The sequence below is a fragment of the Kitasatospora sp. NPDC001683 genome (assembly GCF_053596495.1).
In genome coordinates this window covers 1-57,467 of the sequence record NZ_JBSFGK010000026.1, presented here as the reverse complement: position 1 = coordinate 57,467, position 57,467 = coordinate 1, and the positions used below count along the sequence as shown (strand labels likewise).

The 57,467-nt window shown below is 71.5% G+C and carries 46 protein-coding genes and 2 pseudogenes (1 of these 48 running past the window's edge); 18 read left to right on the top strand and 30 right to left on the bottom strand.

The genetic code is table 11. The features are described from left to right. Both ACWCYO_RS16550 and ACWCYO_RS16545 read right to left on the bottom strand, forming a co-directional pair. Positions 1-356, bottom strand: the start of a protein-coding gene (locus ACWCYO_RS16550; RefSeq protein WP_449784600.1) for an AAA family ATPase. Its footprint begins 436 nt before the window's first position; only the first 356 of its 792 coding nucleotides appear in the window; the start codon lies at positions 354-356; the stop codon falls past the left edge of the window. Positions 357-1,138: 782 nt separating this feature from the next. Beyond that, positions 1,139-1,702 carry a hypothetical protein gene (locus tag ACWCYO_RS16545; protein ID WP_270142824.1) on the bottom strand — a complete coding sequence of 188 codons (564 nt, stop codon included), beginning with the start codon at positions 1,700-1,702 and terminating at the stop codon, positions 1,139-1,141. 476 nt (positions 1,703-2,178) lie between these two features. Here ACWCYO_RS16545 and ACWCYO_RS16540 point away from each other — a divergent pair, with 476 nt between their 5' ends. Then, on the top strand, positions 2,179-2,793 hold the full coding sequence (locus ACWCYO_RS16540) for a hypothetical protein (protein WP_270142823.1): 615 nt from the start codon (positions 2,179-2,181) through the stop codon (positions 2,791-2,793). Positions 2,794-3,112: 319 nt separating this feature from the next. Next, positions 3,113-3,916, top strand: a complete 804-nt coding sequence (locus tag ACWCYO_RS16535) for an alpha/beta hydrolase (protein ID WP_449784599.1) — start codon at positions 3,113-3,115, stop codon at positions 3,914-3,916. Positions 3,917-3,978: 62 nt separating this feature from the next. On the opposite strand, the gene ACWCYO_RS16530 is transcribed toward ACWCYO_RS16535, so the two are convergent. Both ACWCYO_RS16530 and ACWCYO_RS16525 read right to left on the bottom strand, forming a co-directional pair. Further along, positions 3,979-6,738: an AAA family ATPase gene (locus ACWCYO_RS16530; RefSeq protein WP_449784598.1), complete on the bottom strand. Its 2,760-nt coding sequence runs from the start codon at positions 6,736-6,738 to the stop codon at positions 3,979-3,981. 365 nt (positions 6,739-7,103) lie between these two features. Next, positions 7,104-7,592, bottom strand: a complete 489-nt coding sequence (locus tag ACWCYO_RS16525) for a TetR/AcrR family transcriptional regulator (protein WP_270150900.1) — start codon at positions 7,590-7,592, stop codon at positions 7,104-7,106. Positions 7,593-8,358: 766 nt separating this feature from the next. On the opposite strand from ACWCYO_RS16525, the gene ACWCYO_RS16520 reads away from it, so the two are divergent. The 3 genes from ACWCYO_RS16520 (at position 8,359) to ACWCYO_RS16510 (ending at position 9,816) form a co-directional block, all read left to right on the top strand. After that, entirely contained in the window at positions 8,359-8,832 is a 474-nt protein-coding gene (locus ACWCYO_RS16520; RefSeq protein WP_449784597.1) for an SsgA family sporulation/cell division regulator, read from the top strand. 76 nt (positions 8,833-8,908) lie between these two features. Further along, positions 8,909-9,163: an ABATE domain-containing protein gene (locus ACWCYO_RS16515; protein WP_449784596.1), complete on the top strand. Its 255-nt coding sequence runs from the start codon at positions 8,909-8,911 to the stop codon at positions 9,161-9,163. A 170-nt stretch (positions 9,164-9,333) separates the two neighbouring features. Beyond that, positions 9,334-9,816 (top strand): Dps family protein, encoded by a 483-nt coding sequence (locus tag ACWCYO_RS16510; protein WP_449784595.1) that lies wholly within the window; start codon positions 9,334-9,336, stop codon positions 9,814-9,816. 101 nt (positions 9,817-9,917) lie between these two features. Here the strand turns inward: ACWCYO_RS16510 and ACWCYO_RS16505 are convergent, their stop codons facing one another. After that, positions 9,918-10,814: an alpha/beta fold hydrolase gene (locus ACWCYO_RS16505; RefSeq protein ID WP_270142813.1), complete on the bottom strand. Its 897-nt coding sequence runs from the start codon at positions 10,812-10,814 to the stop codon at positions 9,918-9,920. Positions 10,815-11,047: 233 nt separating this feature from the next. Here ACWCYO_RS16505 and ACWCYO_RS16500 point away from each other — a divergent pair, with 233 nt between their 5' ends. Together ACWCYO_RS16500 and ACWCYO_RS16495 are read left to right on the top strand one after the other, a co-directional pair. Further along, positions 11,048-12,490, top strand: coding sequence for an aldehyde dehydrogenase (locus ACWCYO_RS16500; protein WP_270142811.1), 1,443 nt, complete (start codon positions 11,048-11,050; stop codon positions 12,488-12,490). Between the two features lie 330 nt (positions 12,491-12,820). Beyond that, positions 12,821-15,625, top strand: coding sequence for an AAA family ATPase (locus ACWCYO_RS16495; RefSeq protein WP_449784594.1), 2,805 nt, complete (start codon positions 12,821-12,823; stop codon positions 15,623-15,625). 163 nt (positions 15,626-15,788) lie between these two features. Here the strand turns inward: ACWCYO_RS16495 and ACWCYO_RS16490 are convergent, their stop codons facing one another. The 11 genes and pseudogenes from ACWCYO_RS16490 to ACWCYO_RS16440 form a co-directional block, all read right to left on the bottom strand. Then, positions 15,789-16,583, bottom strand: a complete 795-nt coding sequence (locus ACWCYO_RS16490) for a class I SAM-dependent methyltransferase (protein ID WP_270142809.1) — start codon at positions 16,581-16,583, stop codon at positions 15,789-15,791. After that, a complete protein-coding gene (locus ACWCYO_RS16485) occupies positions 16,580-17,236 on the bottom strand; it encodes a hypothetical protein (RefSeq protein WP_449784593.1) in 657 nt (218 codons plus the stop codon). Before ACWCYO_RS16485 ends, ACWCYO_RS16490 begins: the two co-directional genes overlap by 4 nt. Beyond that, a complete protein-coding gene (locus ACWCYO_RS16480; RefSeq protein WP_449784592.1) occupies positions 17,233-18,147 on the bottom strand; it encodes an aromatic prenyltransferase in 915 nt (304 codons plus the stop codon). Before ACWCYO_RS16480 ends, ACWCYO_RS16485 begins: the two co-directional genes overlap by 4 nt. A gap of 362 nt (positions 18,148-18,509) precedes the next feature. Continuing rightward, the gene (locus ACWCYO_RS16475) at positions 18,510-18,656 is read right to left on the bottom strand and encodes a hypothetical protein (RefSeq protein WP_270151498.1); all 147 of its coding nucleotides are present in this window, start codon (positions 18,654-18,656) and stop codon (positions 18,510-18,512) included. Positions 18,657-18,672: 16 nt separating this feature from the next. Beyond that, positions 18,673-18,801: pseudogene (locus ACWCYO_RS16470) on the bottom strand (lycopene cyclase family protein); the annotation flags it as partial. Between the two features lie 102 nt (positions 18,802-18,903). Further along, positions 18,904-19,335: an Ohr family peroxiredoxin gene (locus tag ACWCYO_RS16465; RefSeq protein ID WP_449784591.1), complete on the bottom strand. Its 432-nt coding sequence runs from the start codon at positions 19,333-19,335 to the stop codon at positions 18,904-18,906. 140 nt (positions 19,336-19,475) lie between these two features. Further along, entirely contained in the window at positions 19,476-20,333 is an 858-nt protein-coding gene (locus ACWCYO_RS16460; protein WP_449784590.1) for a crotonase/enoyl-CoA hydratase family protein, read from the bottom strand. A 12-nt stretch (positions 20,334-20,345) separates the two neighbouring features. Beyond that, complete coding sequence (locus tag ACWCYO_RS16455; protein WP_449784589.1) at positions 20,346-21,182, bottom strand: alpha/beta fold hydrolase; 837 nt, start codon at positions 21,180-21,182, stop codon at positions 20,346-20,348. Positions 21,183-21,657: 475 nt separating this feature from the next. Then, positions 21,658-23,295, bottom strand: coding sequence for an ABC-F family ATP-binding cassette domain-containing protein (locus ACWCYO_RS16450; protein ID WP_270142797.1), 1,638 nt, complete (start codon positions 23,293-23,295; stop codon positions 21,658-21,660). A gap of 323 nt (positions 23,296-23,618) precedes the next feature. After that, positions 23,619-24,470, bottom strand: a complete 852-nt coding sequence (locus ACWCYO_RS16445) for an alpha/beta fold hydrolase (protein ID WP_449784588.1) — start codon at positions 24,468-24,470, stop codon at positions 23,619-23,621. 496 nt (positions 24,471-24,966) lie between these two features. After that, positions 24,967-26,076 (bottom strand): FAD-dependent oxidoreductase, encoded by a 1,110-nt coding sequence (locus tag ACWCYO_RS16440; RefSeq protein WP_270142793.1) that lies wholly within the window; start codon positions 26,074-26,076, stop codon positions 24,967-24,969. A 124-nt stretch (positions 26,077-26,200) separates the two neighbouring features. Here ACWCYO_RS16440 and ACWCYO_RS16435 point away from each other — a divergent pair, with 124 nt between their 5' ends. The 6 genes from ACWCYO_RS16435 to ACWCYO_RS16410 all read left to right on the top strand — a co-directional run bounded on the left by ACWCYO_RS16435 (position 26,201) and on the right by ACWCYO_RS16410 (position 33,443). Beyond that, the gene (locus tag ACWCYO_RS16435) at positions 26,201-26,794 is read left to right on the top strand and encodes a TetR/AcrR family transcriptional regulator (RefSeq protein ID WP_270142791.1); all 594 of its coding nucleotides are present in this window, start codon (positions 26,201-26,203) and stop codon (positions 26,792-26,794) included. Positions 26,795-27,072: 278 nt separating this feature from the next. Continuing rightward, entirely contained in the window at positions 27,073-27,345 is a 273-nt protein-coding gene (locus ACWCYO_RS16430; protein WP_449784587.1) for a helix-turn-helix domain-containing protein, read from the top strand. Positions 27,346-27,827: 482 nt separating this feature from the next. Then, positions 27,828-29,195, top strand: a complete 1,368-nt coding sequence (locus ACWCYO_RS16425) for an MFS transporter (protein ID WP_449784586.1) — start codon at positions 27,828-27,830, stop codon at positions 29,193-29,195. A 53-nt stretch (positions 29,196-29,248) separates the two neighbouring features. Next, positions 29,249-31,081: an asparagine synthase (glutamine-hydrolyzing) gene (asnB, locus tag ACWCYO_RS16420; protein ID WP_449784585.1), complete on the top strand. Its 1,833-nt coding sequence runs from the start codon at positions 29,249-29,251 to the stop codon at positions 31,079-31,081. 30 nt (positions 31,082-31,111) lie between these two features. Beyond that, complete coding sequence (locus ACWCYO_RS16415; RefSeq protein WP_449784584.1) at positions 31,112-32,383, top strand: cytochrome P450 family protein; 1,272 nt, start codon at positions 31,112-31,114, stop codon at positions 32,381-32,383. A 118-nt stretch (positions 32,384-32,501) separates the two neighbouring features. Further along, positions 32,502-33,443 (top strand): L-tyrosine/L-tryptophan isonitrile synthase family protein, encoded by a 942-nt coding sequence (locus tag ACWCYO_RS16410; RefSeq protein ID WP_449784583.1) that lies wholly within the window; start codon positions 32,502-32,504, stop codon positions 33,441-33,443. 109 nt (positions 33,444-33,552) lie between these two features. Here ACWCYO_RS16410 and ACWCYO_RS16405 read toward each other — a convergent pair whose 3' ends face one another. The 3 genes from ACWCYO_RS16405 to ACWCYO_RS16395 are packed head-to-tail and all read right to left on the bottom strand — an operon-like array spanning position 33,553 to position 36,490. Then, complete coding sequence (locus ACWCYO_RS16405) at positions 33,553-34,329, bottom strand: ABC transporter ATP-binding protein (RefSeq protein WP_449784582.1); 777 nt, start codon at positions 34,327-34,329, stop codon at positions 33,553-33,555. Then, complete coding sequence (locus tag ACWCYO_RS16400) at positions 34,326-35,390, bottom strand: FecCD family ABC transporter permease (RefSeq protein ID WP_449784581.1); 1,065 nt, start codon at positions 35,388-35,390, stop codon at positions 34,326-34,328. Before ACWCYO_RS16400 ends, ACWCYO_RS16405 begins: the two co-directional genes overlap by 4 nt. Further along, a complete protein-coding gene (locus ACWCYO_RS16395) occupies positions 35,390-36,490 on the bottom strand; it encodes an ABC transporter substrate-binding protein (RefSeq protein ID WP_449784580.1) in 1,101 nt (366 codons plus the stop codon). The genes ACWCYO_RS16400 and ACWCYO_RS16395 overlap by 1 nt, the downstream gene beginning before the upstream one ends. Positions 36,491-36,643: 153 nt before the next feature. Here ACWCYO_RS16395 and ACWCYO_RS16390 point away from each other — a divergent pair, with 153 nt between their 5' ends. Then, entirely contained in the window at positions 36,644-37,126 is a 483-nt protein-coding gene (locus ACWCYO_RS16390; RefSeq protein ID WP_449784579.1) for a DUF1775 domain-containing protein, read from the top strand. 451 nt (positions 37,127-37,577) lie between these two features. Here the strand turns inward: ACWCYO_RS16390 and ACWCYO_RS16385 are convergent, their stop codons facing one another. Together ACWCYO_RS16385 and ACWCYO_RS16380 are read right to left on the bottom strand one after the other, a co-directional pair. Continuing rightward, complete coding sequence (locus ACWCYO_RS16385; RefSeq protein ID WP_270142775.1) at positions 37,578-38,336, bottom strand: hypothetical protein; 759 nt, start codon at positions 38,334-38,336, stop codon at positions 37,578-37,580. A gap of 399 nt (positions 38,337-38,735) precedes the next feature. Further along, positions 38,736-38,828 (bottom strand): annotated as a pseudogene (locus ACWCYO_RS16380) (superoxide dismutase); the annotation flags it as partial. Positions 38,829-38,954: 126 nt separating this feature from the next. On the opposite strand from ACWCYO_RS16380, the gene ACWCYO_RS16375 reads away from it, so the two are divergent. The 3 genes from ACWCYO_RS16375 (at position 38,955) to ACWCYO_RS16365 (ending at position 43,286) form a co-directional block, all read left to right on the top strand. After that, entirely contained in the window at positions 38,955-40,802 is a 1,848-nt protein-coding gene (locus tag ACWCYO_RS16375; protein WP_449784578.1) for an FAD-dependent oxidoreductase, read from the top strand. A 423-nt stretch (positions 40,803-41,225) separates the two neighbouring features. After that, complete coding sequence (locus ACWCYO_RS16370; protein ID WP_449784577.1) at positions 41,226-42,254, top strand: helix-turn-helix transcriptional regulator; 1,029 nt, start codon at positions 41,226-41,228, stop codon at positions 42,252-42,254. Positions 42,255-42,314: 60 nt separating this feature from the next. Further along, positions 42,315-43,286 carry an alpha/beta hydrolase gene (locus tag ACWCYO_RS16365; RefSeq protein ID WP_449784576.1) on the top strand — a complete coding sequence of 324 codons (972 nt, stop codon included), beginning with the start codon at positions 42,315-42,317 and terminating at the stop codon, positions 43,284-43,286. A 108-nt stretch (positions 43,287-43,394) separates the two neighbouring features. On the opposite strand, the gene ACWCYO_RS16360 is transcribed toward ACWCYO_RS16365, so the two are convergent. The 8 genes from ACWCYO_RS16360 to ACWCYO_RS16325 all read right to left on the bottom strand — a co-directional run bounded on the left by ACWCYO_RS16360 (position 43,395) and on the right by ACWCYO_RS16325 (position 54,626). Then, positions 43,395-46,130, bottom strand: a complete 2,736-nt coding sequence (locus ACWCYO_RS16360) for a helix-turn-helix transcriptional regulator (protein ID WP_449784575.1) — start codon at positions 46,128-46,130, stop codon at positions 43,395-43,397. A gap of 183 nt (positions 46,131-46,313) precedes the next feature. Beyond that, positions 46,314-47,270, bottom strand: a complete 957-nt coding sequence (locus tag ACWCYO_RS16355) for an AraC-like ligand-binding domain-containing protein (protein ID WP_270142769.1) — start codon at positions 47,268-47,270, stop codon at positions 46,314-46,316. A gap of 118 nt (positions 47,271-47,388) precedes the next feature. Beyond that, positions 47,389-48,207, bottom strand: coding sequence for a carbohydrate ABC transporter permease (locus tag ACWCYO_RS16350; RefSeq protein ID WP_270142768.1), 819 nt, complete (start codon positions 48,205-48,207; stop codon positions 47,389-47,391). Positions 48,208-48,226: 19 nt separating this feature from the next. Next, positions 48,227-49,150: a carbohydrate ABC transporter permease gene (locus ACWCYO_RS16345; RefSeq protein WP_449784574.1), complete on the bottom strand. Its 924-nt coding sequence runs from the start codon at positions 49,148-49,150 to the stop codon at positions 48,227-48,229. Continuing rightward, positions 49,122-50,375, bottom strand: coding sequence for a sugar ABC transporter substrate-binding protein (locus tag ACWCYO_RS16340; protein ID WP_270142766.1), 1,254 nt, complete (start codon positions 50,373-50,375; stop codon positions 49,122-49,124). The genes ACWCYO_RS16345 and ACWCYO_RS16340 overlap by 29 nt, the downstream gene beginning before the upstream one ends. Positions 50,376-50,438: 63 nt before the next feature. Next, positions 50,439-51,176 (bottom strand): alpha/beta fold hydrolase, encoded by a 738-nt coding sequence (locus tag ACWCYO_RS16335; RefSeq protein WP_270142764.1) that lies wholly within the window; start codon positions 51,174-51,176, stop codon positions 50,439-50,441. Positions 51,177-51,295: 119 nt separating this feature from the next. Further along, positions 51,296-54,043: a helix-turn-helix transcriptional regulator gene (locus ACWCYO_RS16330; RefSeq protein ID WP_270142762.1), complete on the bottom strand. Its 2,748-nt coding sequence runs from the start codon at positions 54,041-54,043 to the stop codon at positions 51,296-51,298. A 124-nt stretch (positions 54,044-54,167) separates the two neighbouring features. Next, the gene (locus tag ACWCYO_RS16325; RefSeq protein ID WP_449784573.1) at positions 54,168-54,626 is read right to left on the bottom strand and encodes an SsgA family sporulation/cell division regulator; all 459 of its coding nucleotides are present in this window, start codon (positions 54,624-54,626) and stop codon (positions 54,168-54,170) included. Positions 54,627-55,265: 639 nt separating this feature from the next. Between ACWCYO_RS16325 and ACWCYO_RS16320 the strand changes: the two genes are divergently transcribed. Next, positions 55,266-56,129 carry a helix-turn-helix domain-containing protein gene (locus ACWCYO_RS16320; protein WP_270142758.1) on the top strand — a complete coding sequence of 288 codons (864 nt, stop codon included), beginning with the start codon at positions 55,266-55,268 and terminating at the stop codon, positions 56,127-56,129. 227 nt (positions 56,130-56,356) lie between these two features. Here ACWCYO_RS16320 and ACWCYO_RS16315 read toward each other — a convergent pair whose 3' ends face one another. Then, complete coding sequence (locus ACWCYO_RS16315) at positions 56,357-57,280, bottom strand: VOC family protein (protein WP_270142756.1); 924 nt, start codon at positions 57,278-57,280, stop codon at positions 56,357-56,359. Positions 57,281-57,467: the final 187 nt, after the last annotated feature.

Sequence of the window (57,467 nt, the reverse complement as noted above, 5' to 3'; positions counted from 1 at the left end):
TCCGGCTCCAGCCCCAGGGCCGTCGCCAGAGCGGCTCGCTGCGCCGCCGGCAACCGGTCCAGATGGCTCAGCAGCGGAGCGCACATCTGCTGGAGAGCCGAGTACGCGATCTCGAATTCGGTTTCCACCCCGACCGTGCGGACGACGCGGCCTGCCGGGGCGCGATCCGCCAGATAGGTGAGCAGGGCGGTCTTGCCGATGCCGGACTCCCCGCGCAGGACCAGTACGCGGCTGTGTCCGCGGCGCAGGTCGAGCAACAGCCGATCGAGTACTTCCTGTTCCCGGGCGCGCCCGCGCAGTTGCGGCGACAACGGATCCCCCGTCCCGTCCGGCCCGCCCTTGCCGCCAGGCTCCACCCTCGTCAACTCCTTCGCCGCAACGGAAGCCGGTCGGCGTCCACCGATCACGATCCCGGGACTACGGGCCCGTCGAGCCAGTGTCGAACCCTGGCCAGTACCCGGGCCGGGGGCGCGACCAGTGTCCGGCACCGGCACGACGGGCCGCCGCTGCCAGGGACACGGGCTGCCCGAAGCCCTCCGGGCTGCCGAGGAGCCGTGCGTCGTGGCCGTCAGCTCCGGCGCACAGCGCCTGCACGGCTTCGACTTCGACGACCCGCAGTTCGAACGCCGCCGGTACGACCCCATGGTCGCCTACGCGCAGTCGAAGACGGCCGATGTCCTGCTCGCCGTCGGGATCAGCCGCCGCCGGGCCCAGGACGGCATCGTCGCCAACTCCTGCGAGCCCGGCTGGATCCACACCAACCTGACGCGCCACCTCCCCCGGGCCACCCTGCAGGCGGTGGGCGCCGTGGACGAGGAGGGGAACCTGCTGACTCCCGACTTCTACAAGACTCCCGCGCAGGGGGCGGCCACCACCGTTCTGCTGGCCGCCTCACCGCTCGTGGCCGGTGTCACGGGCCATTCGTGTGCCTTCGGCGGCTGCGCCCCCGCGCGCTGCTTGCCTTCGTTTCCGCGTTCGCGATGCCCGGAGAGCTGCGCGGCCGCACGCGGCCAGCCGGTGGCGCGGTCGCCGACATCCCTGGAGCACGGTGAGTGTCGACAGGGCCTACGGGCGCGTTGTCGCAGCGCGCGCTCGGTACGCCGGGGCGCGCGGCGGTTGGAGGTGCCGGAGAGACACGTCAATCAGCCGGCGTCCTGCGATGACCACGGTCCACGAGCGTGTACATCACCGACCGCTCTTCCTTGTGGCGTCGGACCTGGCCCTTCGCGACGAGCGACTCGAGGGTGTTCCGCACGACCTGCGGGGTGGGCTCACGGTCCGGATGCTGCACCATGAGCTCCTCCCGCAGATCCTTCGCCAGGTGTGGCTCGCTGTGGCCTGCGAGCAGGTCCAGCAGGAGGTCGCCCAGCAAGGGCCGCTGTGACCGGCGCTTTGCTGCCGCCTTCGTCTTCGAGCCGGTCCGCGCGGAACGCGGTGCCTTCGAGGCGGCCCCGGGCGTCCTGCGCAGGCGCTCCTGGGTGAGCGTCGGCTCGTCCTGGGCCTGCTCCGGCAGGGGAGAGAGCCCCGCATCACCCTGGTGGTGCTCGGCCAGCGCCATGATCTCGATCAGGAGCGCTTCCTCTTCGCGCAGCATTGCGAGCTTCTCGGTCAGTTCCTTTTGTCGGCGGCGGTTCTCTTCCAGGTCCGACGCGGCTTGTACGGCGTACCGCGATCGGAGCGTGGCGGCTGATTGGCTGGTCACGACCGGTCACTCCTCCGTGCTGGATGTTTGCCGCACATGTTACCTGCGCCGGGCAGAAGAAGAACGTCGGTGAATCGTCTGCCATGACAATCCTGGCAGAGCTCGCCAGTCCCACGTGGAACGTTGCAGGCAGCGTCCTGACTTCAGGCCGACAGAGGCCAGTCGCAGCAGGAGTGCCCAGCCCCGGAGGTCTTACACCTCGAACCGGTTGTGGAGCTTGCCCAAAGCGCATACGTTTGTCCTGTGTGGTCATCTCGACCCTGGAACTGTGCCCGGCAAGGCACACGTGTGTGTCAGTCCGCGCCCCCGTGTGGATTGCCGCACGGCCACACGATCCACCGCTGCCGGCCCGACGGGCAGCGTGGCGGGAGGGGGCGCAGGGTCCGCTCCCTCCCCGCTCCGGTCCCCCACCCGCGGCAAGACCCGCCACCGGTCTGGCAGTCGGGTTCGCCGAGACGGTGAGAGGAACGAACCCCGTGCACGTCTTGGTGCCTGACGATCCGGTGTTCCTGGCGAAGTTCCAGAGTCTGGAGGAACTCCTCCTGCGCCGCCTGTATCGGCTGCAATTGGCGGACCCGGAGTGCGAGGAAGGACGCGTGGTCGCGGACGCCTACGACAGCTGGGTCAGGGTCTTGCTGAAGCTTCCCGCGTGGCCGCGGTGGCAGGAGGACGTGAGTCCGCCGGGTGCCCTGCGGACCGAGTACACCCTGTACGGCCCGCGGGGCACCCAGCTGACGAGCTTGTACCCGGTGGAGCTGGACTCGGCCGACCTCGAGCAACTGACGCTGTGCCTGCGGGCCTTCCTGAGCGCCGGTGCGGACCGCGGCTTCGAGCCCCGATGCACGCGCCGAGAACCCGAACGACGCGGACCGGAGCTGGTTCACGTCTTCCGGCGCGTCATGGGGGTCCTGCTGTTGCCCTGTCCGCCGGAGTTGATGCACACCCTGGGCCGGGTCCGTGAGGGCGCTCCCGCTGTGACCCTCAGTCTCAAGGAAGAAGTGCAGTACCGGCGGTACTGCACGACCGTGGTCCGCATCCTCAGCCTCGGCGACCAGTTCGCTTATCAGAACCACCTTGCCATGTATCCGTAAGCGAAGTAACCGTTCTGTGCGGGCGGATGTTTCCGTCCGCGGCGGGACATGCCGAGGGGCACATTCCGTGCCGGCAGGGCGCGCCGCTCTGCACCGGGCCGCAGCCGCACTGCCCTCGACCCGCCGGATTCCGCGCGCACCGGATCCGGCCTGCAGCGCAGCCCACGCCCCTTCAGGGGCCGTGAGCGGCTGCACCCGGTCACATGCAGTCATTCGACTGATCCCGTAGCAGGCCGCCTGCCCGATGCTGAGCGGTAGCCGCAAGCCGGCGCAGGTCGCCACCATGCTCGGAGGTCCAGTTGTGATCCGTACTCCCGTCGTGTTCATCCACACGCCCGTCGTGTTCATCAACGGCGCGTGGCTGCACGCGCTTTCATGGGAATCCTGGGCAGAGCGCTTCGCGAACCACGGCTACCTCACCTACGCCCCGGGTTGGCCCGGCGAAGCGGCCACCGTACGGGAGGCGCGCGAGGGCCCGGACATGCCACCCGACATCGGTCTGGACGACTTGTCCGGGCACTACGCCGAGATCGTGCGCCGCTTCGACGTCCCGCCGGTGATCGTCGGGCACTCGGTCGGTGGGTTGGTCGCGCAGCACCTCCTCGGCACCGGCCTCGGGCAGGCCGCGGTAGCCATCGCGTCGGCACCCGTCAACGACGTGGCGCTGCGGACCTGTCCCGAGTCCGCCGACGCTGCTGGTGAGCCCACAGGCGCTGCGGTCGCGCCGTCCCGCGAGCGGTTCCGCGGCCTCGTCGGAAATGCCGTCAGCGGCCCGGAGTCCGATCAGCTGTACGAGCGATACGCCGTGCCCGCTCCGCGCCGCTTGCTCAACGACCTCGGATGCCGGGGTGCACCCCGGCATCCGAGCACCCTCGTGGACACCGGCAACACGGCGCGCGGTCCGCTGTTGCTGGTGTCGGGCCAGGAGGACCTGCTGGTGCCCGACCAGGTGACCCGCACCGTGTACAAGCAGTACGGCGACTCCACCGCGATGACGGACCTCAAACAGTTCGCCGACCGGGGCCACTCACTGGTCATCGACAGCGGGTGGAGGTTCGTCGCCGACTACGTGCTCGGCTGGCTCGGTGAGCGGGGAGTGCGGCCCACCGTCCCGGGCCGCTGACCACCTCCCACGGGCGCGGCGGCGGCGCGGGCCCGACCGGACGGCCACACCGGCGCGCGGGTCTAACCGTGGTTCTCCTCAGTGGAGTTGCCGAGCGCGTCGCGCAGCGCCGCACGGGTGGTGATGCCGAGCTTGGGGAAGACCCGGTACAGGTGGGAGCTGACGGTGCGCGGGGACAGGTGCATGCGCTCGCCGATCTCCTTGTTGGTCAGACCGCTCGCGGCGAGACCGGCGATCCGGTGCTCCTGCCAGGTGAGGGCCGAGGTGGACGAGGGCCGGGTGGACATCCCGGAGGCGCGCAGCTCGGCCCGGGCCCGGTCGGCCCAGGCAGCGGCGCCGAGCCGCTCGAAGGACTCGGCCGCGCGGAGCAGGGCCTGGCGGGCCGCCTTGGGGCCCTGCGAGTGGCGGACGCGGATGCCCTGGGCCAGCCGGATCCGGGCCAGCTCGAAGGGGAAGCCGTCGCCTTCCGCGACCGACTCGGCCTGCTCGTAGTGGGCAGCCGCCTCCTCGTCGCCTTCGGCGGTCATCGCCAGGGCCCCGTGGGTGATCAGAGCCAGTCGTGGTGAGACGTCGGGCAGGCCGGCGTGCCGCGCGGCCAGGGCGTGCCGGCGGGCCTCGTCCGCGCGTCCGGCGTGCACGGCGGCTTCGACCAGGTCGAGCAGGGTCCGGGAAGCCTGGTGGGCGTACGGCTCGAACGAACCGGGCGCGGTGATGCCGATGGCGTACAGGTAGGCGGACTCGTAGTCGCCCTCGCTCAGCGCCGCCGTGATGCCGACGGCGTCGGCGATCTGCGTCAGGAAGCCCACTCCGCGGGGGCGCGCCCAGGCGTCGACGGCGGCCTGCAGTTCGCGGGCGCGCTCCACCTGGCCGCGCAGCGCCGCGAGTTGGGCGAGGTACGCGCGGCTGTGGTAGGCGAAGAGCGCGTGATCGTGTTCGGAGGCGAGCTCCAGGCTGCGCGCGCAGGTGCGCTCGGCTTCCTCCCACTCGCCGGTGGCCATCTGATCGAGCGTGATCAGATGAAGCATGGACATCGCGGCCGCGATGGCACCGGTCTCGGCCTCACGGTCCACCGTGCGCTGGAGGTGGGAACGGTGAGGGCCCAGCACATCGAGGTGGTAGGCCGTCACGCCCAACCGGACCAGGTCCCAGGGGTTGAGGTGGCGGGCTTCGGCGAATGCGCGATCCACGCGCTGACGAAGGCCGGCCCCGTGGCGCACCACATCGCTCCAGGCGTCGCGGTAGAGCAACGACTGCGCCGGGATCCGGTCCCCGAGCGCGTCGAGGAGCTCGCGGGCCTGCTGCCAGGCGACGGCGTCGGACGCGTACTGGCAGGTGACGATCAGCAGGATGACCAGTCGGGCTTCGGCTTCCCCCATCCCCTGGCAGGTGCGGTCGTCCCGCACGGCCTCGAGCGCTGCCGTGACCTGTCGTCGGGAGGAGCGGACCTCGCCGTGCCGGTACAGCGCGTCGTAGGCGGAGGCGGCCACCGAGGCCGGGGAAGCGCCTCCGTCCGGGGCGGTGTCGGAATGGACCAGCCGCTGCGCCTGGTCGGGAAGAGCCGCCTGGCCGGCGATGAAGGCGGCGTCGCCCAAGCGGCGCGAACGGTCCTCGGAGCTCTCGCTGAGCTCCGCGGCGCGGGTCAGCCAGGTGATGGCGGCGAGCGCACCGCCGCGTCGGGTCGCGGACTTGGCCGCTGCCTCCAACTCGGCCGCCACCTCCTCGTCCGGATCGATCGTCGAGGCCGCCAGGTGGGTGGCCCGCCGCTCGAGATCGTCCCGGTACACCCGGGCGAGGGCGGCGTGCGCGTCACGCCGCTCGTTGGGGGTGGCCTTCTGGACGACCGTCGATCGCACCAGGGGGTGCCGGAACACGAAGTGACCGTTCGTCCGGTCGACGTCCAGCAGGCCCGACAGGGCTGCCGCGTCGACGTCCACCATGCGGTAGCGGGTTCCACGCGCGGCACCTGCCGCCATTCCCGAACCCGCGCCATCCAGCGCGCCGCGCAGCAGCTCCGCGCGCACCGCCTTGTCGAGAGCTTCGATGCGGGTGCCGTAGACGTACTCGAGGCGGCGGGGCAGGGGCACACCGTGGTAGCCAGGCAACTCCTCGACACAGCGGCCGGGCCGGCCGCTGAGGAAGGGCGGGAGCTCGAGCAGCGCCAGCGGATTGCCCTGCGCCTCGTCCAGCACGATGCGGCGGATCTTCGGATCGAGCCGTGGATGGTGCAGGTCGAGCAGCGTCTGCGAGTCGTCCTCGGACAAGGTCGTGATGTGAAGCTCCGGCAGCGCCGCGGTGTCGAAGTGTGAGGGCACGTCCGAGCGCACACCGACGACGAGCTTGACCGAGCTACCGGCCAGCCGCCGCCCCGCGAAGCCGCACACCTCGGCGCTGACGGTGTCGAACCACTGACCGTCGTCGAGTACGAGCAGCAGCGGCTTCTGCGACGACGCGAGGGAGAGCAGGTCGAGGACGGCGATGGCGAGGGTCATCACCGACGGGGGCGCCCCCTGGTTCCGGCTGAACACGACGTCGAAGACGGCACGGTGGGAGGCGTCGAGCCGGTCGAGGTGGGACATCAGCGGGTAGAGGAACTGGTGCAGTCCGGCGAACGGGTAGTCGGATTCGGCTTCCACACCGACGGCCCGGACCACCTGGTGGCCCTCCTGGCAGGCGAGGTCCGCGACGTGGTCCAGGAGGGCGCTCTTGCCCGCACCGATCTCGCCCCTGAGGACGAGCGACTGACCGCTGGAGGCCGTCACGAAGGACGACAGCGCCTCCTGCTCCCGCTGCCGGCCGACCAACGACCTGACCAGTGCATCCATGTGATCCCCCGCTTCCTTGACTACCGGGTCGGTCGTGGCACGGCCGACCGCGCTCGAAACGCCAGGCATGTGTGTCCGTCAGAGCCCGAGCACCTCATGCCCGCCGCTGCAACGTGTCCGAGGGCCGCCAGGCGTGTTGCGAACGCCTTTCGCGCCGCCGGAAGAGCACCGATGCCACATGCCTGACCCCTCGCTCGACCCACACCTCACCGAGCAGCGTAGTGGACATCACAAGCCAGCCGAAACGTGGGACATGTGTGTGGTCATACCGGCGCCAGGATGGCCACACGGTGCTGTGGACGAGTCATCATGCGAGAACGTGCACGGACAACCGCGTGAACATGCGCGTGTGACCTGGTGCCCCGTCAGGACGATCCGACACCCCGCAGCAGGGTGTCGACGACCAGGTCGGCTGCCGGGCCGGCTGCGAGGTCCGGCACTCGGCGGGCCACCAGGTGCATGAGCTCTGGGAGCAGGGCGGCGACCCAGCCCGGGGGGAGCCCGGCGCGGAGCAGGCCCTCGTCTTCGGCGCGTTGGAGGAAGGCGTCGACTTCCGCGACGGAGGCGTCACGGCGTTTGCGGATCCCCTCGTCGGCGAGCATGCGGGCGAGGTCAACCGGCCAGCGGCGGTTGACCTCGATGATGTTCTCCACGTAGCGGTGCAGGGCCACGGTGACGGGGGCCTCGCGCAGGCGGGCGTCGGCGATGGCCTGCTCGACGGCATCCAGGCGGGCCGTGTAGATCGCAGCGAGGAGTTCCTCGCGCGACGGGAAGCGCCGGTAGATGGTCCGCCGGTCCACGCCGGCCTCGGCGGCGATGGCGGCGATGCTCGCGCCCGGGTCTTCGGCCAACATCCGTGCCCCCGTTGTCAGCACCGCTTCGATGTTCCGCGCAGCATCAGCTCTCATGCCGTGCAGTCTACCGGGCCGTTGTGCAGATTGTGGCCATAACAACCTCTTTGCTGTAGCAGTTGACGCCGTCAACCGCCACAAGCATGTGGTGACAGGACTGCGCGGACGTGAGGCCGCCGGTCGGCGCCACGGTGCGGCACAGCGCCAAGGCCGGTTTCACATGTGTCTGGACGTACCCAGTTGCACGTGTGTGCCTTTGAGGTCTTCTTCACATATGCTCATCGCGAGACACATGTTTGCCGATCCCACGATACCTCCGTCGCCCGGGCGCCGAGGAGGGGTTTCGGCACAGCGCGGTGCTGGGTTCCGGCATGTCGTTTCGCGGGAGGACGGGTCCCGGGCGGCAGTCGTGTTCGCCCTGGGTGCCTGGCTGAGCCTGGCGAACCGCAGGATCGCCTCGCCGCCGGCACCGCTCAGGAAGGCATTGGAGACCTTGCGTGGCCCGGACTACGCCGCGCTCGACAGTCGGCGCTGACCGGGCGCAGGACAGGGGGGGAGGTCCCCCAGCTTCGTGCCCACCTCGCCGCTCATCGATCCCCGGCATGCCCAGCACAGCCGCAGAACGGAGTTGGCGGCGCGGGCGTGTCAGGGGCTCGCACGCGTGGGTCATGACTTATCCCGGCTCACGGTCGAGTGACCTATGCCCAGCCCGGAGTCCCTGAGGCACAGTCATGGCAGACCAATTCGCTTTGTGGAAGGGGCAGCTGCCATGAACGGCGAACAGTCCGACGTCAGGGGATGCCGGACGATGCCCGAGGACGGGCCCGTGCTGACACTGGTCCTCAAGCGGGTGCTGGACGGCCGCGCATGGCAACCCCTTCTGGCGGAGTTCCGATTCGCCCCGGACACCCCCGCGATCGTGACCGTCACCCTCGAGCCGATCCGCGGGCCGGGTGTCACCTGGCGGATCAGCCGGGAACTGCTGTACCAAGGCCTCTTCGAGGAGAGCGGAGAAGGCTTCGTGCAGGCTTGGCCGGTGCCGGACCGGGCAGCTGGGACCGCCCTGTTGCAGCTGGAGTCGGCGGAATCCAGCGCCCTTCTGGAGCTGCCCGCGCCGAGGCTGGCGGAGTGGTTGGAACGCACCTACGAGATCGTGCCCGTCGAGGCGGAGGCCGACGGCCTGGACTGGGACGGATTCATCTCCGAGCTGTTGGGCGAGACGGGTCGGCCGACCGGGGGTTGACCACTGGCGAAGACCTGCGGTCCTGGGGGACGGCGATGTTGCGCGTCTGCCAGTAACTGGTCAAAGTGGTGACGCGATGCACGCGTTTCCCTGCGGGACCCCGCCCCTGGACTTCGTCGGAACCCGGCGGGCACGGCGCAACGCGGTGCCCGCCGAGAAGCCGGGGTCTCCCCAGCAGCTCGACGCCTGGTTCGTCGAGGCCGGGTGTTCGACGGCGCGCCCGGCGCCGACGAGACCGACCTCGATCGCGGTGGATCTGCGCGAGTCGGTCTACTCGCTCGTTGCCGCCCCAACCGCTCGCGCGGCTACCGGCGTGGCTGGTGCGCCATGAAGACCTGCGGGAACCGGGTCAAGGCCGCGCGCGCCAGCACAGCGCGACCCCCGCATAGGCCGACTGACCGTTGCCACCTCCCACTGATGCAGAGTCAAACGACTGATCCCACCACCGGGGTGCACTGCCGAGAATCGAGGGGGTTCACACACCTCCGGAAAGGGAGACACATGTCCGCACGGTCCATCATCAGCAGCCCGCTGTCCGACAGCGCACGGACGATCGCCGGGAACGCCCTCCAGGCGACCCTGGTCGACCTGATCGACCTCTCCTTGGTGGCCAAGCAGACGCACTGGAACCTCTACGGTCCGCGCTTCCGTTCCGTGCACCTGCAGCTCGACGAAGTGGTGACCACGGCGCGGGACCACGCCGACATCGTCGCGGAGCGCGCCGCCGCGCTGGGCGTCTCACCGGACGGCCGGGCGGCGACCGTGGCCGGTGCCAGCAACCTTCCGGCCGTCCCGCAGGGATGGACGGAGGACACGGCCGTGGTGAAGATGCTGGTGGAGATCTTCGCCGCCGTGATCCACCGAGTGCGCGAGCGCATCGACGCGACCGGCGAGGCGGATGCCGTCACCCAGGACCTGCTGATCGGGCTGGCCGCCGAACTCGAGAAGCAGAGCTGGATGTTCCAGGCCGAGAACCAGGCCTGACCTCTCCGACGCCCGTCGACGGACTGACCATCCGAGCGCCGCACTTCACCTCCGGCCTTCCCGCAGCGGTGGAAGGACCGGAGGCGGCGAGCGCGCCTGCGCTACGCGGAGGCCGAGCGGACGAATGCGCGCACCGCGTCCGAGAACGCGGCCGGTTGCTCCAGGTGGCCGAAGTGCCCGCTGTCGTTCAGCACCACCAAGCGGGACTGCGGGACGAGGGCGTGGAGGTCCTGCGCCCACCGCGGTCCGCAGATCACGTCGTACTGGCCGACCAGGACCAGGGTGGGGACCGTGAGCGAGGTGAGGCCAGCCCGGTCGTCCACGACGTCGGGCTTCCCGCTCTCGTCCAGCGGCGAGATGTAGGTGCAGGTCACCTGGGCGCGCAGGTCGCGGAACTCGCTCTCCCGGTCCCAGTAGCGAGCGAAGTAGACCGGCATCAGGGCGCGCAGCGCCGCGGTCGTCCCCTCGTCGTCGGTGACGGTGCCGACGCTCTGGAGTCCGGCCAGCGCCGCGGGGAGCTCCGCGCGGCCCTCGTTGCGGGCCGCGAACTCCTCGACCCTTGCTGCCGCTTCGGCCATGTGCTCCGGGCCCGTCACCGGCGCGCTCTCGTACAGCACCAGGCCCCGGAGCCGGTCGGCGTGGTGCAGCGCGAAGTGCTGGGCCACGAAGCCGCCGTGGGAGTGGCCCAGGAGGAACACGCGAGGCAGTGCCAGCAGGTCGAGAAGGCCGGCCAGACCGCGTGTGTACCGCTCGCGGGTGTAGCCGTCAGGGTGTGAGGGCAGGCGCTCCGAGCCGCCGGTGCCCAGAGGCTCCACGTACACCATGGTCAGGAACTCCTCGAGCGCGGGCGCCCGGAGGTACTCCCAGCTGACGCCCGGTCCGCCGGGCACGGCCAGGCAGACCGGGCCCGAGCCGTACAGGTGGTACCGCTGGTTCAGACCCTCCACCAGGACGTCGTGGGTGCCGGGGGACAGCAGGTCGGTCGTTTCGCTCGTCATCAACGCTCTCCGTGTGAGTAGATACCTTGTCGAGCACATGTATCTCACATGTTGCCATGAGATGTGTGTCGGCAAGGTGTGTGTTCGGACGGCGTCATGTCCGGAGCGGATGAGGGACGCTCCCGTCACTCACGGAGCGCCGGTTGTATCTTTTCCAGCTACATGCTTGTGAATAATAAAGATATAAGTGCTACAGTCAAGTGGCAGATAGTCGAGGGTTGAAGGAGAGAGGCATGATCACTTACGACCGGCTCTTCATCGGTGGCACCTGGACCGAGCCGAGCGACGCCGAGCTGCTCGCCATCAACTCCCCGCACGACGGGACGGTGATCGGCAAGGCCGCGCAGGGGCGGCCGGCGGACGTGGACCGCGCGGTGGCCGCGGCCCGCGCCTCGTTCGAGGAGGGCGCCTGGCGCGAGACCCCGCCGCTGGAGCGGGTGGCGGTGCTCCGGCGCTTCAACACGCTGCGCGAGGCGAACGCGGAGCGGATCGCCGAGCTGATCGCCGCCGAGACCGGCTCGGCGGGATGGTTCACCCGGGCCGGCCAGCAGGGCCTGACCCGCCAGGCCAACGCCTACCTGAAGGCCGCGGAGGAGTTCGGGTGGGAGCAGACGCTGGCCCCCTCCGACCCGGCCTCGCCGGTGCGCAGCGTGGTGCGCCGCGAAGCGGTCGGCGTGGTGGCCGCGGTGATCCCGTGGAACTCGCCCTTCTCCTCCGCGACCGCGAAGATCATTCCGGCGCTGCTCGCCGGCAACTCGGTGGTGCTCAAGGTCTCGCCGGAGAACTCGCTGAGCATGGGCTTCCTTGCCGAGCTGCTGGAGCAGGTGGGGCTGCCCGAGGGAGTGATCAGCGTCCTGCCCGCCGACCGCGAGACGAGCGAGTACCTGATCTCCCACCCCGAGGTCGACAAGATCGCCTTCACCGGCTCCACCCGGGCCGGCCGGCGAATCGCCTCGATCGCAGGGGAGCAGCTGAAGCGGGTCAGCCTCGAACTGGGCGGCAAGTCCGCCGCCGTCATCCTGCCCTGCGCCGACATCCGCACGGCGGTTCAGGGCCTGAAGTTCTCCTCCCTGCTCAACAACGGCGAGTCCTGCATCGCCCAGACCCGCATCCTGGCCCCGCGCAGCCACTACGAGGAGGTCGTCGCCGCGCTCAAGGAACTCGTCGAGTCCCTCAAGGTCGGCGACCCCAGCGACCCGGACACGTTCATCGGCCCGATGATCCGCCCCGACCAGCAGGAACGCGTCCGCCACTACATCGAGCTCGGCATCGAGGAGGGCGCCCGCCTGGTCACCGGCGGCCCCCAGGTCCCCGAAGGGCTGGAGAGCGGCAACTACGTCACCCCGACCCTCTTCGCCGACGTGGACAACTCCATGACCATCGCTCAGGAGGAGATCTTCGGCCCGGTCCTGGTCGTCATCGCCTACGAGGACGAGGACGACGCCGTCCGCATCGCGAACGACTCCGAGTACGGTCTGTCGGGCGGCGTCTGGGCTTCCAGCGAGGAGCACGCGCTCGAGGTCGCCCGCCGCATCCGCACCGGCACGGTGACGGTCAACGGCGCCTCCGTCGGCTTCGACGGCCCCTTCGGCGGCTTCAAGGCCAGCGGCATCGGCCGCGAATACGGCGCGGTCGGCCTCGGCAGCTACACGGAGTACAAGACCATCACCCTGTGACCCGACGGGGACGACATCGTACGTGCGGCGTTCGCCCGTGCCACCGGCGGCGCCTTCCTCCGGATCGCCCGGCTCCGGCAGCCGACGCCGCGCGCGGCCTGCTCCCGAAGCAGGCCGCGCCCCGGACGGGCCCGTTGCACCGGCCCGGGCCCCCTCGGCTCGCCACCGAGTCCTAGCTAGACTGACCGCCGACGGCGACGGAGGAGGGGCACGGCGCGCGGGCTGTCAGCGCGGACGGCAGCCGCGCCGTTGCACACCCCCGTCCCGCTCCGGTCCGCGGCACGCCGCACACAGCCGGGTCGGGGCCCAAGAGCACAAGGACGGCCTCCGGTGGACCTCGTTGACTCCCGAGTCGACTCCCGAGTTGACTTCGCCCCGCTGGTGGGCAGGGACCGGGACCTGGATCGCATCCATGCCATCCTGACCCGCGACACCGGCGCCCTCTTGGTGTCCGGGCAGCCCGGCATCGGCAAATCCGCGGTCCTGGAGGCGGTGGCCGTCGCTACCGCTGCCGCAGGTACCCGCGTCCTGCGTGCCGCAGGTGCGGAGTTCGAGGCCGACATCAGCTACGCGGCGCTGAACCAGCTGGCCCTTCCGCTCCGCGACGCCTTCGACCGTCTCAGCCCCCACCACCGCGAGGCGCTCGATGTCGCCCTCGGGCTGGGAGCCGGCGCCCCTCCGGAGCGCTTCGTGGTCTGCAACGCCGCGCTCGCCCTGCTGAGGTCGGCGGCGGTCGAGACCCCACTGCTCCTCACTGTCGACGACCTGCCGTGGGTGGACCGCGCGAGCGCCGCCGTCTTCGGATTCATCGCCCGGCGACTCGCCGGTGAACGGGTCCGCTTCCTCGGAGCCACCCGCACCGGTGCCGGCGGCTTCTTCGAGCACGCCGCCCTGCCGATGTACGAACTCCCGTCCCTTGACCGCGAGGCGGCAGCCCGCCTGGTGGACACGCGGTTCCCCGACCTGGCCCGTCCGGTACGCCGGCGCCTGTTGGACACGGCCGAGGGAAACCCTCTGGCCCTACTCGAACTCCCCAAGGCGCTGCGCCAGGAGCAGCGGCGCGCCCAGGAGATCCTGCCCGTCGTCCTCCCGCTGGGCGAACGCCTCCAGTCACTGTTCCTCACCCGCGTCCGCGACCTGCCCGCAGCCGCACGGGACCTGATGCTCCTGGCAGCCCTTGACGGTACGGGTGACCTCGGAGTGCTGGCCGCGGCAGCTCAGGAGCTCGATGCCGGCATCGACCTGGACGACCTGGGCCCCGCCGAGGACGACCAGCTCGTCCGTGTTGACGAGGGCACCCGCCGCCTGGTGTTCCGTCACCCGCTGGTCAGAGCAGCCGTCGTCGAGGCCGCCACCAGTAGTCGTCGTCGCGCCGCACACGGTGCCCTCGCCGGCGTCCTCGACGACCGGCCGGTGCAGCGCGCCTGGCACCTGGGGGAGGCCACCGTCCAACCCGACGAAGACGTGGCAGCCCTGCTCGAGGACGCGGCCCGCCGCATCCTCGATCGCGGCGACGCCGTGGCGGCGATCGCCGCCCTCACCCGTGCTGCGGACCTCAGCCCGCTCGGCACCGACCGCGCCCGCCGCCTCGCAGAGGCCGCCTACGTGGGAGCCGAGGCCGTCGGAGCACTCAGCAGCGCCTCGGCGTTGCTCGAGAACGTGTGGCGGGCCGACCCGGACCACGGGGTCTCGCTGCGTTCCGCAGGTGCCGCCGTCCAACTCCTGCTGAACGGCGACGGCGACGTGGCCACGGCCCACCGCCTCCTGATCGGCGCCATCGAGGAAGGAGACTCCGGCTACGACGCTGACGATCCGGCACTCGTCGACACCCTCCACTTCCTGATGCTGCTGTGCAGCTACAGCGGCAACGAGGAGCTGTGGGCGCCCTTCTACGCCGCCCTGGCCCGCCTGCGCCCGACCGAGCCACCGCTGCTGCGCATCGGTGCCCAGACCTTCTCCGATCCCGTCCGCACCGAAAGGGCGACGCTGCGCCGACTCGACGCGATCATCGACGGCGTCACGACGGACACCGACCTGGCCGAGATCGTGCGCATCGGGGCCGCGGCGATCTACCCGGACCGGCTCTCGGCGCTGCGCCCGGCGTCGTGGCGCGTGGTCCGGCGCGGTCGCGAAGGCGGACCCGTGCGGCGCCACATCGGGGCCCTGCTGCACCTCTGCCTCGACGACTACCTCTGTGGCAGGTGGCAGGAGGCCCTGGAACTGTCCGACGAGGGCCTCGCCCTGTGCGCGGACTCCGGTTACACGATCTGCACGTGGTTCTTCCAGTTCACCAAGGGCTTGGTCGTCGCCTCCCGGGGCGACGTCGAGCAGGCGCGCGCCCTGGCCGGGACGATGATCGACTGGGCAGTGCCGCGCGGGATGCGCATGACCGTGGACTGCGCCCGGCAGGTGCACGCCCTGGCCGACATGGCGGCGGGCGACTTCGACCGGGCCTTCGGCCACGCTGACGCCGTCAGCCCTGCGGGCACGCTCCGGCGCCGCGCCCCTCACGCGTTGTGGGTCTTCTTCGACCTGGTGGAATCGGCAGTGCGCACCGACCGCCGCGCAGAGGCGGTAGCGCACGTACGCGCGCTGCGAGCGGCGGATGTCGCGGCGCTCTCGCCTCGGATCGCCCTCCTGGTCGCCGGCGCGGAGGCGCTCGTCGCCGAGGACGACCATCATGCGGCCCGTCTCTTCGCACAGGCGCTGGCCGTGCCGGGGGTCGAGAAGTGGCCGTTCGACCTGGCCCGGATACGGCTGGCCCAAGGCGAGCAACTGCGCCGCGCCCGCGCGGTATCGGGCGCGAAGGGCCCCTTGACGGCAGCACTGTGTGCCTTCCAGAGCCTGGATGCCGCCCCCTGGGCCGAGCGCGCCCGCAAGGAACTGCGCGCCGCAGGCGGTCACGTCGCGAGTCCCGGAGCGAGGCAGGCGGCTCCGCTCACGCCGCAGGAACGCGAGATCGCCGAACTCGCCGCAACCGGCCTGACGAACAAGCAGATCGCCGAACGCCTCTTCATCTCGCATCGGACGGTCGGCGCCCACCTGTACCAGATCTATCCCAAACTGGGCATCGCCTCCCGGGTGGCGCTGAGGGACGCGCTGCTCGCCCAGAGCATGAACGAGCCGTCCGCCTGACCCAGTCGCCGCATCCGCACCGGCACAGTGACCGTCAACGGTACCTCCATCGGCTTCGACGGCCCCCGGAGCGGGCTGGCGCGGGCGGGGGAGTCGACGGTGCGTGAGTTCCGGTGCGGCGTGCTGCTCCGAAAAACGTCGGCGCAAACGCCGGAACGGGTTCCTACGAAGGGCGGCGTCCCCAGCAGGAGACCATCACCCAGGCGGTATCGGTGAAGGCAGGGTCGTCCAGGTGGGCGACCGCAGCCGCGATCTGCTCGGCCGTCATGAGTCCGGTGTCGATGAGCGCGGGGGTGGCCTGCGTGAAGCACTGGCGCCAGAACGCGTCTTCTGTCTCATCCGTCCCGCACACGGCGACGCGTACGGTCATGCCGACGTCGGTGAGGCCCGAACGGGCCATGGCTGCGGGAATGCGGCGGGCCCAGGTGTGGTCGGTTCCCTGGGTCCGAGCCAGCAACTGCTGGCACGCCTCCAGCAGTTCGGCGAACTTCGGATAGGGGGAAGCCGCGGCCGGGAGATAGGTCGGGTCCTCGAGGACGATCCATCCTCCGGGCACGAGCCAGCCGGCCATCCGGTCGAGGACGTGCTCCGGATCGGGGATGTGGCTGAGCAAGGCCCGCGCGTGCACCAGGTTCTGAGAACCTGCCGGGAAGTCGTCACGCATGACGTCGTGCCGCGCGACCGTCATATTGGCCGGCGTGGGGCGCTCGCTGAGGAATGCGACGTCGAGGTCCGTGGCCGTCACACGGCCGTCGGGGCAGCGGGCGCTGAGCCAATGGGCGATTGAACCGGCCCCGGCCCCGGCCTCGACGCAACGCCAGCCCGCGGCGACACCGAGCCGTTCGAAGATGGTGATGGTGGTGGGATCGCTGAGCTCTTCCAGCAGACGCAGTCGTTCGCGTTCGCCTCCCCTGGCGTGGGCGAGGACACCGTCCTGGTAGACCGGGGCGCTCATCATGCACCGTCCAGGTGTTGGGCCACGACGGGCGTGAAGTCCCCGATGCAGGTCAGCTCCAGGCGGTTGCCCACGGGGGGCTGGAAGTAGAGCACGGACCGGCCACCCGCCTCCTGGTTTTCATGGGGGTTGTGGCCACCGCCGTCCGGGCGCATGGCCAGCTGGCCGGTGAGCAGTGACCGCAGCTCGCTGAGCAAGCTCCTGCTCGGCGTGTCGACCATGAGAGCCGTGTGACGTTCCTGATGGAGCCGGCGCTCACATTCGACGACATGCTTGGTAGCGACGGTCGGCGGCAGGCAGAACACTTCCACGCCGGCCGTGTCGTGGGCGAAGGCACGGATGATGCTCACGTCGAGCAGCTCGTCGTCAAGGCCGTAGCGGTGTGCGAGACGCCGGCGTACGACGACGCTGGGCACTTCGGACGTTGTTCTCCACTGGCACCCCAGGAGGTGGGTGTGTACGTCGTCGACGGCGGCGGGGAACACGAGCGTGGCGACGTGGTCGACGCGGCAGTGCGCGGCGATGGTGTCGATGGCCGCCTGTTCCATATCCGCACCATCCGTCATGCCGCGCAGCACACCGGGCACGTCGGCTTCAGCGGCTTGGCGTAGCAGCCGGTCCAGCTCGACCGCATCGGCAGGATCCAGGACGGTCACGGCTGCCTACCCGGATCGGTCATCGGGCTGTTCCACTCGCGCATCAGCGCGACCAGCCGGCCGCAGTAGCTGCGCTCCGCCTTCACGTAGCGGCTGCCTCCGGCGCCGAACGACCACGCGACGGCGTTCATCTCCTCCTCATCGTGCGAGGGAGCTCCGCTGAAGAACGCGGCCAGCCGGTCATTGAGGCGTGGGAACTGCCCGGCAGGCAGCCGGAGGGCATAAATGCCGACGCGCTCGACCTGCCCGGTGGAGATGCGCAGCGTCACCGAGAACGTGTGCCCGTCCGGGGCCGTGAAGTCGACCATGTCCTTGAAGGTCGTCTCATCCGGCGGCGTGCTCCGGGACAGGGCGAGCAATCGCGCGGCCGCCTTCGGGCTGAGCCCTTCCTGCACGCGGAAGTACAGGTTCGCCGTATCGTGCTGGTAGTCCACGGCTACGTGCCGCACCGACGTCAGGCCCAGCTCGCGGAAACCGCCGTGATGCCGGCGGATCGTGTCCGGGACTCCGGGGGCGCCAAGGACCTCCTCGAGGGGCCGGATCCCGCCCAGGTACACCCACGTCTTGGCCAGGCCCCGGACCGCGTCGAAGTCGCACAGCTGCGTCGACCCCTCGTACAGCGAGCTCCATGCCGAGATCAGACTGGCCGTCTGGTTGTGGGGGCCGAGGAGTCCGGTCTGCGCCGCGATGCTCACGGTGTCGACGGGAACGCGTTCGTAGAAGCGGTAGTTCAGCACACCGTCGGGCTTGTCGGTGGTGCGCCACAGGACGGCCCCGCGGTGGAAGCTCTCCTCGTACGCGTCCAGCACCCGGCGTGTCATCGCCTCGGAGTAGTCGATGCCCAGCAGGACCGTGGTCGCCTCGATGTCCTTGAGGAACCGAGACGGAGAGAAATCGACAGCAGACCCCATCAGAGGGTCCCCCCGTTCGTCTGTGTGGGAATGCAACTGCGAATGGACCTGGGGTTCCTTGAAAGTCAGCGGGGCTGACCGCTGAACTGTGGAAGGCCGGGGATCACAACCGCGCCTCCAGCCGGTGCATGGATGAGCTCGACCTCGCACGGCTCAGGCCGAGGCACCCGGCACCCCCAGATCACCAGTCCTGCGGTGATCCAACCATCTCAAAGATCATTTCGCCAGGGGTTGCCAACCCGATGTCAGCGGGCTGAGGTGAGTTCGGCGAGTCCGGCGGGGCCCGACCGGGGGAACGCTGATTGGACGACAGCGGCCGATGCGGGCGCCGCCGCGAAGGGTCGGCGCCCCTCGCGGCGGCGCTACTTCGCCAGGAAGGCGAGCAGTGCCTCGTTGACCTCGGCAGCATGGGTCCACAGCGGGCCGTGCGGCGCGTCGGTGAGGGCCATCAGATCACCCCAACTGGCTTGCGTGGCGGCGAGGCTGGGCCAGGCTCGTGGCACTGCCAACGGCGCTCGGCAGCGCGATCTTCGAAGCCCCCGCCTCCAGGAGGAGAACCTGGATGTCCGGGTCCTGGGTGAGCCGAGCGGCAAGCACGCAGCCGGCTGTGCCCCCGCCCACCAGGATGATGTCGTAGCTGGACCGAACGTTCACGGTGCTGCGTCCTCGGCGCGGCGCTGTCGCCCGGGTCAAAGGGCCAGCCCGCCCGGGCCGTCGGTGCCTCACGGCGGCATGGGCGGGCCGGGAACGGCTGCGTCAGGTGGTCACCGCGGTGGCGTTGATGGTGACCGGGATGTTGCCGCGGGTGGCCTTGGAGTAGGGGCAGAGTTGGTGGGCGGCATTGCCGAGTTCGACCGCGGTCTCCTGGTCGACTCCGCCGAGTTCGAGGTTGAGGACGGCGCTCAGTCCGAACTCGCCGTCGTCGCTGTGGGTCAGGGTCGCCTCGACCGTGATGGCGGTGCTGGTGAGCCGGACCTTGCGTGCGGCGGCGGCGCGGCGGACGGCGCCGAGGAAGCAGGCGCCCCAGCCGGCCGCGAACAGCTGCTCCGGGTTGGTGGCACCACCGGCGCCGCCCAGCTCCTTCGGGATGGCGAGGGAGGTGGCCAGGTGGCCGTCGCTGGCGACGATCTGCCCGCCGTTGCGGCCCTCTCCCGTCACCGTGACCACACCGGTGTAGCTGACTGCCATTGTCCTGACTCCTTGTTCATGTCGATCCGATGAGGCGTCCGCCATCACCGGTTTAACTGGTTACACGCTCTGTTGAATGGTTGCAGTGCTTTCGCGTACCACGGTGACGCGAGCCGGTGGCCTGCCTGACCGTCGGCCCCTCAGCCGTGTCCGGCGAACCGCTGGTCCTGTACCGCGACGAGGCGTTCCATGTAGTCCACGCCGGTAGCGCCCACACCGAAGGCCGACTCCGCCCAGTCCTCCGTCGTGGCCATCAGGACCTCGCGCGAGATGGGAAGTGACCTCAATCGCGTGCGCAGCATGGCGGCCACCCCGTTGAACCGAGGGCCGATCTCGTCCATGAACTCCAGCACGGCGGCATAGCCGCCGCCGGCAGGTGCGATCCGATCGACAAGGCCCTGCTCCTCGTGCCAGCCGACGGGGTGTTGCTCACCCCACCCGATCAGGCGCTCCGTTGTCCGTCGGCCGGCGCGCACAGCGGTGAGCGGGTACGCGCCCATCCCGGGGAACAGGTTGAACCTGATCTCGGGGAACCCGAGGCGCACCTGTTCCTCCGCCAACACGAAGTGGTGTGCGAGGGCGCACTCGTATCCGCCACCCAGCGCATGGCCGTCGACGAGCGCGATGCTGATCGCTCCCGTGCCGAAGCCGTGCATCGCCTCATCGATGCAGTCGACACAGGCGCGGGCGTACGCCCGCAGTGTCTCGCGGTCACCTGAACGGATCGAGCGGGCGAACAGGTCCAGGTCGCCGCCCGCGTTGAACATCCCCGGGGTGCAGGAACCGGTCACCCAGAACCTGACCGGCAGCGCGGTCTCCCGCACCAGCCGAGCCAGTCGCAGGATCTCGGCGAGCAGCACCGAGTTGAACGACGGACGCGGTTCCGCACTCATCATCATCCAGACCACCTGGCGCTCGCTGTCGTAGCGCGCGATCAGCTGGTTGAACTGCCCTTCCGCGCCCAGGCGCTGGGTGTGGTCCAGAAGCTTGATGTCCACCCTGGGAACTCCCTACTTGGCGAGGAAGGCGAGCAAGGCCTGGTTCACCTCGTGGGCGTGGGTCCACAGCAGTCCGTGCGGGCCTCCTTCGACCTCCACGTACTCCGCGGTCGGCAGCGCCTTGTGGAACGGTCGGGCGGTGGCCTCGACAGGCAGGATCCGGTCGGCCGTCCCGTGCAGGATGAGCGCCGGAACGTCAACCTTGGGGATGTCGGCACGGAAGTCGGTGCCCCAGGTCAGCGGGGCGGCTGCCGCAGCGTGCGCGCCGCCGCTCGCGGCGGTGTTCCAGCTGTCGCGCAAGGCCTCCTGCGAGATCCGGCCGCCGAGGTTCTCGTCCAGGTTGTAGAAGTCCCTGAAGAACGCCGTGTAGTAGGCGTAGCGGTCGGCTGACACGGCGTCGCTGACCTGCTGGAAGAACTCGGCGGGAGCCGCGCCGTCGGGGTTCTCCGGACCCTGCAGGAGCCACGGCTCCAAGGACGCCAGGAAGGCGACCTTCGCGATCCGGCCGGTGCCGTAGGTACTCGCGTAGCGGGCGACCTCGCCGGTGCCCATGGAGAAGCCGACGAGGATCGCGTCGTCGAGGTCCAGTGCCGTCAGCACCCGGTCCAGGTCGGCGGCGAAGGTGTCGTAGTCGTAGCCGGTGCCCGGCCGGTCCGAGCGACCGAAGCCGCGACGGTCGTACGTGATCACCCGGTAACCGGCGCCGAGCAGTGCTGCGGACTGCTTCTCCCACGAGTCGCCGCTGAGCGGGAAGCCGTGGATGAGCACGACCGGCTGCCCGGCCCCGTGGTCCTCGTAGTACAGGTTGATGTCGGCGGAGTTCTCCTGCCCGACGGTGATGAACGGCATGCTGGGTCTTCCTTCGATGAACGAGTCGTCGGTTGTCGGCCGGAGGTGCCGACGTCCTTCACTCTCCGCCCAGCGGGTGTGCCTTGGGATCAGTCACATGACGGTCAACCCGGCCCGCACATGTTTGGGTCATCCTTGCGTCGCACCGGTGTCCGCGCACGTGTGAGACCGCGGCCACCCACTCCAAGTTGTTCGGGCCGGGGGGAGGTTGGGTGTTCCGGATGACCCCGCAGGACGGGGGTACCCGGGTCGACGTTCAGCTGACCAGGACGCCGAGCACCCTGAAGGGAAAGCTCCTGGCGTCGCTGCTCCCCGCCGCGCACGCTCACTGTCCCGCCGGGAAGTCGGCGGCGGCGCTCGCCCCGGCCTACCTGCGCAAGGTCCTCGCCCAAGCGGCTGGCGATCTCCTCCCGCCGCGGGATCGACGGCGCCCTCGCCGATCGATGAGCGCCGTCGCCCGCCGGTACCGTCACCGTCAGGTTCGGGGCCCTGCCGCCGGTCGGCCCAGCCGCCCGTCGACCAGCTCCAGGCGCCGCTCCACCTTGATCGCGTCAAGGAACCGCGCGTCGTGGCTGATCACGACGAAGGCTCCTTCGTAGGCGTTCAAAGCGTTCTCCAACTGCCCGACGCTCACCAGGTCCAGGTTGTTGGTCGGCTCGTCCAGCAACAGCAGATGGGGGGCCGGCTCGGCGTAGAGGACGCACGCCAGCGTCGCACGGAGCCGCTCGCCGCCCGACAGCACGCGTACCGGCAGGTGGATCCGCGGGCCGCGGAACAGGAACCGCGCCAGGATGTTCAGCCGCCGGGCGTCCGGCAGCGACGGCGCGAAGGATGCGAGGTTCTCCGCCACCGTCCGGTCGTCGTCCAGCAGATCCAGCCGTTGCGACAGGTACGCGATGCGGCCGTCGGCGCGCCGGATGGTTCCGGAGTCGGGCTCGAGGTCGCCGTGAACGAGCCGCAGCAAAGTCGACTTGCCGACCCCGTTCGCCCCCGAGAGCGCGATGCGCTCGGGCCCGCGGATGGCCAGATCGATGCCCTCGCCCGCGAATACCTCCGTGTCGCCGAGGAGTTTGCGCAGGTGCTCCCCCTCGAACAGGGTGCGCCCGGCAGGCACCCGCGTGTCCGGGAGCTCCAGCGCGATGCCCTGCTCGGTGCGCACCGCGCGCGCCGCCTCGTCGGCGCGTTCCTTCGCCTCGCTGACCCGGGCGGCGTGCATCGTCCGGGCGGTGCCCGCGCTCTTCTCGGCGGAGCGCTTCAGACCACCGGCGACGATCCGCGCCAGCCCGGCGTCCTTGAGGTTGCGTTGCGCGTTCCCGGCCCGGCGTTCGGCTCGCTCCCGAGCTTGCTGCATCTCCCGCTTCTCGCGCTTGACCAGCAGCTCCGCAGTGCGGAGGTTGCGTTCGGCGGCCTCCTGCTCGACGGCCACGGTGTGTTGGTACGCGCTGAAGTTCCCGCCGTAGAAGCGCATTTCGCCTCGGTCCAATTCGGCGATGCGGTCCATGTGGTCCAGCAGTTCGCGGTCATGGCTGACGACCAGGACGCAGCGCCGCAGACCGTCCAGCACCTCGTGGAGCCGGTGCCGGGCCGCGCGGTCGAGGTTGTTGGTCGGCTCGTCCAGCAGTAGGACGTCGGGGCGCTTCAGCAGCAGTGCGGCCAGGCCGAGCCCGACGATCTGGCCCCCGCTGAGCCGGTCGAGCCGGTCGCGCAACGTGACGTGGCCGAGGCCGAGCCGCTCGAGTTCGGTTCGCGCCCGGTCCTCCACGTCCCAGTCGTCGCCGACGACGGTGAAGTGCTGCTCGGCGGTGTCGCCGGACTCGATCGCGTCCAGGGCCGCGATGACGTCGGCGACGCCGAGCACCTCGGCGACCGTCCGGTCGGCCGTCAGCGGCAGATCCTGCGGCAGGTAGCCCAGCACACCCGCCACCGCGATCGAGCCGGTGGTGGCGGTGAGACGGCCTGCGATCAGCCGCAGCAGCGTGGACTTGCCGGCCCCGTTGGGTGCGACCAGGCCGACTCGCTCGGCTTCGAGGCTGAAGGTGAGGTCCCGGAAGACCGGGGTGTCGTCCGGCCAGGCGAACGACAGGTCGGAGACGACGATGGGGGAGTGTGACATGACTGTGCCCTAGGAAAGCCCTGCGGAGCGACGCGCTCGATCACAGGTGAGGTGAAAGGGAGGACGAAGCGGCGCCGAGCAGCGGATCGTCGATCAGAACGCGCTCGGGTGCCCGGACATCTCAGTGCGTGATGTCGTCGTCGCTCAGCATGTCGAAACTCCTTCATAGGGGCGCCTGCAACGCTAACACGCTGCCTTGAGCAGGCACCGGATTTTTTCGAGGTGGGGTGCGCCGGGAGGGCGGAGGGTGGGGACGGGGGAACCGCCCTCCGCCCTCCCGGCGTTCGGGGGCCGCTGGTCGGCGGCGGGATGGTGAGGAGTTGTCAGCGGGTGGCGCGGGCGGCCTTCTCGATGACGCCGGCCACCAGGTCGGGGTGGGACACCGCGACGGAGTGGGACGCGGCCACCTCGGTGGTGTGGGCGTGGGCGCGCTCGGCCATGAACCGCTGGGCGGCGGCCGGGATGTTGAGGTCCTCGGTGGTGACGATGTCCCAGCTGGGTACGGTCTGCCAGGCGGCGGTGGTGGCCTTCTCCGTCAGCGCGGCCTGGGCGATCGGCCGCTGCGACGCGGCCGCCAGCGCGGCCCGGTCGGCCGGGACGTCGGCGGCGAACTGGGCTCGGAACTTGTCCTGCTCGATGTACAGGTCGGTGCCGGTGCTGCCGTCGGCGTTGGTGAACGGCACCGGGTCCAGCGTGCCGGGCAGGGTGGAGCCGGGGAACTGGTTGGTCAGCTGCAGCGCGGACTCGCCGGGCGCGGGCAGGAACGCGGCGACGTAGACGAGGGCCTTGACCCGCGGCTCACCGACGGCGGCCTCGCTGATGACCGAACCGCCGTAGGAGTGGCCGACCAGGACGACCGGGCCCTTGATGTGGTCGACGAGGCTGCGCAGCGCGGCGGCGTCGGAGGCCGGGCCACGCAGCGGGTTGGCGGCCGCGACGACCGGGTAGCCGTCATGGCGCAGCTTGGCGATCACGCCGTCCCAACTGGAGCCGTCGGCGAACGCGCCGTGCTCCAGGACGACGGTCGGCTTCGGGCCGCGGTCGGCCGCCGCCGAGTCGCTCGCCGCGTCAGCGGTGCCGGTGAAGGCGAGGGCGCCGATCGCCACGGTGGCGCCGACCGCAGCGGCCATTCCCGTGATGAACCGCCGCTTGCGACCGTTCTCAATGCTCGACATGGGTCACGCTCCTGAGATGAGGACAACTGGACTTGGTGGCCTTCACTGTCGCCCGCGGCTCGTCCCGGCGGCATCGGTCATGTGACTTCAACCTTCTACGTGTTCGGGCGCCACGCACCGGGTTCACGACCCTCCGTCAGCTGACTGATGTGCCCGAGGCGGTGTGCCGACGACAGTGATGGCGCCGTCCCCGGATGGCGACGAGAGATCATGAATCGACGGCTTCTGCCGCTCGCGGCGGCCGGTGTCATCTATGCGCCGGTGAGCGTGCGGACCCACATCGGATCACCAGTCCCCGGCGGTAGGAGTACACGACCGAGCTGAACGGGGCCGCGAAGCCCGAGCTTGCCGGGAAGGCAGGACGCGGATGCCTTGACGGTCTCCTGGCCGCCTACCCCCATGCTGCGATGGCCGTGGGGCGGCCGGAGCGACGCCTGCGGCTCACGGTCGCGGATCGGTTTGCCCTGCTCAGTCAGTCGGTCGGAGTCAAGTCGCTTCAGGAGGCCGTCGCGGGAACGAGGTTGTCGAGTCCCTGTGCACTGCCCGTCGCGGCCCTGATCGAGCGCGGCAGCATGATGCTCTCGTAGGCGCGGACGGCCTCGTCGACGCTGGATTCGGTGACCAGTGCGTGGGCGAGGTCGGCGCCGTCGAGCATGGCGAGGTTGGCGCCCAGCCCGACGGGTGGCATCAGGTGCGCGGCGTCGCCGAGCAGCGTGACGCCGGGAACGTGTTCCCAGGTGTGCGGGGCGGGCAGGACGAACAGGGGCCGGTGGATGAACCCGTGGTCGCTGTTGCGCAGGAGGTAGTGCAGGCTCTCGTCCCAGTCGTCGAACAAGCTCAACAGATGTGTCCGCACGGCCTGCTGGTCGCCGAGGTCGATACCGGCGGCCTCATGCCAGTCCTTGGGCGCGCGGAGGGCGATGTAGGCGCGGATGTGGCCGTTGCTGTTGCGCTGGGCGACCAGGGTCCTGCCGGCGCCCTTCGCCAGCATCGATCCGTTGCCGACCAGCCGCGCGAGGTCGGGATGGCGGGTGTCGCAGTGGTCGAATCCGGTCTCGACGAAGGTGACACCGGTGTAGTCGGGTACGGCGGGTGACAGAGCCGGGCGCACGCGTGACCAGGCGCCGTCGGCGCCGACCACCAGGTCGAAGTCCTCGGCGGTGCCGTCACCGAAGAGCAGCCGGCAGGTGCCGTCCGCCAGCGGGGTGACGCTGGTGACGGTGCTTTCCCAGCGAACCGTGCCCTCGGTGAGCGAGTCCAGGAGCAGACCCCGCAGCTGGCCTCGGTCGATCTCCGGCCGGCCGCCGCCGGCGGCCGGCCCCTGCCGCGCCAGGAGGGCGGCGGTTGAGAAGTCGAGCACGCGCCACTCGTCTCCTTCGGGGCGGGCGAGGGCGTGGAATCGGTCGAGGAGCCCCGCCGTACCGAGGGCGGCCTGGCCGGTGTCGGGATGCATGTCGAGGGAGCCGCCCTGCGGGCGGGAATCGGCGGATGCCTCGCGCTCGAAGACGGTGACGGAGCGGCCGTGTTGCTGGAGGACTCGGGCGCAGGTGAGGCCGCCGAGGCCGGCGCCGACGATCGCGATGCGGGGATCACGAGCAGAGTTCACGGAAGTGTCCCTCGGGAGGTGGGTCAGCCGCCGGGAGATCCGGCACCACCAAGAAACCACACTCGCTCAATAAGTGCAATGACTACACTTTCACAGTGACTGCACTTCGAGGTACGGTGGGCGAGTGACCGAACCGACCGGGCGCCGCGAGCGCAAGAAGGCCCAGACCCGCCAGTCCCTGGCCGACGCCGCACTCGAACTCTTCCTCGAACGCGGCTACGACCAGGTCGGCGTCAAAGACGTCGCCGACCACGCCGACGTCTCAGTCACCACCCTCTTCAAACACTTCTCCGGCAAGGAAGCCCTGGTCTTCGACCAGGACGACGAACTGGAAGCAGAACTCGTCGCCGCGGTGCGCGAACGCCCCCCGGGCCAGTCGATCCCGCAGGCGCTGCGCGAGCACCTCCTGCTGAAGCAGACTCAGCTCGCCGTCCATGCCACCGACCCGCGGTTCGCCGACTTCACGCGTCTGGTGCAGGAGACCCCCGCGCTGCGCGACTACGCCCACCGCATGTGGACGCGCCACGAAGCGGCCCTGGCCAGGGCCGTCGCCGAGGCGGTGGGTGCGCCCGAGGACGACGTCAGCTGCGCCGCCCTGGCCCGTTTCGCTCTTGAGGCCCGCAGTCTCATCCTGGGGCACGCCGAACCGCGCCGAGCCGCCGACGAGGCCTTCGCGCTGCTCGAACACGGCTGGGCAGCCTCCCATCCGAGCAACTGACCGGGCTGCCAGGCGCCCCGCTGTGCGCGGTGGCGGTGCGCGCCGCTCGGGACCCTCGGTGAGGCCCTCCGCGAGACGTTCGAATGGGGGGAAGGATGCAGCGCAGACACGGGGTCCACGTGATCATGGAGTCTCTACGCTCAGTGATCACGAAGGACGGCCGTGCTCGCGCTGCCGTCTCGACGCTGGGCCCCCGGGGAGCGTCGGCGGGAGCTACGGGACTTCGTGGTACAGCGCGTACCACTCGGCGGGGCGGGGTGTGCGGGAGGACGGGGTGCATGGATCAACTCGGCGCCGCGCTGCGGGCGTGGCGGGACCGGCTGGACCCCGTGACGGTGGGCTTCGCACACGGCTCACCCCGTCGGGTCCCCGGTCTGCGACGCACGGAGCTGGCGACGCTGGCCGGCATCTCGGTCGAGTACGTGGTCCGGCTGGAGCAGGGACGGGTGGCGACACCCCAGAACGAGGGGTGGCGCGAGCTCCAGCCGGGGAACTGCTTGCCGATCCGGGCATCGCAGCGCACCAGGCCGGTCGCACGGTGGCCGCGGTGAGCACGGAGACGCCCTCGGAGTGGACGGTCGCGAAGACCGGCGCCGCCGAGTCACCGACCGGATCGGGCAGCCGTTGCTGGACGGCTACGGCAGCAGCACCGGGCTGACCGTGTTGCCTCCGATCGGCTGCGGGCGCCCGATCGACGGCTTGACGCTGCGGGTGCTGGACGATGCCGACAGGCCGGTCACCCGGGACCGTGGGCGTCCCGACGGCTCTGTCGACGTCACTTCACGAGTTGCGGGTACAGCGTCTCGATGTCCGCTGCGAGGCCGGCCTTGACCGCGTGAAGGACGGGCAGCTCCGGGGCCGTTCGCCTGTCCGGCGAAGAATCATGCAACTGTTCGGAACTTCCGGGAGTCCCGGTCCGACTCATGTGCCGGGTGTCGTCGCCGACGGTGCCCGATACAGGAGGAGGACGGAGCATGCGGCCCATGAGGTGCCGGTCGGATCGGCCGAGATCCGCCGGCAAGGGGTGTGCGCGGTGAGCGCGACGACGGGTCGGGAGGCTCCGCAGACGGTCACGGACCGCTGGAGCCTGGTCGCGGTCGCGGGGATGCTGTCGTTCGTGGCGATGCTCGACATGAACATCGTCAACATCGCACTCGCGGACATCGGCACCGGCTTCCACATATCCGCGCAGACCGCCCAGTGGGTGGTCCTGGGATACCAACTCCCTCTGGTGGCGCTGCTCCTGCCGGCCGGACGCTGGCTGGACGCGGTCGGCACCCGCCCCGCGCTGCTGACCGCCGTCGCCGGGTTCGCGCTGGGCAGCACCGCTGCCGCCGCGGCGCCCTGGGCCGGTGCGCTGATCGCGGCCCGGGTGGTCCAAGGGTCCTTCGGCGCCGTGCTGTTCGTTCTGATGCCGGTGCTGGCGATGCGTTCGGTGCGGCCGGAACTGCGGGGCCGGGCGATGAGCGTGCCGGCGACCCTGGGGCCGCTCGGCGCGGTCACGGGCCCGGCCCTGGGCGGACTGCTGCTCGACCACCTGGGCTGGCGGGCGATCTTCCTCGTCAAGCTGCCGGTCTGCCTGGCGGCCTGGCTCCTCGCCCGCCGTCACCTGCCCCGGGGCGGTGCCCTGGTCAAGCCGGCCCGGACGGAGCTGACTGACGCGGCACTCATCGGCGGGGCCGTCTGCGCGGTCCTCCTCGGACTCACCTTCACGGCGGACGCTCCGGCCTGGCTGCTGCTGGCAGTCCCGGCCGTACCGCTGACCGCGCTGTGGCTGCGGCGCGCGGGCGGACAGCCCGTCAGGTCGGTGCTGCGGGCGAACCGGACGGCAGGCCTGAACGCCGCGGTGCTGGCCATCGCCGGGGCCTTCGCCGTCATGCACTACCTCCTCGCCCTGCACCTGCAACGGGACGAGGCCGCCAGCGCCACCGCGACCGGCCTGACCATCCTGTGCTTCCCGCTCGCCATGGGGATCGGCGGGCCCTTCGGTGGACGGCTGGCGGACCGCTTCGGCGCCCGGCCGACCGCGACCGTCGGGGCTATGCTCACCGCACTGGGCTTCCTGCTGCTCGTGCCGCTCGGCGACACCTGGAGCCTGCCGGACATCGCCTGGCGCCTCGCCCTCGCCGGAGCCGGCATGGGCCTGTACGGCGGTCCGACCCAGGCCATGGTGATGACCTCCGCCACCCCGGCGACGGTGGCCACCGCCGCTTCCACCGTCCAGCTCGCCCGCAGCCTCGGCTTCACCCTCGGCCCGGCCCTCGCCACCGCCACGTGGAGCCTCGGCGGCTCCGGTACGGGTGGCCTGCACCTCGGCCTCGGCGTCGCCGCGGCCTGCGCCTGCCTCGCCGTCCCGCTGCTGGCACTGCACGGCCGCTCGACCGTCGCCAGGGCGGCCTGAGTCCACGCCACCGCCCACTCACGCTTCGACCGTTCTCACTTCTGGAGCCGCGCATGTGCGGAATCACCGGCTGGGTGTCCTTCCACCAGGACGTCCGGCACCGCGCCCCCGTCATCGAGGCGATGACCGCGACCATGGCCCTGCGCGGGCCCGACGCCGGGGGTGTCTGGACCGGCGCCCACGCCGCGCTCGGCCACCGGCGGCTCGCCGTGATCGACATCGAGGGCGGCGCCCAGCCCATGGCCGACCGCCCCGAGCTGCCGCAGGTGGTGCTCACCTACAGCGGCGAGGTCTACAACCACCACGAGCTGCGCGAGCGGCTCCGAAGCAGGGGCCACCGGTTCGAGACGCGTAGCGACACCGAGGTGGTGCTGCGCGCCTACCTGGAGTGGGGCGACGCCCTGGTCGACCACCTGGAGGGCATGTACGCCTTCGCCGTCTGGGACGAACACCAGCAGCGACTGCTGCTCGTCCGCGACCGGCTCGGCGTCAAGCCGCTCTTCTGGGCGGCCGTCGACGGCGGCCTGGCCTTCGGCTCCGAGCCCAAGGCCCTGTTCGCCCACCCCGAACTCACCCCCACCGTGGACGCCGACGGTCTGCGCGAGGCCTACGGCCTGCTGTTCAACACCGGCCCCACCGTCTGGGCCGGCGTCCGCGAGGTCCACCCCGGCGCACTGCTCGTCCTCGACCGCGACGGCATCCGCGAGCGCCGCTACTGGGACCTGACCGCACGTGCGCACACCGACGATCTGGAGACCACGAAGGAGCGGGTCGGCGAGCTGGTCGAGTGCGCCGCCAGATCGCAGCTGGAGGCGGACGTCCCGCTGTGCAGCCTGCTCTCCGGCGGCCTCGACTCCACCGTCGTCACCGCCCTCATCAACGACGAACTCCGGCTCAGGGAAGGCCCGCAGGCCAGGCTCCGCTCCTACGCCGTCGACTACAGCGACCAGGCCGAGCAGTTCACCGGCGACGTCCTGCGCACCGGCCACGACACGCCCTTCGCCACCGAGGCCGGCGCCTTCATCGGCACGGACCACGCCACCGTGATCCTCGACCCGCACGCCCTGCTCGACCCGGAGTACCGCCGGGCCGTCGTCGTCTCCCGGGACTCACCGATCGGCGTCGGCGACATGGACACCTCGCTCTACCTGCTGTTCGGCGAGATCCGCAGGCACTCCACGGTCGCCCTGTCCGGCGAGGCAGCCGACGAGGTCTTCGGCGGCTACCCATGGTTCCACAACCCCAAGGCGCTCGCCGCGCAGGCCTTCCCCTGGCTGCTCGTCACCGGCGACGACGCCGCCATGCCGATCAACCCCGAGCTCGCCGCCCACCTGCGCATCGGCGAGTTCCGCAACGACACCTACCGCAGCGCGCTCGCCGCGGTCCCGCACCTGGACGACGAGACGCCCGAAGAGCACCGGCAGCGCGAACTGCAGCACCTCTCGCTGACCCGCTGGCTGCGCCAGCTGCTGCACCGCAAGGACCGCCTCTCGATGGCCCAGGGCCTGGAGGTCCGGGTGCCTTACTGCGACCACCGGCTCGTCGAGTACGCCTTCAACACCCCCTGGGCGATGAAGAACCACGACGACCGCGAGAAGAGCCTGCTGCGCGACGTCGGCCGGGGCATCGCCCCCGACTCGGTGCTATGGCGGCCGAAGAACCACTACCCGGCCACGCACCACCCCGCCTACAACCGCGGCCTCCAGCGGCTGGCCCGCGAGGCGTTGGACGCGCCGCACGTACGGGACATCGCCGACGAGACGGTCATCGAGGCCGCCCTCGACACCCCCGCCGAGCAACTCCAGTGGGGCCACCGGCTCCGCCTGGAACGCGTCGTCGACCTCGCGCTGTGGCTCGACCACCACCGCCCCGCCCTGGCCCTGTGACCATCCCACCCGCCACCCAGAGGAACCGGCATGACCACCCCTGACCATACCGAGGGCCGCTGCCCCGTCACCGGCGCCGCCGCCGGTGAGCCGATCCCGCTCTACGGCTCCGCCTACAAGACCGACCCGTACGACCTCTACCGCCGCATGCGCGACGCCGGGCCCGTCCACAAGGTCCGCTTCCCCTCCGGCATCGCCGCCTGGCTGGTCACCGGCTACGACGCCGCCCACCAGGCGCTCAACGACCCCCGCCTCGGCAAGAACCACGGGCTCGGCAACGACGACTGGCGCGCCCTGGCCTCGATCATGCCCGAGCCCCAGCACTCCCAGCTCCAGGCGCACCTGCTGCACCAGGACCCGCCGGAGCACACCCGGATGCGCCGCCTCGTCCTGGACGCCTTCGCCCCGCGCCGGGTGGAGTCGCTGCGCCCGCGCTTCCAGGAGCTCGCCGACGCCCTCGTGGACGAGCTGCCCGCCGAGGGCGGCGCCGACCTGGTGCAGGGCTTCGCCGCGCACTACCCGTTCCGGGTCCTGGCGGAGGTCATCGGCCTCCCGGCCGAGCTGGCCGCCAGTTTCGACCGGGACTGGGGCAAGGTCGTCCAGCCGGTCGGCCCGCAGGACCCGGGCCGGCCCGCCTACGAGGCCCGGCTGTTCGGCCTGCAGACGTACATCGCCGAGGTCGTCGCCCACAAGCGCGGGCACTGGGACGACGATCTCCTCTCCCGCCTGGTCGTCGCCAAGGACCGCAGGGAGCTGACCCAGGAGGAACTCGACTCGATGATCTTCCAGCTCCTGGTCGCCGGCCAGGAGCCCGTCACCAACCAGATCACCACCATGCTGATCACCCTGCTCCGCCACCCCGACCAGCTGGAGCGGCTGCGCGACGACCCCGCCCTGATGCCCCGGGCGATCGAGGAACTCCTGCGCTACGACAGCGCGTTCGAGCTCACCACCTGGCGGTTCTTCGCCGAGGACAGCGACCTGCACGGCACCCGCATCCCGGCCGGCGACTCCGTCATCGTCTCGCTGTGCGCGGCCAACCGCGACGGCAAGCAGTTCCCGAACGCCGACACGCTCGACCTGGAACGCAGCCCGAACTCCCACCTGGCCTTCGGGCACGGCATCCACTTCTGCCCAGGGGCCGCCCTCGCCCGCGCCGAGCTCCAGATCGCCCTCGCCACCCTGCTGGCCCGCCTGCCCGGCCTGCGGCCCGCCGGCTCCCTCGACGACCTCACCTGGATCCCGGCCGTGCTCGCCCGCGGCGTCAACCGGCTCCCGGTCGCCTACGACAAGCGCACCTGACCGACCCGGCCACCGCCGGTCGACCCACCCCGCCCGACCAGGGCGGCCCGGCACCCGCCTCCCGTCGGGACGAGCGGCGCCGGGCCGCCGTCCCGCCATGCCCTCACGGAGGAGACGCATGCCCACCGAATCCGTCACGGGCAGTTTCAGACCCGTCCGACAGACCTGCGCCGCCGTCCTGGAACTGCTGCTGCCCCACCGCCGTGCCACCGACACCGCGGTCCCGGCCGACGTCGACGACTTCCCCGAACAGCTGCGGCAGCTGGCCGAGTTCGTCGAGGCGGGAGACCGGATCGTCTTCACCCTGCCGGGCTTCCCGTGCAAGTCGCCCAGCCCCGCCAAGGTCCTCGGACACCTCCCCGACGAGGGCGAACGCCTCTCCCTCACCTTCCTCGAGGACCTCTGCCGGGCGGTCGGCGAGGTGTACGAGCCGGGCGCCCGGATGGAGATCTGCTCCGACGGGCACGTCTTCGGCGACCTGATCCGGGTGCCGGACCCGCACATCGACGCCTACTCCGACGAACTCGCCGCCCTGATCCGCCGCGAGGGCCTGACCCGCCTGTCCGTCTTCGACCTGCGCGACGTGCTCGGCGACCTGCCGTACGACGAGAAGCGCGCCCGGGTGCACGACGAGTACGCGCCCACCGTCGAGGAACTGCGCGCCGAGGTGAGACGCGACGAGCACACCCTCGCGCTCTACCGGGGCATCACCCGCTTCCTCACCGAGGACACCGTGGACTTCACCGGCACCAGGTCCGCCCTCCAGCGCGAGTGCCGCCGGCGCGCCTACGGGGTCATCCAGCGCAGCCGCGCGTGGGGCGACCTCATCGCCGAGCACCACCCCCGCACCGTCCGCCTGTCCATCCACCCCCAGCCGCGCGGCGCCGCCAAGTTCGGCATCCGTCTGCTCGACGCCACCGACGCCTGGACCACCCCCTGGCACTCCACCGTCCTGCACCGCGCCGACGGCAGCTGGCAGTTGATGCGCCGGGCCGACGCCGAGCAGCAGGGCACCCTGGTGCTGCGTGACGGTCGGCCGAGCCACTTCGAGGAGTCCTGAGCCCTGCCGGCCGACACACCACGCCCCCTCGCTCCCATCGGGAACCAGGGGGCGGTCCGGCGGTCCTACACCGAGGCAGTCGGCTCCCCGGCGGTGGTCCCGCCGGCGGTCACGGGGCGGCCTGCCGGTGGTCGAAGGCGATCAGCGGATCACCGGTCAGCGGATGTTCCACCACCGCGGCCCGCACGCCGAACACCTTCGCCAGCAGCTCGGGCGTCAGCACCTCCCGTGGCGTGCCGGAGGCCACCAGAACGCCCTCGTGCAGGACGTGCAGCCGGTCGCAGAGCGAGGCCGCGGCGTTCAGGTCGTGCAGCGAGATCAGCGTGGTGCGGCGCTGCTCGCGCAGCAGGGCCAGCAGCTCCACCTGGTGCTGGACGTCGAGGTGGTTGGTCGGCTCGTCCAGCACCAGTACGTCCGGCTGCTGGGCGAACGCCCGTGCCAGCAGCACCCGTTGCCGTTCTCCGCCGGACAGCTGCGCGAACCGGCGGTCCGCGTGGGCCCCGAGGCCGACCCGCTCCAGTGCCTCGGCGACGGCGGCCCGGTCCCACTCGTCGTCCCCGGCGAAGGCCCGCTTGTAGGGGGTGCGGCCCATCGCCACGACCTCGCGGACGGTGAACTCGAAGTCCGAGCCGCGCTCCTGGGGCAGGGCCGCGATGTGCCGGGCGGCCTCGGCCGGGGCCAGCGAGCGCACGTCCCGCGAGGCCAGCAGGACCCGCCCCGCGTTCGGACTCAGGTGCCGGTAGACGGTGCGCAGCAGGGTGGACTTGCCGCTGCCGTTCGGCCCGACCAGGCCGGCGATCTCGCCCTCGGCGGCGATCAGGCCGACGTCGGAGAGCACGTCGCGCCCACCGAGGGCGACGGACAGTTCCTCGATGGCGATCCTCATCCGCGCTCCAGCCGTCGGTCGAGCAGGTACAGCAGGACGGGTGCGCCGATGACGGCGGTGACGACGCCGATCGGCAGCTCCTGCGTGTCCAGGGCAGTGCGGGCGACGGTGTCCACCACGACCAGCAGGACGGCACCGGTCAGGGCGGACAGCGGCAGCAGCCGGCGGTGGTCGCCGCCCACGACGAGCCGGCACACGTGCGGCACCAGCAGGCCGACGAAGCCGATCGCGCCGGAGACCGCGACCAGGACCCCGGTCAGCAGGCTGGTGACGGCGAACAGCTCGCGGCGCAGCCGGGCGGTGTCGACGCCGAGGCCGGCGGCGGTCTCGTCGCCCATCAGCAGGGCGTTGAGGTGCCGGGCCCGTGCCTGGAGGACCAGCCAGCCCAGGACGACGGCGGCGGCGGGCACGGCGAGCTGGTCCCAGGTCGCGGCGCCGAGGCTGCCCATCAGCCAGAACAGCACGCCCCGCGTCTGCTGCTCGTCCCCGGCCTGGAGGACGAGGAAGCTGGTGAACCCGGAGAGGAACTGCCCGATGGCCACCCCGGCCAGCACCAGGCGCATCGGGGCGAAGCCGCCGCCGCGCCGGGCGATCGCCCACACCAGGGCGAAGGCGGCCAGCGCGCCCGCGAACGCGGCGGCCGAGACGCCGAACCCGAAGGCGAAGCCGGTGCCCGCGCCGAGGACGATGACGGCGACGGCGCCCAGCGACGCGCCGGAGGAGATGCCCAGCAGGTACGGATCGGCCAGCGGATTGCGCACCAGTGCCTGCACGGCGGTGCCGACCAGGCCCAGCCCGGCGCCGACGAGTGCCGCGAGCAGGGCACGGGGTACGCGCAGCTGCCAGACGATCAGATCCCGGGTGCCGGCCTCGGGCGCCGTCCCGGTGATCCGGTGCTCCACCACGGTCCAGACCTCCCGGACCGGGATGTCCACGGAACCGAACGAGACCGCCAGCGTGAGGGCGACGACCAGCGTGGTGACGAGAGCGGACGCGACGAGGCCGGCCCGCGCGGTGCGCGCGGGCCGGCGGACGGGCGCCGCGGCGGGTGCGGCCGTCACTACTGGGCGTCCTTGACGAGGTCCGGGAAGAGGGTGTGGGCGATCTGCTGGACGGTGTCGGCGTTGCGGGTGCCGGCGATGGTGGTCACCTCCGAGCCGATGCGGACGAAGTGCCCCTCCTGGACGGCCTTGAGGCCCTTGGTGGCGGGGAACTCGCGCAGGAACTTCTCCGCGTCGCCGAACGCCTTCTTGTTCTCGGCCTCGCTGCCGCGGTTGCGGACGCCGAGCTGGATCCAGTCCGGGTTCTTGGCGACGACGTCCTCCCACGAGACGGGCTTGAAGTCGCCGTCGCAGTCGCCGAACACGTTGCGGGCACCGGCGAGGGTGATCACGGCGTTGCCGACCTGCCGGTTGCAGACCGCCATCGGCTGCTTGGTGCCGGCGTCGAAGTCGAAGAAGAAGTAGCCGGGGCGCTGGTCCGCCGCCACACCGGCCAGCGCGGTCTTCACCGACCCGACCTTCTTCTCCATGTCCGCGACCAGCGCATCCGCCTTGGCCGAGGTGCCGGTGACCTGGCCCAGGCTCCTGATGTCGCCCTCGACGCCGGAGAGCTCCTGCTGCGGGGCCTTGGCCATCGCCGCGCAGGCGGTGGAGTGCAGGAACACCCGCTTGATCCCGGCGGCCCGGTACTCCTGGTCGGTCGGCGTGGTGCCCATCCCGCCGCCCATGCCGCCCATGGCGGCGAAGGTCTCCACGTACAGGTCGGCGCCCGAGCCGAGCAGCTTCTCCTTGGGGATCACCATGTCCCCGAGCACCGGCACCTTGGCGCCGGCGTCGGCGATGTCGGCCGGCAGCGCGCCCTTGCCGGGCGGGAAGCCCGTCCCGGTCACCCGGTCACCCGCGCCGAGCCGCAGCAGCATCTCCAGGCCGGACGCGTTGCTGGTGACGATCTTCTTCGGCGCCGAGTCGAACACCGTCTCCTTCCCGGCGCAGTCCGTGACCTTGACCGGGAACGCCGCCGCGGCCGACGGCGCCCCGGCAGCGGGTGCGGACGTGGCCGCCGCTCCCGCGTCGCCGGTCTTGGCACCTCCGCCACTGCCGCATCCCGTCACGAGGACGGCGACGGCGGCGGCCATGCCGCACAACACACGAGAACGCATGGAACTCTCCTGGGAAGATCCGGGTGCAGGGGCCGACGGTTGAGGCCCGGCACTGGTAGTCGGACGCGACACCGGAAAAGTTCCGTGCATGTCCGGGGTTCTTCCCCGGCTCCCCGCACGGCGGTGCGGCGGGTGGTGTCATGATGTCCGGCCATGTCTGACTCCGGAACCCGCCGCCGAGCCTGTGCCGGTGCGCGCCGCCGCGCTCGACCTCCGCGTTCTGCGGGCTCTGCCCTTCGCCAGGACTTCACCGTCGACCTCGGCGCGCTGCCCGACGGCACCGACAAGGTCGTCTTCAAGGCCCTGCAGACGTACAGCGACGGCAACATCGTGCGCTGGATCGAGGAGGCCCAGGACGGTCAGAAAGAGCCGGAGCACCCGGCCCCGGTGCTGCACCTGACCGCGGCCACCGGCGGCGACGCCACGCCGGCCGCGAGCGCAGCCGCGAGCGCCCCGGCGGCGAACACCGCCGCGGCCCCGGCGGTGAGCACGGCGGCGGCGAAGGCGAGCAGCAGCGACTCCACCGCCCGCACGCTCGGCATCGCGGGCATCGCCGTCGGCGTCCTCGGCGCCGTGACGGGCGTCGTGCTCGGCCGCCGCAGCCGCAAGGCCGGCGGCTCCACCGCCTCGGCGTGACCGTCCGGGGCCGGTGCGGGGCTCCTCCCGCACCGGCCCCCACCGAGCCTCCCACCGGGCGGGGTCGATCTCAGAAGGCCGTGCCATACACGGCCGCGCGGAGCCCGGGATAGCGCTTCGCACGGCGCGCGGCGGTGTTCACCGCCTTGCTGCCGACGCTGTCCGTCGGCGGTCACGTCCTGCTGACCGGTATCCCGTTGCCGGGAACCGTCATGGCCATCGCCGCCGTGGCCGTCCTCGGCGCCGCCGCGAAGCATCGACCGCTGGATCGAACTGCCCCAGGGCGGCACCGAGCCCGAGCACCCGGCGCCCACCCCTCAAGCTCGCCGCCGCGCCGGGAGCGACCCCGGTCGGCACGCCGTCCGCAGCGCCCACGGCGTCCGCAACCCCGTCGACGTCGCAGCCGCCGCAGTGCCCGGCCCCGTGACGCGGGAGCCGGGCAGCGCGGCTTCTAGTCGACGTGCAGGGTGAGCTCGGCGGTGTGCAGTTGTCCGGCGGTCTGGAACTGCAGGAAGACTCGCCAGTTGCCCGGCTCGGCGAGCAGGGCCTGGAAGGTCAGCGTGGGCCCGCCGTGGTCGCCGTTGACGGTGTTCGCCGGGTGGAGGTGGGCCAGTGCCTGGTCGCCTTCGTGGAAGGCGGTGAGGTGGGCGTAGCTGTCGAGGTAGGGCTGGAGGTCGGTGACCGGGCGGCCGTCCTGGCTGACGGTGGCGGTCAACTGGTGTGCGCCGGCCATCGGTTGGGCGTACAGGGTGACGGTGTAGCCATCGACGGTGGTGCTGTCGGTCGGGGCGGGCAGGGGTTTCGGGACGACCTCGCCCGGCACCGTCACGGTGCGGCTGAGGACGAGCTCTGTGGCGTGGGGGCCGGTGTTCGGGATGAAGTCGGCGTACAGCCGCCAGGTGCCCGGAGCGAGGGCGGCGAGATCGGCGGTCCAGGTGCCGTCGTCGGCCATGTCCGGGTGCAGGTGCTGGAAGCCGGTGAGATCGGTGCGGATCGCGTAGAAGTGCAGCTTCCTGGTCTGGTGGACGGCGAAGTCGGTGACCGGGGCGCCGTCAGGGCCGGTGACGGTGAACCGGAAGGCCGTCGGCCGCCCGGCGGGCACGCCGCAGGTCGCGATGTTCAGCCGGTAACCGTCCTGCTCGGCCGCGAGGCCGCGGGCGAGGCCCTGGGCGGCGCCCGCCGTGTGCGCCATCCCGGGCATCTCCGGCATGCTCGCTGCCGTGGCCTGCGGGGAACCGGAGGGAGCCGAGGGGACGGACACCGCCATCCCGAGAACGAGCAGTGGGGGCACGCAGGACGCGAGCAGCCAACCTCGGGAGAACGGACGAGGAGAGGTGGTCATCGGCAGGTCTTTCCCGTAGCGGGCGCGCCGGAGAGGGCGCCGTCCGGGGCCGAGGGGATTCGGCCTCCTTACAACAGGAGACCGGTGACGGTCAGCGCGATAACCGAAAGTCGCGACGGAAGCGCAGAGCCCTCCGCGGCACCGACGGCGGTCGGGCCACGGAGGGCTCAGCCTGTGGCCGGGGTGTCGGCCCGGCCTCGGCGGAGCGGAGGCGGTCCGCCGGGGAGGATCACCCGGACAGGTGGAAGGCGAAGGGGCGGCGTGGTGCTTGGGGTGGTGCAGTTCCAAGATCTCGGCCGACATCGCCCGCTCGAGCGCGGAGTAGTCGTACGGCAGGTCGGGAAGCGAGTACGTGCCCATGGCGGGACACAGTTCCGCTCGACGGACGTGGTGGTCGTGCCGGGTCTTCGGTGAGTTGGCGTTTCCTGGGGCGGTGCTCGGGCGTTGATTCGATGGAGTGTCCAACTGCCGTGATCAGGAGAAGAGATGACAGAGCCGACCGTGAACCGCCCCGGCGCGCCGACTGCCGCTTCGGAACGTCCCCGGCTCGCGCGCCGTGCCCTGCTGGGCTCGGTTGGCGCCGCCGCGGCGGCTGGTGCGATCGGCGCCGGAGGGAGGGCTTCGGCCGTCCCCTCGGGCGCCCTGGTGCCTGCGTTCGCGCCGAGTACCGGGGCGGTGGCCGATGAGGCGGTCAGTCGCGCCCTGGCGCGAGAGATGCTCATGGTCGGTGAGGACGAGCAGAGTGATCTGACGCTGGAGTATCTGCGGATTCTGATCGACGGCCGGCTGCCTGCACGTACGGGCCGCAAGCGGGTGCTGGTGGTGGGCGCGGGAATCGCGGGCCTGACGGTTGCGACGCTGCTCAAGCAGGCCGGCCACGAGGTGGTCGTGATCGAGGCCAATGCCAGCCGGGTGGGGGGACGGATCAAGACCTTCCGCCGGATCTTCTCGGACCCGCTGCTGCACGCCGAAGCCGGTGCGATGCGTCTGCCCGACTTCCACCCGCTCGTCCTGGGCCTCGCGGACAAGCTCGGCCTGAAGCGGCGGTTGTTCTACAACGTCGACGTCCAGCCGGGCAGCGGTCCGTCCGGTGCCGTGCCACCGGTGACGTACCGTTCGTTCACCGGGGAGAGCTGGAGCAACGGCCCGCAGGGGACGTTCACCGCTCCTGCGGCCGCTTTCCGTTCCCTGATCTCGGTCAACGGCACCACGACCTCCCGTGCGGCGTACTCGAAGTCTCCCGCCGCGGTCAACCGTTCCTTCGGCGCGCGGTTCGACTCCACCACTGCCGCCGCCCTGAACAAGGCGTTCGAGAAGGTCACCGTCCCGGACGGCGACATCCGCTCGCGGCTGGACGCCTGGACCGGCGTCTTCCGCACCTACGGCTACCACTCCACCCGCCGGTACCTGCGCGAGGAAGCCGGCTGGGACACGGCGTCCGTGCAGGCCGTCGGCACCCTGGAGAACCTCACCTCGCGCCTGCACTACTCCCTGATCCCGACCCTGATCGATCACGCGGTCATCAGCCCCGCCAACCGCTACTGGGAACTCGAGGACGGCACCGCCGCGCTCACCGACGCCCTGGCCGCACCGCTCACGGACGAACTGCGCCTGGGGCGCCGGATGACCCGCCTGCGGCAGGAGGCGGGAAAGGTCACCGTCGAAACGGTCGCGGAGAGCGGGGACGAGGAGTCCTGCGACGGCGCCCCCACCCCCGGGACCGAGGTGTTCGAGGGCGACTACGCGATCGTCACCATCCCCTTCAGCGCGCTGCGGTTCTGCCGCATCGAGCCGCTGATGTCCTACCCCAAGCGCCGGGCCGTCGCGGAGCTGCACTACGACAGCGCCACCAAGGTCCTACTGGAGTTCCACCACCGCTTCTGGGAGCAGGGCCCGGACGGCTTCACCGGCGGCGGCTGCGTCAGCGACAGCGCCAGCCGCTTCACCTACCTGCCCTCCCACGCCCCGCAGGGGTCCCCGGGTGGCGTCGTACTCGCCTCCTACACCTGGTCCGACGATGCCGCACGCTGGGACTCCCTCACTCCGGGCGAGCGGTACGCCTTCGCCCTGGACGACCTGGAGCGCCTGTTCGGCCCGCGCGCACGACGGGAGTTCACCGGTGTCGGCGCCACCCAGTCCTGGGCCCGGGCCCGCTACGCGCTCGGCGAAGCCGCCATCGTCACCCCCGGCCAGCTGCACGAGCTCCACCCGGCGACCCGGACCCCGGAAGGACGCGTCCACTTCGCCGGCGAGCACACCAGCCTCAAGCCGGCGTGGATCGAGGGGGCCCTGGAGTCCGCGGTGCGTACCTTCCTCGAGGTCCATCAGCGCTGAACGGGGCACGGACGCCGCGGGACGCCCTCGTGACGTGGTGGTGCGACGCGGTTGCTCACACAACTGGACGCGGTTCGTTGATCCGACGGCGGCCGGATGGTGCGTAACCGAATTGGAATCGCGGCCCGGAGATCACGCGGGTTGCGTCGTGTCAGCTGCCGTGGGGAGGCGCGCCTGCCGAACGGCCGGGTGCGTAGTCGTGTCGACGGTCATGTGACGCATGCCTGTGCGTAGGGCTCCCTGCCACAGTGAGGTGCATGAGGCCGCCTGCGGCGGCGTGTCCTGACGCTGGGAACGGCCGCGGGCCTCGCCGCCGCCACACCCGCTCGCGACCGGGCCGTCGAGGCGGGTGTCGGCCTCGACCGCGCGATGGATGTGCGGGTCCTGCTGCTTTCCGGGTCGCGATTCGACAGGAGAAAATCGATGACGACGATGTCCTGGCATATCCAGGCCGTCTCCCCGATGCCTCTGAGGGATGAGGAGTTTTTCCATCTGGCACGGGCGGTCGACGATTCGATGATGATCACCAGCGATGGTGACGAGATCCCCTTGAAGGCGAGCGACCTCGTTTTCTGCGATCCTGGCCGGTCTCGCACCCCGCGGTTCGCCGATGACGGCCGGGTTGCTGTCCTTCGTCTGCCCCGTCGCCTTCTGGAGCTGTCGGAAGCGGACTGCGATCGCCTCACGGGAATGATCTCGGGAGGCGGTGACGGCTTGGGTGCACTGGTGTCGAGCTGTCTGGCCGAGCTCACCACCGGGGTGCAGGATCACAGTCCGGAGACCATCCACCGGCTCACCCGCACCACCGTGGATCTTCTCGTCGTCCTCGTCATGGAACTTCTCCAGACGGAGCGGGAGGACCTTTCGACGGTAGCCCGTAGCGAACTGATCGCGCAGATCCAGAACTACATCGAGAAACACCTGACGGATCCGGACCTCTCGCCGTATTCGATCGCCCGCGCCAACCACATATCGGTCCGCTACCTCCACAAGATTTTCCAGCACGAGGGCATCACGGTGGGTCAGTGGCTGCGGCAGCGCCGGCTGGAATCCTGCAGGCACGACCTGAGGCGCACACCGAACCGCAGGATCGCCGTCTCGGCAGTGGCGAACCGTTGGGGCTTTGTCAGCGCGTCGCACTTCAGTCGCGTTTTCCGGGAAGAATACGGCATGAGCCCCAGCGAATGGCAGGCCCTGTCGCGATCACGGACGGTCGCGGCGGTTGCAGGGCCACGGACGCCCGGCCGGCCGGGAACGCCGCCTCCGAGGGGCGCGCGGGCTGCCGCAGGACACCGCGCGAACACAGGGGTGTCGACTCCCGGCGCTCTCGGCGTTCCTGGCACGGCCTCAATCGGCTCTGCGCCGTGGGGACAGTCGTGTGCACTCCTGGCGCAGTGCCCCCCGCCCGGCGACATAGCGTGGCAACAACGTACGCCCCCGATGCCTTCCTGAGGGTCCGGCGCCGTCACGCCGGTCCCACCGACATCTCACGTACAGGATGGGAGAACCCGCATGCCTGGTGCCGTCGAGCCGGTCCAACCGGTGCTCGAACCGGCGGCAGCCGCCCTCGCGGAAGCCACCACCCGCCCGCCCTACCTGTTCGAGCTGCCCCCGGCGGAAGGGCGCAAGGCCGTCGAGGAGATGCAGGACTGCGGGGTCGCCAAGGCCGTGATCGAGGAGGAGTGGATCACCGTACCGGGCGGTCCGACCGGCAGCGTTCGCGTGCGGGTCGTGAAGCCCGCCTGTACCGAGGGCGCCCTCCCCGTCATCCTCTACCTGCACGGTGCGGGATGGGTGTTCGACGGTGCCCGGACGCACGACCGTCTGGTCCGTGAACTGGCCGTCGGTGTCGAGGCCGCCGTGGTGTTCCCCGAGTACGCCCTCTCACCCGAGGCCCGCTACCCGGTCGCCATCGAGCAGAACTACGCCGTCGCCCAGTGGGTCGTGCGGCAGGGTGCGGCGAAGGGGATGGACGGCACGCGGATCGCGGTCGCCGGTGACTCGGCCGGCGGGAACATGGCCATCGCGCTGACGCTGATGGCCAACGAGCGCGGTGATGTTCCGCTGGTGTACCAGCTGTTGTTCTCGCCGGTGACCGACGCCGCCTTCGACACCGGCTCCTACCACCAGTTCGCCACCGGGTACCTCCTGCGCCGCGACGGCATGCGGTGGTTCTGGGACCAGTACACGACCGACGAGACCGAGCGCGCCCGGATCACCGCCTCCCCGCTCCGCGCCTCCACCGAGCAACTCACCGGGCTGCCACCGGCTCTGATCATCACCGCCGAGGCCGATGTCCTGCGCGACGAGGGCGAGGCTTACGCGGGCAAACTCCGCGCGGCCGGTGTCCCGGTGGTCTCCGTGCGGTTCACGGGTGCCATCCACGACTTCGTGGTGCTCGACGCCCTGCGCGGGACCTGCGCGGCCGAGGCGGCCATCACACTGGCTGCCGACACCCTGCGCGCCGCCCTCTACGGCGCCTGACCCGGTCGCCGGTACGCGCCCCGCGAGGGCAGGCACCGGTGCTCGCGGCATCGTCGGTACGTGGTCGGGAGGCGCATCGGGGGTGTCGGCGAGCGGGGAGGAGCAGGGCTATTCGCCGCCGAGGTCGGCCAGGTGCAGCTGGCCGCGGGAGGTGATGTCGAGCTTCTGGAAGATGCGGCGCAGGTGCTGGCCCACCGTGCGGTGGGAGATGAACAGTCGGGTTCCGATCTCGCGGTTGGTTATCCCGGTCGCCGCCATTCTGGCGATCTGGAGTTCCTGCGGGGTGAGGGTGTCCCCGGTGGGCGGTGCGGCCCTGCGGACTGCTTCGCCCGCCGCGCGCAGTTCGGACCGCGCGTCCTGGGCGAAGACGGTGGCGCCCAGCGCGTCGAAGCTGTCCACGGCCGCCCGCAGGGGTCGGCGGGCCTCCAGGATGCGGCGCTGGCGGCGCAGCCACCGGCCGTAGGACAGCTGCAACTGTGCCCGGTGGAAAGGCCAGTTGACCAGCAGCCTGTCCTCAAGGGCCTGCACGTAGGAGGCCTCCGTCCGGTCGGGGGCGACGATCAGGGGGCGGGTGCGGGTGGCCATGGCCTTCAGGAGCGGGGCGGTCGTCTTCTCGGCCAGCGCACTGAGCCGGGCGTGATGGTGCGCCGCCTCGTCGGTGCGATCGGTGCGGACCGCGGCCTCGATGAGGTCCGCGGCGCCAAAGACGCCCAGGACCGGGTGGTAGGTGATGTCGGCCGGATCCAGCACCCGCGTCAACTGCTCGTAGGCGTCGTTGTACAGCTTGTTGGCCATGGCGTGACGCCCCTTGGCGAACTGGGCGAATCCGAGCATCGAGTGCGCTCCGGCGGAGAGCAGTTCCGCCTCGGCCCTCCGGATGAGTTCGTCCGCGGTGTCGGACTCCCCGCGTTCGCTCGCCAGGGTGGCCAGTACCAGGTCGGCGGCGCACGCCCACAGGGATCGGCCGGTGTCGCGGGAGAGCCGCCGGGACTCGTCCGCCGCGGTGTGCGCCAGCCGGTGTTTGCCGAGGTGGAGCGCGGCCCACGCCTGGCACACGAGGGCTTCGCCGAGCAGTCCCAGGCGTCCCTGCCGGCGCAGGCCGTCGACGGCGGCACTGTGGTAGGGCCAGGACAGGTCGAGCGCCCAGATCCCGGTGAGCGAGGAGCCCAGGGCGTGCTGTTCGGCCGGGTCGTCCACGGTCCCCGGGGCGATCCGGCTGGTCGTGTCGATGATCCGGGCCGCTTGACCGACGGGGTCGCCCAGGGCGGCGACGGACAGGGCCATCGGGTCGCTGTCGTGCCGCTGCAGCCGCCGTGCCGCCTGGACGAAGAGGTCGCGGGTCTCCTGCGTCGGGTTGTCGTGCCAGCACCTGATGGACAGGGGCCACAGCGCGTTGAGCGCGAGTACGGCGCCCGCGCTGTCGGCACCGGCCAGCTGGTCCGCCACGTCGGCGAACGCCCTCACCCGCTCGGGGCTGAGCCAGCTCTCGTGGTTCAGTACCTCGCTCAACAGGGTGAGGCGCAGCCTCTCCTCGGTCCGGAGTTCCGCGGACTGTGCCTCGGCGAGCTGCTGGCGTGCCGTGGCGGCCTCGCCGAGTTCGAAGTTGATCTCTGCCGTGCGTAGGAGGAGCCGGCCCCTGTGCGTGTGGGGTCGGCTGCGGAGGGCCGCCTGTCGCAGCGCCTCGGCCGCGGCTCGTGGGGCACCTCGGCTCAGTGCTCTGAGGGCGGCTTGTTCGAGGTCGAGCGCCACGTCGTCGTCCGCCCCGGGGGTCGCGGCCGCACGGTGCCAGGCCCTGCGTTCGGGCTGTCCGGCCAGCGTCTTCGCCAGTGCCGCGTGCGTGCTCAGCCGACGGGAGGGGCCGGCCGCGTGGTAGATGGACGAGCGGACCAGGGGGTGGCGGAAGTGCACCTCGGGCCCGCGGATCTCGAGCAGCCCCGCGTCGACGGCGGGCTCCAGGGCGGCGACCGAGAGGTCGCCGCCGACCAGGCCCTTCGCGGTCTCGATGATCTCCGCGAGGTCGGCGCCGTCGTCGGCGGCGGCGACCAGCAGGACGGTCTGGGTGAGCTCGGGCAGGTCCGAGGCGCGTGCGAGGAAGGACCGCTCCAGGCGGCGGGTGGTCGGCACCAGGGGCAGCAGTGCCGACGGGACGCTTCCGTCCCCGCGCAGCACCGTCGGCAGTTCGACCAGCGCCAGCGGATTGCCGGCGGCCTCGGCCAGGATCCGTTGACCGAGGGAAGGGTCGAGCCCGGGCGTGCGCGCCTGCAGGAGCGCCGCCGCCGCGTCGTCATCGAGCCGGTGGAGCTGCATCTCGGTCAGGCCGGCGTCGTCGAGTGCGCTCTCGTGACCCTCGCGGACGGCCGTGAGCAGGGCGACCCGCTCGCCTTCGAGCCGTCGGGCGACGAAGGCGAGCACCTCGCTGCTCGCCCGGTCGATCCACTGCACGTCGTCGATCAGCAGGGCGACGGGGGCTTCGTGGGCCAGGCTGCTGATCAGCTCCAGTGAGGCCAGCCCGACGGAGAACATGCCGAGCGCGGCGCTGTCGTTCATGCCGAAGGCCGCGTACAGGGCCTGCCGCTGGGGCTCCAAGAGTGACGGAGTGTGGTCAGGCAGGACCGGAGCGAGCAGCTGGTGCAGCCCGGCGTAGGGAACGGAGGCTTCGGACTGCACGCCGAGCGCTGACAGGACCCGGCCGCCGTGTGCGAGGGCGGCTTCCCGGGCTGCGCCGAGGACGGCGGTCTTCCCGATGCCGGCCTCACCCCGCAGCAGCAGGGCGTCGCCGGCTCCGTCGAAGCAGCGGGAGAGAAAGCCGGACAGGAACCGCAGTTCGTCATCACGCCCGTACAACGCGTCCCCCGTCCGAAGTCACCACCGCGAGAGCGTCGGCCCGCTCGGTGGGGATGACTTCACCCTCGGGACCTGCGTCCCGACACACCTTCACTCGGCTGAGAACAACCCTCGCCTCACGGCCCGAACGTAACATAGCCCCAGGTCAAGGAAGGAGCCGTTCCCCGGCGGGGCCGCGGAGGGTCATCGTGCCTGGTTGCTGCTGATCTGCCAGTCCCTGGGGGGCATGCCGTAGGCGGCGCGGAAGGCGCGGCTGAAGTGGCTGGAGTTGGCGAAGCCCCAGCGGCGGGCGATGCCTGCTATGCCGAGTTCCGCGGCGACCGGGCGGAGGAGGTCGCGGCTGCAGCGTTCCAGGCGTTGGGCGCGGATCCAGCTGCTGACCGTGGTGTTTTCGAGGTGGAAGAGCTTGTGGAGGAATCGGACCGACATGAAGTTGGCCTCCGCGATCGTGGACGGGCAGAGGTCCGGGTCGCGGAGGTTGCGCAGGATGTGGTCCTTGACCCGTTCCAGGGAGGCTGCGTTCCGCGGGGCCTGTTGGCGGGAGCGGCCGGAGCGGTCGTCGACCAGTAGGGCCAGCAGGTCGAGTGCGGTGCTTGCGGCCCGGCGGCCGACGACCTCGTCCAGGACCTGTGCCTCGCGCGCCATCCGGGAGAGGTAGGCGGCGACCAGGGCGGCGCTGCCCTCGGCTCCGCTGAAGGGGGTGGCGGTCAGGGCTCGGAGGTCCCGCTCGGGGACGTCCAACTCGGCGCGGGGGAAGTGGAAGGAGGTGAAGACGAATTTCTCCTCGATCTTCTTGCGGAAGACCCGGGAGGTGTCGGTGATGGAGAACTCGCCCGGCCGGATGACCGACTCCCTGCCGTCCTGCTCCTTGAGCGCGGTGCCGCGCTCCTGCAGGCTGAGGATCAGCGACGGGGGGCCGTCGTCGGCGATCATGCGCCGGGTGCGCGTCGCCACCTGCGGTCCCGCCTGGACCCGCAATATCCGGATCGGGCCGAGTTGGTGGCCGACGATCGTCCCGGGCGACGGTACCTCCTCCAGGAGGTCCACGGCCATCGGCACGAAGGCGTGGGACACCGCCTCGTGCCAGCGCTCCGCCCGGTCGGAGGCGGACAGTCGCGCGGTGGAGAGAGATGCGGGCACCGGGTTCCTCTCGGGTCGGTCGGCCACCGGTGGCCCGTCCACCGCTGCGCCTTCCGGACCACCGTGCCAGTGGGCCCGGGGCGCGGCATCGCGTGAACCTACTAGATCGGGGTGGCCCTCATTTGTCGGCCGCACCGGCGACGGACCCGGTGACGTGGCGCTGGGCGACGACGAGCAGGACGGCGGCGGGTACGGAGGCCATGACGGCGGTGGCCATGACGGCGTTCCAGTGGTTGGTGTGGGCGCCGAGGTACTGGTAGACGCCCAGGGTGATCGGCCGGACGGTGTCCGTGGTGGTCAGGGTGAGGGCGAAGAGGAAGTCGCTCCAGGCGAGGAGGAAGGTGAAGACGCCGGCTGTGATCAGTGCGTTCCGGCTCAACGGGAGCACCACGCAGCGGAAGACGCGCAGTCGGCCGGCGCCGTCCATCCGCGCGGCCTCGATGACCTCCTCGGGGATGCTCCGCATGAACGAGTGCAGGACGACGATCGCGAAGGGGACGCCGGCGGTGGAGTCGGCGAGGACCAGCCCGAGGTGGGAGTTCAGGAGCCCCAGGTCGTTGTAGGCGCCGTAGAGCGCGTCGGCCACCACGATGCTCGGCACCGCCTGGGTGGTCAGGATGCCGAGGAGTACGACCTTGGTGCCGCGCAGGCGGAACCGGGCCAGCGCGTGGGCCGCCGGTGCGGCGAGAGCCAGGCTGAGCAGCGCGCTGCCGAGAGCCACCACGAGGCTGGTGACGAGGTTGCGCCCCTGGTCGCGCAGCGCGGTGGCGTATCCGCTGAGGTCCGGGTGGAGCGGGAACCATCCTCCGCGCAGGGTGTTGCCGGCCGGCTGGAGGGAGGCGTTCACCATCCAGTAGACGGGGAACAGCATCAGCGCGAGCAGGACGATCCCGACGAGGGTGGACAGCGGGCCGCCGCGGCCGGGTGGGCGTTTCACGGGAGCGCCTCTCAGACGGTCAGACGGTCCGGGCACGTCGGTCGGCGCGCAGGTGGAGGACTGCGAACACCAGCGAGAGGACGATGAGCAGGTTGCTCATCGCGGCGCCGCGCCCGAAGTCGAACTGCCGGAAGGACAGTTCGTAGGACTGGGTGGCGATGGTCTCGGTGGCCCCGGCCGGCCCTCCGCCCGTGACCACCAGGATGACGTCCAGCACCTTGACGGTGTAGACCACGCCCAGCACGAGCACCACGCTGACCACCGGCCGCAGCAGGGGCCAGGTGATGTGGCGGAACGAGGCCAGCGGGCCGGCGCCGTCCAGCTTCGCCGCCTCGTACAGGTTCGGGGGGATGTCCTGCAGACCGCCGTACAGGATCGCTGTGTTGAAGGGGACGCCGACCCAGGTGTTGACCAGGACCACCGACAGCAGGGCCTGGGAGGTGCCGGTGAGCCAGGGAACGCCGGATGACGTGAGGTGGAGGCCGCGCAGCACCGCGTTGACGACTCCGGTGTCGGGGTCGAGCATCCACTTCCAGGTGGTTCCGGAGGCGACCAGCGGCAGCAGCCATGGCAGCAGCAGGAGTGACCGCAGCACGCCGCCGAGCGGGAAACGGCGTCGGAAGAACAGGGCGAAGGCCAGGCCGAGGGCGAACTGCCCCAGGACCGAGCCGGCCGTGAACACGGCCGTGGTCAGCAGGGTCCGGGGGAATGCGGAGGACGAGAGGACCGCCGCGTAGTTCCGCAGGCCCGCGAACGGGGCGTCACCGGTGTAGAAGCTCGTGACGGTGTACTGCTGGAAGCTCATCACGACGTTGTCGGCGATCGGGTAGCCGAAGAACAGCAGCAGGTACGCCGCAGCAGGCGCGACGAACAGCCACCGGGTCCAGCGGTCCCCGCGTCGGACCGGCGACGGGTCAGCGGCCTGTGGCGGTCTGCTGCGCATGGCTGAGGGCTTCCTCCGGCGTCTGTTCGCCCGTCAGCGCGGACTGGATCGCGGTGTAGATCCCCGTCGCCGCCTTGGGCCACTCGACGCCGAGCTCGCTGGTACGGGCGCGCGCCACCGCCACGCTCTGGGCGAAGGCGGCCATCGACGGGTTCGCCTCAACATGCTGGGCGGCCACTGCGGTGCGGGAGGGCACGGTGTGGTGCTCCTGGGCCAGGGTGAGCATGTTCGACGGGGAGTTCAGGCAAGCGAGGACCTGGGCGGCCTTCTGCTGCCGGGCTTTGGAAGGGTTCTGCGGGACGGTCCACACCTCGCCGCCGAGCGGGGTGACCGGGGACTGCCCCAGCCGGGGGACCGGGACGGGAGCCACTCCCCAGTGCAGGTCGGCGTCCTGCTCCAGGGCCGGGATGCGCCATGGGCCGTTGATCATCATGGCCGTCCGTCCGGCGACGAACTGGTCGTGGACGTCGGCCTGGGTCCAGTTCAGCACCGACTTCGACATGGAGCCGCTGTTCACCAGGTCGACCCAGAGCTGGAGCGCCTGCGCGGCCTGGGGGGTGTCCAACTGCCGTTCGTCGCCCCCGTTGGACCACAGGAAGGGCAGGAACTGCCAAGTGCCCTCGAAGGTGGCGTTCGCGTCGACCGCCATGCCGTAGCGCCCGGGGCGGGTCAACGTAGCCGCGGCCGCCTTCAGTTCGTCCCAGGTCCTCGGGACGGCGACGCCGGCCTCGGCGAGCATGTCCTTGTTGTAGATCAGGGCGACGGTGCTGACGTTGGGGGCCAGCCCGTACAGCTTGCCCTGGTAGCTGCCCGCCGACGCGATGCCCGGGGCGAAGCCGTCGGCGTCGATGCCGTAGCCGTCCAGCGGGGCCAGTGCGCCGGTCCGGGCGATCTGCTGCAGGTCGGGGTTGTCGAGCATCAGCAGGTCGGGGAGGGTCCGTGAGGACGCCTGCTGCAGGACCTTGGGGACCAGGGACGCCCCCGGGACGCTCGTCTGCTCGACCCGCACCCCGACCGTCCGCCCGCACGCGGTGAGCAGGTCGCCCCACTGGGCGTGTTCGGCCTGGTCGGTGTAGTAGTCGAGCGCGGTGATGGCGGTGACCTCGCCCCCGGACGGCCCGGAACCGGTGCGGTCACCGCATCCGGTGGCGGCCGGCGCCAGGAGGAGGAGCCCGGTCAGGAGGGCGGCGATCCGCCGAGCCGACGATCTGGCCGGTGAGGTCATGCTGGTGCCTTTGCCGGGTGCCTGGGGTCGGGGTCCAATCGGACCCTTCCGTTCGAACGCATATTAAACACCCCCGGGAGTACCCGTGGCGTGCCCGGTGGCCTCCCGGATCATCGCCACCACGGCTTCGGGCCGCGAGAGCGGGACGGCGTGCGAGGCGTCCAGCACGTACTCGGTGGCCGCGATGCGTTGGGCCATGAAGCGCTGGGCGGCGGGGTTGAGCATCCGGTCTGCGGTCGCGATGGCGTACCAGGACGGCTTGTCCGCCCAGGCCGGCGAGCCCGATCTTTCGGTCAGCGCGTCGCAGGCTATCGGGCGTTGTGCTGAGGCAAGCGCCTGCCCGGCCGCGGGTGACAGGTCGTCGGCGTACAGCTGCCGGAACCGTTCCGCGTGGATGTACACCTCGCTGTCGGGGCGGGAGGGGAAGGCTGTGGTGACAGTGGCGTCGGCCATCGGGGAGGGGGCGAAGCGGTTGGTGATGTCCAGCACGCACTCGCCGGCGTCCAGGGCGAACGCGGCGACGTAGCACAGGGCGACCACCTGGTCGGCGTCATCGGTCGGCTGGGTGATCACCGCGCCGCCGTAGCCGTGGCCGACCAGGACGACGGGGGTGTCGAGCTCGCGCAGCAGGCTACGGACGCGCGCGGCGTCATGCGCCGGGCCGCGCAGCGGGTTCGCGGGGGCGTGCACCGTCAAACCGGCGGCGCGCAGCGGGCCGATGACCTCGGACCAGGACGAGGCGTCGGTGAATGCCCCGTGCACCAGCACGACGGTCGGCGGAACGGGGGTGGATCTGTGCATGCCGGTGACCTTCGACTGGGCGGGGAAGTGGGGACGGGGCGATGTCCCACAGGGGGCGATGTCCCAGCCAAGCCGGTCCGGCCGTGGCGGGCATCGCGTGGACGTACCAACGAGCCCGCTCAGGCCTCGGGCAGGGAGGCGACCAGGTTGGCGAGCTGGACCCGGGAGCCGATCGACAGCTTGCGGAACACGGACGTCAGATGGGTGTTGACGGTGTGCGGGGACACCACCAGCACGTCGGCGGCCGACCGGTTGGTGTGGCCCTGGGCGATGAGGCGCGCGACCTTCTCCTCCGAGGCCGTGAGGGCACCCCAGCCCTGGACGGGGCGCTGCACGGTCGCCGTCCGACGGGTGTCGGCCCCGGCGCCCACCAGGACGCGCTGGACCTGTGCCGCCGCGGCGTGGGCGCCCGACTCGGCGAACGTGTCCCGGGCGTGCGCCAGCGCGGCCGCCGCCCGGCGTCGTCGCCCCGCGCCCAGGAGGGCCCGGCCGAGATCGGCGTGGGCAGCGGCCCGGGTCAGCGGGCGGGGGCTCGCCCCGAGCAGGTCCACGGCCTGTTCGAGCACGGCGGGGTCGTTCCGTACGAGCCCACGGGCGTGCGCCGCGACGCCGATGGCGGTCGGCACGGACGGGTTGCGTCCGGCGTGGGCCTCGGCCTGCGCGGCCAGGTCCTCGGCGAGCTGCCGCTCCCCGCCGCGCAGGGACATCCGGACCGCGGCGTCGACCCAGTCGCGCAGCAGGCGCCACCGCATGAAGGGCCCCTGCTGCTGAACCCGGCGGATCCGGTCGACGGCGAGTGCGACGTCCCCGTCGGCCTCGGCGTGGACGGCCTCCAGGAAGTGCACCGCGGCCGTGTTACCGGGGTTCGGTTTGACGGCCAGCTGCTCCCGGGCGGCTAGCAGGTGCTCCCGGGCCGCCTCGCGGTCGCCGCGCAGCAGGGCGATCCGGGAGCGGATCACCCGACCGTTCACCTGCTGGACGGGCACCCGCACCTCGTCCTCCAGGCGTTCCATGGTCACGAAGTCGGCCTCTGCGTCGTCGAGTCGGCCGAGCCCCAGGTCGTGCTGGCCCTGGGCCCACAGCAGCATGGCCTGACGCACCGTGCCGCCCCGGTCCGCCGCCCGGAGGAGCAGGCGCTCACCGGAAGCGAAGTCGTCCACATGCACGTGCGCGACGACCTCCTCGGGGAGGAAGGCGGAGTCGATGGCGCTCAGCGCGGCGAAGCGCTCCAGCGCGACCGCGTTCTCCCCCGCGTTCAGCGCGATCTCGCCCAGCCCCGACAGGGCCAGCACATGGGCCTCCCGGTCGCCGATCGCGGTGGCGGTCCGCAGCGCGGTCTCGCCGGCCTCCCTCGCCGTGGCCAGGTCACGGCCCCGGGACAGGGCCAGGGCGCGCAGGGCGGCCAGCCGGGCGCAGATCTCCGGGGCGGAGCCGCCCGCGGCGAGCGCGGTCTCGGCCCGGCGGCGCAGTTCCTCGGCGAGGTCCATGGTCCACAGCGCCCCGCCCAGGGCGGACTGAAGCCGGCCGAAGGTGTCCAGTGGAGGCCGGTCGGCCAAGAGCCGGTCGCCGGTCTCCAGCGCCTCGCGGTTGCGGCCGGCCCGGGCCAGGCAGAGGATCGTCTGCTCGCCCACATCGAACTTCAACTTTCCTGCTGCTGGCGACAGTTCGAGGGCGCGCAACATCATGTCGGCCGCCGGGCCGGGGGTGACGGCCAGCACGTCGTCGGCCGCTCGCCGCAGCAGTGCCACGGCCTCCTCGTCCCCGGGCACGGCGCCCCGGAGGATGTGCGGCACGGCGTCAGCCGGCTGCCGGCCCGCGGTGACCAGGCGGCGGGCGGCCTCGCGGTGCAGGGCCTTGCGGGCCGACGGCGGGATGTCGGCGTACACCGCCTGGCGCAGCAGATCGTGCCGGAAGACCAACTGGTCGCCGTCGTCGTCCAGGAGCCCGGCGCGCACCGCCTCCTCGAGCGCCGGGAGCAGGGCGGCGGCCGGGCGGTCGCAGAGCGCGGCGGCGTCGTCGAAGCCGAACCGGCGGCCCAGCACCGCGCCCATCTGGAGAAAGCGCAGCGTGTCGGGCTGCAGGGACCGGAGCCTGCCGCGCACGCCGACCACGAGCCGGGAGGGCATGACGTCCTGCGAGGCGTCGGCGGCCCGCAGTCCGGCCAGCATCTCGACCGCCAGGAACGGGTTCCCGCCGGCGCCGTCGAGCAGGTCCCGCACCCACGTCTCGACCGCCGGTCCGAGCGTGTCGTCGGCGAGTTGACCGATGGCCGCGCCGGACAGCGGGCCCAGGGGCACCGTGACCGTGGGAAGGCCGCCGGCGGCGGCCGCCACGATCTCCTCGGCCGGGCCGGCCGGCTCCCGGCGTGCAGTCAGCATCCACAGGACCGGCGAGGTCCGCAGGCGGGTCGGCAACTGCTGCAGGGCGAAGCGGCTCAGCGCGTCGGCCCATTGCACGTCGTCCAGACCGATCAGCACCGGCGCGTCTGTGGCCCGGGCCTCGATCACCTCCGCCAGGCGCTCCACGAGCCAGATCCGCTGGTCGTGGCCGCGGGCGAGATCGGCGAGGTCGTCTCCGGACAGCAGCGGCCGGTCGCCGTGCAGGATGCTGGCCGCCAGCGACGAGAACGGCACGATGTGGTGCAGTTCATCGGCCTTGCCGAGGCCCACGGAGAACCCCGCCGCGGCGGCCCGGGAGGCGGCCTCGGCGAGAAGGGTGGTCTTGCCGATGCCCGGTTCCCCCTGGATCAGGGCCAGTCCGCCACTCCCGGTGCCGGCCACCGAGGTGATCAGCGCCTGGAGCCGTGCGAGTTCGGCCTCCCGGCCGCGCAGACCGCGATGGGACAGCGGACCGCCTGACCCTGCCATTCGAGCTTCTTCCCGTCCACCCACGCCGACCGCAGTCGGGTTCCGGCCGCGCCGTTGTCCCAGGCTTCCAGAGGGTACGCGGTGGTGGTCGGCCGCTGCACCGCAGGTGGTGGCAGCGGGACCCTCAGCCGGTGTGGCCGGGCAGCACGGCGTCCCAGTCGATCGCGTCGGCTTCGGTACCCGGGGGGACGAGGGCGAAGGTCTCCCGGCGGAGCCAGCGACGCACCTGACGGGACGGGAGGTCGATCAGGACGACCTCGTCGCGGTTGCGGAGCATGACGCGCAGGGCCGCCCGGCCGTGGCAGGTGCAGGGGGGCCAGATCCTGACGTCGCCGTGGCCGGCCGGCCGCTGCAGTCCCTCCCAGAGGAGGTCGCGGGAGAACTGCCAGACGCCCGCCTCGGCGGCCGGGCCGAGGAACTCGAGCGCGACGGCGATCGGGTCGTCGCTGCGGTAGCCCAGGCGCACGGGGACGTCGAAGGACTCGTGCTCGCCCAGGACGAGTCGGGCGTCGAGGAGGATCTCGGTGCAGGCGGCCTCCGGGCGGGGCTGGGAGGCGCTGGGCCGCGACTGGTGGGCAGGCAATGGATTCTCCTGGGTCGGTATCGGGGTCGTTGTCGGGGCGGGTGCCGGGCGCCGGTGCGCGGGAGGTGGGTGGGTGGGGCCGCGCGGGGTGGCGCAGTGGTCCCGCCTCGCCCCCGGGAACCGCCGTGGACACGGAGGCGGCGGATCCGCCGTCCAGGCTAGGAAAGGGGGGCGGCGGGGATGTTCTGGTGGTGCACGGCGACGTGACGGCCCGTGCACCTTCCCGGCCGCCGGGCCGGGCGGGAAGCGGGTTCGTCGCGGGCGTGCCCGGTGTCGGGGAGCGGCGCGGTCAGGCGGTCCCACCGACCGTCGTCGCTCCGGTGCCAGTGGCCGAACTTAGCTGCCCTGCAAGCTCTTTGGTCTTCCGCTCCAGGTGCCGTCAAGGCCTTCTCCGAGGAGTGGGTGCCACTCGGCATGGGCGTCGTCCGGGTCGGGTGGAGCCGCTGGAACCTCGGTTTGTTGAATGTTTGTCCAGCCGTTCCACTCCTTGTATGAATGGCGCCAGAAGAACTTCCCCTCCTGAGCGCCCCGTTGCCGGCGCCGCCGCCCCGCCGTGCGGCGAGCCGCCCTCGCCAGCATCCGCACAGCACCACTTCCAACCGGTCGGAGTTTCCCGTGAACCAGTCGGGTCCCTCGCCCATGCTCGAAACCCCCGCGCCCGAAGCCGAAACCCACCTGCTCGACCAGGTCGCCCGCGGCGGCGGCAACGGCTGCATCGACATCCTCTCGCCGCCGCCCGGAACCGATCCCGAGGACTGCCTCTACGTCGCCCTGCACGTCCACGGTGCGGCCTCCGTTCGACGCGGCGCGGCCAGCACCGTGCTGGCCCCGGGGGACCTGCTGATCAGTGCCACCCCCCACCCGGCGGGCCTGTTGCAGGACTCCGAGTGCCGGATGGTCCGCTTCCGCATCCCCTGCTTCTACCTGGGCGTCCGGCAGGGCGATGTCCGGCGCGCGGGCGGGCTGGTGGCGCGGGGGAACGAGGGGATCGGCTCGCTCGCCTTCCAGTTCCTCCGCATCCTGGCCACCCAGGCGCGGGCCCACCGGGCCCGGCCAGGCCACCACCTCGCGCTCAGTGCCTCCGACATCGTCGCCATCCTGGTGACCGAGCTGCTCGCCCGGGAGGACCCGGAACACCCCAACGGCGCGACCGAGTTGCTGTCCCGGATCCGCGCCCACATCGAGCAGAACCTCGCCGACCCGAACCTCTCGCCCAGATCGATCGCCCGCTCGCACCACATCTCGGTGCGCTACCTCCACAAGCTCTTCCAGCAGGACGGGATGACCGTGGGACAGTGGGTGCGACGGCGTCGGCTGGAGGCCTGCCGTCGGGAGCTGGGGCGCCCGTCCCGTCGGCAGGCCAGTGTGTCCGCCGTCGCGCACCGCTGGGGCTTCGTCAGCCACTCCCACTTCAGCCGGGCGTTCCGCGACGCCTTCGGCGTCTCGCCCCGCGAGTGGCAGGCCTACGCCACCCGGACCGAGGGGATCCACTCCGCCTCCTGATCCCTCCACCCGGTGCCATCCGAACGGCCGCCGTACCCCCGAAGCCCGGCCGAAGTGTCTCCGGGGGCGGGTGAGGACACGCTCTGCGGGTGCCGCCGCTCGGCGCGTGTTGCCCGGCGGGCACCGCCCGGGCCGCGTTGTCACAGATAGTCGGCACCGTGCACATGGCGCTGCACCGCCGGTCCTGGTGAGGACGGGCGGTGCAGCGCCGGGCATGGTCCGGGGGGTCAGCGGCCGGCGTGGATCTCCGCGACGTAGCCGCCCGGGAACCGGACCATCGCGCTCTCCCGTCCGTCCGCGCGGACCGGCCCCGACAGCACGGTCGCGCCGGCCGCCCTGGCCCGGCCCAGGGTCGCGCCGAGGTCCGGTACGCCGTAGCCGGTGGTCTCCAGGCCGAACGGGTGGGGCAGGTGGCCGTCCGTCACCGCGACGGTGGTGGCGCCGAAGCCGGAGGTGAGCCGGATCAGCCGGTACGTCGTCCCGGGCAGGCCGATGGCGGCGCCGTCGGCCCGCCGGTCGTCGGAGACGACGCGGCCCCGGGTGAAGGCGAGGTAGCTGTCCAAGAAGGCGCGGACGGAGTCCGGCGGCAGGTAGATCCGGTTCTCCGGCACGCTCGCCGGGGCGGGGTAGGACGGCGCGGTCGTGTGGACGTACAGCTGGGCGTTGACCCCGCCGGGGAACTGGACGACGGCGTCCCGGCCGATCGGGTCGGCGAACGGCGCCACGGTGACGGCCGCGCCGTCGGCCCGGGCGGTTCGGACCGCCTGGTCGAGGTCGGTCACCAGCCAGCCGGTGCGCTCGGTGCCGAACGGGTACGGCACGGGCGTGGTGTAGTCGAACACCGACAGCGTGCCGACCGGCGAGACGATCAGTTCGGACAGCGTCCGGCTGGGTGTCGGGGTCACCTGGGTGGAGACCGGGCCGATCGTGGTGCCGCCGAAGGTGGACGTCCAACTGGTCACGAAGGCCTGCTCGGTGCCCGGCGAAACGTACACGTGGGTGGTGTCGTACTGCGGGCCGACGGCGAAGTCCAGGTGCGTGCCCGGCGGCTTCGCCGGGCTGCTCTGGGTGGCCGAGGCGGTGGGGACCGCCGCCAGTGCGGCGACCGCCGTCACCAACGGGACCACGCGTCGGGCGAATCGAAGCTTCACGGGACCTCCTGGTCGTGGTGCGCGCCCGGCGCCCGTGGGGAACGGGCGCCGGGCGCGGGTCAGTGGTGGGGGCCCCCCCGGCCGGGGGGGGGGGGGGGCCGGGGGCGGGGGGGCGGGGGGGGGGGGGGGGGGCCCGCGGGGGGGGGGGGGGGCGGCCCGGGGGCGGGTGGTGGGTGGGGGGGCTGGC

What these genes read in the sequence shown, in the direction of transcription:
- ACWCYO_RS16365 (WP_449784576.1), top strand. Translation starts at nt 42,315, where the DNA reads ATGCCTGGTGCCGTCGAGCCGGTCCAACCGGTGCTCGAACCGGCGGCA.
- ACWCYO_RS16385 (WP_270142775.1), bottom strand. Translation starts at nt 38,336, where the DNA reads ATGCCGGAGATGCCCGGGATGGCGCACACGGCGGGCGCCGCCCAGGGC.
- ACWCYO_RS16345 (WP_449784574.1), bottom strand. Translation starts at nt 49,150, where the DNA reads ATGCGCAGCAGACCGCCACAGGCCGCTGACCCGTCGCCGGTCCGACGC.
- ACWCYO_RS16320 (WP_270142758.1), top strand. Translation starts at nt 55,266, where the DNA reads ATGCTCGAAACCCCCGCGCCCGAAGCCGAAACCCACCTGCTCGACCAG.
- ACWCYO_RS16390 (WP_449784579.1), top strand. Translation starts at nt 36,644, where the DNA reads ATGTCTGACTCCGGAACCCGCCGCCGAGCCTGTGCCGGTGCGCGCCGC.
- ACWCYO_RS16340 (WP_270142766.1), bottom strand. Translation starts at nt 50,375, where the DNA reads ATGACCTCACCGGCCAGATCGTCGGCTCGGCGGATCGCCGCCCTCCTG.
- ACWCYO_RS16375 (WP_449784578.1), top strand. Translation starts at nt 38,955, where the DNA reads ATGACAGAGCCGACCGTGAACCGCCCCGGCGCGCCGACTGCCGCTTCG.
- ACWCYO_RS16415 (WP_449784584.1), top strand. Translation starts at nt 31,112, where the DNA reads ATGACCACCCCTGACCATACCGAGGGCCGCTGCCCCGTCACCGGCGCC.
- ACWCYO_RS16370 (WP_449784577.1), top strand. Translation starts at nt 41,226, where the DNA reads ATGACGACGATGTCCTGGCATATCCAGGCCGTCTCCCCGATGCCTCTG.
- ACWCYO_RS16430 (WP_449784587.1), top strand. Translation starts at nt 27,073, where the DNA reads ATGGATCAACTCGGCGCCGCGCTGCGGGCGTGGCGGGACCGGCTGGAC.
- ACWCYO_RS16530 (WP_449784598.1), bottom strand. Translation starts at nt 6,738, where the DNA reads ATGGATGCACTGGTCAGGTCGTTGGTCGGCCGGCAGCGGGAGCAGGAG.
- ACWCYO_RS16490 (WP_270142809.1), bottom strand. Translation starts at nt 16,583, where the DNA reads ATGATGAGCGCCCCGGTCTACCAGGACGGTGTCCTCGCCCACGCCAGG.
- asnB (WP_449784585.1), top strand. Translation starts at nt 29,249, where the DNA reads ATGTGCGGAATCACCGGCTGGGTGTCCTTCCACCAGGACGTCCGGCAC.
- ACWCYO_RS16405 (WP_449784582.1), bottom strand. Translation starts at nt 34,329, where the DNA reads ATGAGGATCGCCATCGAGGAACTGTCCGTCGCCCTCGGTGGGCGCGAC.
- ACWCYO_RS16510 (WP_449784595.1), top strand. Translation starts at nt 9,334, where the DNA reads ATGTCCGCACGGTCCATCATCAGCAGCCCGCTGTCCGACAGCGCACGG.
- ACWCYO_RS16505 (WP_270142813.1), bottom strand. Translation starts at nt 10,814, where the DNA reads ATGACGAGCGAAACGACCGACCTGCTGTCCCCCGGCACCCACGACGTC.
- ACWCYO_RS16335 (WP_270142764.1), bottom strand. Translation starts at nt 51,176, where the DNA reads ATGCACAGATCCACCCCCGTTCCGCCGACCGTCGTGCTGGTGCACGGG.
- ACWCYO_RS16330 (WP_270142762.1), bottom strand. Translation starts at nt 54,043, where the DNA reads ATGGCAGGGTCAGGCGGTCCGCTGTCCCATCGCGGTCTGCGCGGCCGG.
- ACWCYO_RS16480 (WP_449784592.1), bottom strand. Translation starts at nt 18,147, where the DNA reads ATGGGGTCTGCTGTCGATTTCTCTCCGTCTCGGTTCCTCAAGGACATC.
- ACWCYO_RS16515 (WP_449784596.1), top strand. Translation starts at nt 8,909, where the DNA reads ATGCACGCGTTTCCCTGCGGGACCCCGCCCCTGGACTTCGTCGGAACC.
- ACWCYO_RS16525 (WP_270150900.1), bottom strand. Translation starts at nt 7,592, where the DNA reads ATGTTGGCCGAAGACCCGGGCGCGAGCATCGCCGCCATCGCCGCCGAG.
- ACWCYO_RS16520 (WP_449784597.1), top strand. Translation starts at nt 8,359, where the DNA reads ATGAACGGCGAACAGTCCGACGTCAGGGGATGCCGGACGATGCCCGAG.
- ACWCYO_RS16450 (WP_270142797.1), bottom strand. Translation starts at nt 23,295, where the DNA reads ATGTCACACTCCCCCATCGTCGTCTCCGACCTGTCGTTCGCCTGGCCG.
- ACWCYO_RS16455 (WP_449784589.1), bottom strand. Translation starts at nt 21,182, where the DNA reads ATGCCGTTCATCACCGTCGGGCAGGAGAACTCCGCCGACATCAACCTG.
- ACWCYO_RS16500 (WP_270142811.1), top strand. Translation starts at nt 11,048, where the DNA reads ATGATCACTTACGACCGGCTCTTCATCGGTGGCACCTGGACCGAGCCG.
- ACWCYO_RS16410 (WP_449784583.1), top strand. Translation starts at nt 32,502, where the DNA reads ATGCCCACCGAATCCGTCACGGGCAGTTTCAGACCCGTCCGACAGACC.
- ACWCYO_RS16395 (WP_449784580.1), bottom strand. Translation starts at nt 36,490, where the DNA reads ATGCGTTCTCGTGTGTTGTGCGGCATGGCCGCCGCCGTCGCCGTCCTC.
- ACWCYO_RS16465 (WP_449784591.1), bottom strand. Translation starts at nt 19,335, where the DNA reads ATGGCAGTCAGCTACACCGGTGTGGTCACGGTGACGGGAGAGGGCCGC.
- ACWCYO_RS16445 (WP_449784588.1), bottom strand. Translation starts at nt 24,470, where the DNA reads ATGTCGAGCATTGAGAACGGTCGCAAGCGGCGGTTCATCACGGGAATG.